50 protein-coding genes, 2 pseudogenes and 1 riboswitch are annotated in these 57452 nt (G+C 70.2%); of the genes and pseudogenes, 38 read left to right on the top strand and 14 right to left on the bottom strand.

Translation table 11 applies throughout. The annotated features are described in order from the left end of the window. Positions 1–61: 61 nt before the first annotated feature. The 6 genes from ABZS61_RS29970 to ABZS61_RS29945 all read left to right on the top strand — a co-directional run bounded on the left by ABZS61_RS29970 (position 62) and on the right by ABZS61_RS29945 (position 5405). Positions 62–370 (top strand): DUF2469 domain-containing protein, encoded by a 309-nt coding sequence (locus ABZS61_RS29970; protein WP_003965949.1) that lies wholly within the window; start codon positions 62–64, stop codon positions 368–370. Positions 371–511: 141 nt separating this feature from the next. Then, on the top strand, positions 512–871 hold the full coding sequence (locus ABZS61_RS29965) for a YraN family protein (protein ID WP_351177717.1): 360 nt from the start codon (positions 512–514) through the stop codon (positions 869–871). After that, entirely contained in the window at positions 871–2493 is a 1623-nt protein-coding gene (locus ABZS61_RS29960; RefSeq protein ID WP_356428026.1) for a YifB family Mg chelatase-like AAA ATPase, read from the top strand. Before ABZS61_RS29965 ends, ABZS61_RS29960 begins: the two co-directional genes overlap by 1 nt. Next, positions 2490–3662: a DNA-processing protein DprA gene (gene dprA / locus ABZS61_RS29955; RefSeq protein WP_356428022.1), complete on the top strand. Its 1173-nt coding sequence runs from the start codon at positions 2490–2492 to the stop codon at positions 3660–3662. The genes ABZS61_RS29960 and dprA overlap by 4 nt, the downstream gene beginning before the upstream one ends. Positions 3663–3913: 251 nt before the next feature. After that, positions 3914–4750 (top strand): RNA polymerase sigma factor WhiG, encoded by an 837-nt coding sequence (gene whiG, locus ABZS61_RS29950; protein ID WP_329206937.1) that lies wholly within the window; start codon positions 3914–3916, stop codon positions 4748–4750. A 97-nt stretch (positions 4751–4847) separates the two neighbouring features. After that, the gene (locus tag ABZS61_RS29945; RefSeq protein WP_356428165.1) at positions 4848–5405 is read left to right on the top strand and encodes a helix-turn-helix domain-containing protein; all 558 of its coding nucleotides are present in this window, start codon (positions 4848–4850) and stop codon (positions 5403–5405) included. A 217-nt stretch (positions 5406–5622) separates the two neighbouring features. Here ABZS61_RS29945 and ABZS61_RS29940 read toward each other — a convergent pair. Then, a pseudogene (locus ABZS61_RS29940) lies at positions 5623–6198 on the bottom strand (M23 family metallopeptidase); the annotation flags it as partial. A 276-nt stretch (positions 6199–6474) separates the two neighbouring features. Here ABZS61_RS29940 and rpsB point away from each other — a divergent pair. The 10 genes from rpsB (at position 6475) to ABZS61_RS29890 (ending at position 17268) form a co-directional block, all read left to right on the top strand. Further along, the gene (gene rpsB / locus ABZS61_RS29935; RefSeq protein ID WP_356428019.1) at positions 6475–7413 is read left to right on the top strand and encodes a 30S ribosomal protein S2; all 939 of its coding nucleotides are present in this window, start codon (positions 6475–6477) and stop codon (positions 7411–7413) included. Positions 7414–7515: 102 nt separating this feature from the next. Next, on the top strand, positions 7516–8352 hold the full coding sequence (gene tsf / locus ABZS61_RS29930; RefSeq protein ID WP_356428017.1) for a translation elongation factor Ts: 837 nt from the start codon (positions 7516–7518) through the stop codon (positions 8350–8352). A gap of 159 nt (positions 8353–8511) precedes the next feature. Next, positions 8512–9288, top strand: a complete 777-nt coding sequence (pyrH, locus tag ABZS61_RS29925) for a UMP kinase (protein WP_351182181.1) — start codon at positions 8512–8514, stop codon at positions 9286–9288. A 115-nt stretch (positions 9289–9403) separates the two neighbouring features. After that, entirely contained in the window at positions 9404–9961 is a 558-nt protein-coding gene (gene frr / locus ABZS61_RS29920; RefSeq protein WP_031100531.1) for a ribosome recycling factor, read from the top strand. Beyond that, a complete protein-coding gene (locus tag ABZS61_RS29915) occupies positions 9961–11049 on the top strand; it encodes a phosphatidate cytidylyltransferase (RefSeq protein ID WP_356428011.1) in 1089 nt (362 codons plus the stop codon). Before frr ends, ABZS61_RS29915 begins: the two co-directional genes overlap by 1 nt. A gap of 542 nt (positions 11050–11591) precedes the next feature. Further along, positions 11592–12698 carry a 23S rRNA (adenine(2503)-C(2))-methyltransferase RlmN gene (gene rlmN, locus ABZS61_RS29910; RefSeq protein ID WP_356428008.1) on the top strand — a complete coding sequence of 369 codons (1107 nt, stop codon included), beginning with the start codon at positions 11592–11594 and terminating at the stop codon, positions 12696–12698. 77 nt (positions 12699–12775) lie between these two features. Beyond that, positions 12776–12882: riboswitch (TPP riboswitch) on the top strand. A gap of 70 nt (positions 12883–12952) precedes the next feature. Further along, a complete protein-coding gene (locus ABZS61_RS29905; protein ID WP_356428005.1) occupies positions 12953–14050 on the top strand; it encodes a thiamine ABC transporter substrate-binding protein in 1098 nt (365 codons plus the stop codon). A gap of 44 nt (positions 14051–14094) precedes the next feature. Continuing rightward, positions 14095–15708 (top strand): iron ABC transporter permease, encoded by a 1614-nt coding sequence (locus ABZS61_RS29900; protein ID WP_356428002.1) that lies wholly within the window; start codon positions 14095–14097, stop codon positions 15706–15708. A 2-nt stretch (positions 15709–15710) separates the two neighbouring features. Further along, a complete protein-coding gene (locus ABZS61_RS29895; RefSeq protein ID WP_356427999.1) occupies positions 15711–16742 on the top strand; it encodes an ABC transporter ATP-binding protein in 1032 nt (343 codons plus the stop codon). Positions 16743–16815: 73 nt separating this feature from the next. Continuing rightward, positions 16816–17268: an SRPBCC domain-containing protein gene (locus tag ABZS61_RS29890; RefSeq protein WP_356427996.1), complete on the top strand. Its 453-nt coding sequence runs from the start codon at positions 16816–16818 to the stop codon at positions 17266–17268. Between the two features lie 62 nt (positions 17269–17330). Here the strand turns inward: ABZS61_RS29890 and ABZS61_RS29885 are convergent, their stop codons facing one another. From ABZS61_RS29885 to ABZS61_RS29865, 5 genes are all read right to left on the bottom strand, one after another. Then, positions 17331–18449, bottom strand: coding sequence for a Rossmann fold nucleotide-binding protein (locus tag ABZS61_RS29885; RefSeq protein ID WP_356427993.1), 1119 nt, complete (start codon positions 18447–18449; stop codon positions 17331–17333). Between the two features lie 34 nt (positions 18450–18483). Then, positions 18484–19647 carry a hypothetical protein gene (locus ABZS61_RS29880; RefSeq protein WP_356427990.1) on the bottom strand — a complete coding sequence of 388 codons (1164 nt, stop codon included), beginning with the start codon at positions 19645–19647 and terminating at the stop codon, positions 18484–18486. Beyond that, positions 19629–20366, bottom strand: a complete 738-nt coding sequence (locus tag ABZS61_RS29875; protein ID WP_356427987.1) for an ATP-binding cassette domain-containing protein — start codon at positions 20364–20366, stop codon at positions 19629–19631. The genes ABZS61_RS29880 and ABZS61_RS29875 overlap by 19 nt, the downstream gene beginning before the upstream one ends. A 216-nt stretch (positions 20367–20582) precedes the next feature. After that, on the bottom strand, positions 20583–21962 hold the full coding sequence (locus tag ABZS61_RS29870) for an aspartate aminotransferase family protein (protein WP_356427985.1): 1380 nt from the start codon (positions 21960–21962) through the stop codon (positions 20583–20585). Continuing rightward, complete coding sequence (locus ABZS61_RS29865; protein ID WP_356428162.1) at positions 21947–22453, bottom strand: Lrp/AsnC family transcriptional regulator; 507 nt, start codon at positions 22451–22453, stop codon at positions 21947–21949. The genes ABZS61_RS29870 and ABZS61_RS29865 overlap by 16 nt, the downstream gene beginning before the upstream one ends. 162 nt (positions 22454–22615) lie before the next feature. On the opposite strand from ABZS61_RS29865, the gene ABZS61_RS29860 reads away from it, so the two are divergent. From ABZS61_RS29860 to ABZS61_RS29850, 3 genes are all read left to right on the top strand, one after another. Beyond that, the gene (locus tag ABZS61_RS29860) at positions 22616–24055 is read left to right on the top strand and encodes a gamma-aminobutyraldehyde dehydrogenase (protein WP_356427982.1); all 1440 of its coding nucleotides are present in this window, start codon (positions 22616–22618) and stop codon (positions 24053–24055) included. A gap of 236 nt (positions 24056–24291) precedes the next feature. Beyond that, positions 24292–25455, top strand: a complete 1164-nt coding sequence (locus tag ABZS61_RS29855) for a spermidine/putrescine ABC transporter substrate-binding protein (RefSeq protein WP_356427979.1) — start codon at positions 24292–24294, stop codon at positions 25453–25455. Between the two features lie 128 nt (positions 25456–25583). Then, entirely contained in the window at positions 25584–26111 is a 528-nt protein-coding gene (locus ABZS61_RS29850; protein WP_356427976.1) for a hypothetical protein, read from the top strand. A gap of 10 nt (positions 26112–26121) precedes the next feature. On the opposite strand, the pseudogene ABZS61_RS29845 reads toward ABZS61_RS29850, so the two are convergent. The 4 genes and pseudogenes from ABZS61_RS29845 to ABZS61_RS29830 form a co-directional block, all read right to left on the bottom strand. Then, a pseudogene (locus ABZS61_RS29845) lies at positions 26122–26262 on the bottom strand (histidine kinase); the annotation flags it as partial. Positions 26263–26326: 64 nt separating this feature from the next. After that, a complete protein-coding gene (locus ABZS61_RS29840) occupies positions 26327–27157 on the bottom strand; it encodes an SAM-dependent methyltransferase (RefSeq protein ID WP_356428159.1) in 831 nt (276 codons plus the stop codon). Between the two features lie 34 nt (positions 27158–27191). Beyond that, the gene (locus tag ABZS61_RS29835) at positions 27192–27896 is read right to left on the bottom strand and encodes a glycerophosphodiester phosphodiesterase (protein ID WP_356427972.1); all 705 of its coding nucleotides are present in this window, start codon (positions 27894–27896) and stop codon (positions 27192–27194) included. 22 nt (positions 27897–27918) lie between these two features. Next, positions 27919–28953: an adenosine deaminase gene (locus ABZS61_RS29830; protein WP_356427969.1), complete on the bottom strand. Its 1035-nt coding sequence runs from the start codon at positions 28951–28953 to the stop codon at positions 27919–27921. A 118-nt stretch (positions 28954–29071) separates the two neighbouring features. On the opposite strand from ABZS61_RS29830, the gene ABZS61_RS29825 reads away from it, so the two are divergent. Then, the gene (locus ABZS61_RS29825) at positions 29072–29758 is read left to right on the top strand and encodes a DUF4190 domain-containing protein (RefSeq protein ID WP_356427966.1); all 687 of its coding nucleotides are present in this window, start codon (positions 29072–29074) and stop codon (positions 29756–29758) included. Between the two features lie 60 nt (positions 29759–29818). Here ABZS61_RS29825 and ABZS61_RS29820 read toward each other — a convergent pair whose 3' ends face one another. Next, entirely contained in the window at positions 29819–30373 is a 555-nt protein-coding gene (locus ABZS61_RS29820) for an NADAR family protein (RefSeq protein ID WP_356427964.1), read from the bottom strand. Positions 30374–30577: 204 nt separating this feature from the next. On the opposite strand from ABZS61_RS29820, the gene ABZS61_RS29815 reads away from it, so the two are divergent. The 7 genes from ABZS61_RS29815 (at position 30578) to ABZS61_RS29785 (ending at position 38369) form a co-directional block, all read left to right on the top strand. After that, positions 30578–32092 (top strand): gamma-aminobutyraldehyde dehydrogenase, encoded by a 1515-nt coding sequence (locus tag ABZS61_RS29815; RefSeq protein ID WP_356427962.1) that lies wholly within the window; start codon positions 30578–30580, stop codon positions 32090–32092. A 46-nt stretch (positions 32093–32138) separates the two neighbouring features. Further along, positions 32139–33389, top strand: coding sequence for a spermidine/putrescine ABC transporter substrate-binding protein (locus ABZS61_RS29810; protein ID WP_356427959.1), 1251 nt, complete (start codon positions 32139–32141; stop codon positions 33387–33389). Positions 33390–33439: 50 nt separating this feature from the next. Further along, the gene (locus tag ABZS61_RS29805) at positions 33440–34591 is read left to right on the top strand and encodes an ABC transporter ATP-binding protein (RefSeq protein ID WP_356427956.1); all 1152 of its coding nucleotides are present in this window, start codon (positions 33440–33442) and stop codon (positions 34589–34591) included. Continuing rightward, positions 34588–35511, top strand: a complete 924-nt coding sequence (locus tag ABZS61_RS29800) for an ABC transporter permease (protein ID WP_356427953.1) — start codon at positions 34588–34590, stop codon at positions 35509–35511. Before ABZS61_RS29805 ends, ABZS61_RS29800 begins: the two co-directional genes overlap by 4 nt. After that, entirely contained in the window at positions 35511–36314 is an 804-nt protein-coding gene (locus ABZS61_RS29795; protein ID WP_356427950.1) for an ABC transporter permease, read from the top strand. The genes ABZS61_RS29800 and ABZS61_RS29795 overlap by 1 nt, the downstream gene beginning before the upstream one ends. A gap of 21 nt (positions 36315–36335) precedes the next feature. Continuing rightward, positions 36336–37751, top strand: a complete 1416-nt coding sequence (locus ABZS61_RS29790) for an FAD-dependent oxidoreductase (protein WP_356427947.1) — start codon at positions 36336–36338, stop codon at positions 37749–37751. 147 nt (positions 37752–37898) lie between these two features. After that, positions 37899–38369: a hypothetical protein gene (locus ABZS61_RS29785; RefSeq protein WP_356427944.1), complete on the top strand. Its 471-nt coding sequence runs from the start codon at positions 37899–37901 to the stop codon at positions 38367–38369. A gap of 36 nt (positions 38370–38405) precedes the next feature. Here ABZS61_RS29785 and ABZS61_RS29780 read toward each other — a convergent pair whose 3' ends face one another. Beyond that, positions 38406–38732 carry a GYD domain-containing protein gene (locus tag ABZS61_RS29780; protein ID WP_356427941.1) on the bottom strand — a complete coding sequence of 109 codons (327 nt, stop codon included), beginning with the start codon at positions 38730–38732 and terminating at the stop codon, positions 38406–38408. 228 nt (positions 38733–38960) lie between these two features. On the opposite strand from ABZS61_RS29780, the gene ABZS61_RS29775 reads away from it, so the two are divergent. After that, entirely contained in the window at positions 38961–40787 is a 1827-nt protein-coding gene (locus ABZS61_RS29775; RefSeq protein ID WP_356427938.1) for a glycoside hydrolase family 18 protein, read from the top strand. On the opposite strand, the gene ABZS61_RS29770 is transcribed toward ABZS61_RS29775, so the two are convergent. Continuing rightward, positions 40738–41556 carry a phosphatase PAP2 family protein gene (locus ABZS61_RS29770; RefSeq protein WP_356427935.1) on the bottom strand — a complete coding sequence of 273 codons (819 nt, stop codon included), beginning with the start codon at positions 41554–41556 and terminating at the stop codon, positions 40738–40740. The genes ABZS61_RS29775 and ABZS61_RS29770 overlap by 50 nt on opposite strands. 150 nt (positions 41557–41706) lie before the next feature. Next, complete coding sequence (gene gabT / locus ABZS61_RS29765) at positions 41707–43047, bottom strand: 4-aminobutyrate--2-oxoglutarate transaminase (protein WP_356427932.1); 1341 nt, start codon at positions 43045–43047, stop codon at positions 41707–41709. A 245-nt stretch (positions 43048–43292) separates the two neighbouring features. Here gabT and ABZS61_RS29760 point away from each other — a divergent pair, with 245 nt between their 5' ends. The 10 genes from ABZS61_RS29760 to ABZS61_RS29715 form a co-directional block, all read left to right on the top strand. Next, complete coding sequence (locus tag ABZS61_RS29760; protein ID WP_356427929.1) at positions 43293–45650, top strand: ATP/GTP-binding protein; 2358 nt, start codon at positions 43293–43295, stop codon at positions 45648–45650. Between the two features lie 107 nt (positions 45651–45757). Then, positions 45758–47347: a PucR family transcriptional regulator gene (locus tag ABZS61_RS29755; protein ID WP_356427927.1), complete on the top strand. Its 1590-nt coding sequence runs from the start codon at positions 45758–45760 to the stop codon at positions 47345–47347. Positions 47348–47516: 169 nt separating this feature from the next. Next, positions 47517–48962, top strand: a complete 1446-nt coding sequence (locus ABZS61_RS29750; protein WP_356427924.1) for an aldehyde dehydrogenase family protein — start codon at positions 47517–47519, stop codon at positions 48960–48962. A 186-nt stretch (positions 48963–49148) separates the two neighbouring features. Then, positions 49149–51095, top strand: coding sequence for an acyl-CoA dehydrogenase family protein (locus ABZS61_RS29745; RefSeq protein ID WP_356427921.1), 1947 nt, complete (start codon positions 49149–49151; stop codon positions 51093–51095). A gap of 81 nt (positions 51096–51176) precedes the next feature. Continuing rightward, positions 51177–52415 carry a 3-phosphoshikimate 1-carboxyvinyltransferase gene (gene aroA / locus ABZS61_RS29740; protein ID WP_356427918.1) on the top strand — a complete coding sequence of 413 codons (1239 nt, stop codon included), beginning with the start codon at positions 51177–51179 and terminating at the stop codon, positions 52413–52415. Between the two features lie 246 nt (positions 52416–52661). Further along, positions 52662–53528 (top strand): GNAT family N-acetyltransferase, encoded by an 867-nt coding sequence (locus tag ABZS61_RS29735; protein ID WP_356427914.1) that lies wholly within the window; start codon positions 52662–52664, stop codon positions 53526–53528. 260 nt (positions 53529–53788) lie between these two features. Then, positions 53789–54484 carry a hypothetical protein gene (locus ABZS61_RS29730; protein WP_356427911.1) on the top strand — a complete coding sequence of 232 codons (696 nt, stop codon included), beginning with the start codon at positions 53789–53791 and terminating at the stop codon, positions 54482–54484. A 52-nt stretch (positions 54485–54536) separates the two neighbouring features. Further along, positions 54537–55799 (top strand): 1-deoxy-D-xylulose-5-phosphate reductoisomerase, encoded by a 1263-nt coding sequence (dxr, locus tag ABZS61_RS29725; protein WP_356428156.1) that lies wholly within the window; start codon positions 54537–54539, stop codon positions 55797–55799. Next, entirely contained in the window at positions 55796–57106 is a 1311-nt protein-coding gene (locus tag ABZS61_RS29720) for a site-2 protease family protein (protein ID WP_351179346.1), read from the top strand. The genes dxr and ABZS61_RS29720 overlap by 4 nt, the downstream gene beginning before the upstream one ends. Positions 57107–57288: 182 nt before the next feature. After that, positions 57289–57452: flavodoxin-dependent (E)-4-hydroxy-3-methylbut-2-enyl-diphosphate synthase (locus ABZS61_RS29715; RefSeq protein ID WP_351179376.1), on the top strand; the 164-nt coding region annotated here is incomplete at its 3' end.

Genomic DNA, 57452 nt, shown 5'->3' with positions numbered 1-57452 from the left:
GTCCAGGGGTGCGTGAGGCTGACGCACAATAGGGGGACGCACGGCTGAAGGGGAACATGCCATGAGCGCCGAGGACCTCGAGAAGTACGAGACCGAGATGGAGCTGAAGCTCTACCGGGAGTACCGCGATGTCGTCGGTCTGTTCAAATATGTGATTGAGACCGAACGGCGCTTCTACCTCACCAACGACTACGAGATGCAGGTGCACTCGGTCCAGGGCGAGGTTTTTTTCGAGGTTTCCATGGCGGACGCGTGGGTCTGGGACATGTACCGGCCCGCCAGGTTCGTCAAGCAGGTTCGCGTGCTGACTTTCAAGGACGTGAACATCGAGGAGCTCAACAAGAGCGATCTCGAACTTCCGGGCGGATGACCGGCAACCGCTCCGGGTGTCCGTTCCGGGTGCTGCCTCACTCGTCCGGGTGGCCGGGATATTCACATTGAGTGAGTTGTCCACCAAGATCCAATAGATCGGACGGGGCGCGTCAGAGTCGGTGCCGGAGGTGGTGCCGACATGAACGCACGGGGGGCACTCGGGCGGTATGGCGAGGACCTGGCGGCGCGGCTGCTGGCCGACGCCGGTATGGCCGTACTTGAGCGCAACTGGCGCTGTCGCGCGGGAGAGATCGACATCGTCGCCAGGGACGGCGACGCGGTGGTCTTCTGCGAAGTGAAGACCCGCAGGGCAGGGTGCTTTGAGCATCCGATGGAGGCCGTCACCCCGGCCAAGGCGGACCGGCTGCGCCGGCTCGCCGAGGTCTGGCTCGAACGGCACGGAGGACCGCCCCGGGGCGGGGCCCGGATCGATCTGGTCGGTGTGATCCTGCCCCGGCGCGGAGCCCCGGTCGCCGAGCACGTGCGGGGCGTGGCCTGATGGGGTTCGCGCGGGCGTGTTCGGTGGCGCTGGTGGGTGTCGAGGGCGTGGTGGTGGAGGTCCAGGCAGATCTGGAACCGGGCGTGGCGGCCTTCACCCTGGTGGGACTGCCGGACAAGAGCCTGGTGGAGAGTCGGGACCGGGTCCGGGCCGCGGTCGTCAACTCCGGGGCCGAGTGGCCGCAGAAGAAACTCACGGTCGGTCTGTCCCCGGCGTCCGTGCCCAAGGGAGGGTCCGGCTTCGACCTCGCCGTCGCGTGCGCGGTGCTCGGCGCCGCGGAGCGGATCGACCCCGCGTCCATCGCCGATGTGGTGATGATCGGGGAGCTCGGCCTCGACGGCCGGGTGCGACCGGTGCGCGGGGTGCTCCCCGCCGTCCTCGCGGCGGCCGAGGCGGGTTACCGGCAGGTCGTGGTTCCGGAGCAGACAGCGGGGGAGGCCGCACTGGTGCCGGGGGTCTCGGTCCTCGGAGTGCGGAGCCTGCGGCAGCTGATCGCCGTGCTCGGCGACGAGCCCGTGCCCGATGAGCCGGCGGCCGACCGGGGCCGCCCCGACGCGATGCTGGCCGGACTGATGATGCCGGGTACCGGGATCGGCACGGGCCTCGCGCCGCTCGGCACACAGGGCGCGGGGCACCGCCCCGACCTGGCGGACGTCGCCGGGCAGTCCAGAGCGCGCAAGGCCCTGGAGGTCGCCGCGGCAGGAGGGCACCACCTTCTGCTCTCCGGACCGCCGGGTGCCGGAAAGACCATGCTGGCCGAACGCCTCACGGCGATCCTGCCGCCGCTGACCCGGCAGGAATCCCTCGAAGTGACGGCTGTGCACTCGGTGGCGGGCATCCTCCCACCGGGTGAACCGCTGGTCACCAGAGCGCCGTACTGCGCACCGCACCACTCGGCGACGATGCAGTCGCTCGTCGGCGGGGGCAACGGGCTGCCGAGGCCCGGAGCGGTCTCCCTGGCGCACAGAGGTGTTCTCTTCCTGGACGAGGCCCCGGAGTTCTCCGGACGGGCGCTGGACGCGCTGCGTCAGCCCCTGGAATCCGGACACGTGGTCGTCGCACGTGCGGCGGGGGTGGTGCGGCTGCCCGCCAGGTTCCTGATGGTCCTGGCCGCGAACCCCTGCCCGTGCGGCCGGCACTCCCTCGCGGGCGCCGGCTGCGAATGCCCGCCCTCTCTGGTCCGCCGCTACCGGGCGCGGCTCTCCGGGCCGCTGCTGGACCGGGTGGACCTGCGGGTGGAGGTCGAGCCGGTGGGCCGGGCGGATCTGATGGGGCGGGGAGGCCGGGGCGAGACCTCGGCCGAGGTCGCCGCCCGGGTGATGGAGGCGAGGGTGCGGGCCGCGGACCGGCTGGCGGGCACGCCCTGGACCACCAACAGCGAAGTTCCCGGTCATGAGCTGAGGACCAGGCTTCTCGCGGCCCCCGGTGCGCTGATGGCCGCGGAGCGCGACATGGAACGCGGCGTCCTCACCGCCCGGGGCCTGGACCGCGTGCTCCGGGTCGCGTGGACGCTGGCGGACCTGCGGGCCGCCGACCGCCCGGACGCCTCCGACATCGCGACGGCCCTGGAACTGCGGACGGGCATCCACCGGGGCGTACCCGTGCGGGCCGGTGCTTCGTGAACGGCCCGTCGGCCGGCACCGGCCGGGAGCGGCAGGCGCGTGCCGCGCTGACCCGCATCTTCGAGCCGGGGGACGAGCGCGCGGGCCGCTGGCTCCGCGAGGTGGGTCCCGTGGAGCTGATGAGACGCCTCACCGTCGCGGACGGCTCGGCGGAGACGTTGAAGGGGATGACCGCGACACGGCTGAGCGGCTACCGCTTACGGGCTTCGACCGCCGATCCCGAGCGGGACCTGTCGGACGTGGCCGCGGTCGGCGGCCGGTTCGTCTGTCCCGGCGATCCGGAGTGGCCGAGCCAGCTCGACGACCTGTCGGACGCGCGGCCCATCGGCGTCTGGGTCCGCGGGCTGCCCGATCTGCGCCTGTGGGCGCTGCGCTCGGTCGCCGTGGTCGGAGCCAGGGCCTGCACACCGTACGGGGCGCACATGGCGGCGAGTATCGGTGCCGGGCTGGCCGAACGGGGCTGGGTGGTGGTCTCGGGTGCGGCCTTCGGGGTGGACGGTGCGGCTCATCGCGGCGCCCTGGCCGCGGGCGGGGCGACCATGGCGGTGCTGGCCTGCGGGGTGGATGTCGCCTATCCGCGCGGCCACGCGGAGTTGATCGGCCGCATGGTCGAACAGGGGCTGGTCATCGCGGAGTTGGCGCCCTCCGAGCACCCCACGCGCAGCAGGTTCATCCTCCGGAACCGGGTGATCGCCGCCCTGACGAGGGGAACCGTCGTGGTGGAGGCCGAATACCGCAGCGGTTCGCTGGTCACCGCCAGGAGCGCGCAGCGGCTCGGCCGTTACACGATGGGGGTACCGGGTCCCGCCACCAGCAGCCTGTCGGCAGGGGTCCACGAACTCCTGCGCGGTGAGGGCGTCCTGGTCACCGACGCTGCCGAAATCGCCGAACTGGTGGGGGAGATCGGCGATCTGGCCCCTGCCAGACGAGGCCCGGTCCTGCCGCGGGACCTCCTGGACGCCGTCTCCGGCCGGGTCCTGGACGCGCTGCCCCTCAGGGGGTCGGTGGAAGGGCGCGACGTCGCCCGCACCGCCGGAACCAGCATTGATGAGGCACTCGGGCGGTTGTACGAACTGCACTCACTGGGGTTCGTCGAACGCGAGGGCGACGGATGGCGGTTGACGGTGGTACCGACTCGCAATGGGGACGCGCGGCGAGGCGGTTCTTGACCGGCAGCATTCGGGTGAAAAGGTGATGCAGATGACCTCGGCGGTGCCCGTCAGGGCCGCCGGGACCGGTGCGCGCGGTGACGTGCCCGGCCTTCGGTCATGTTCGGCGGCGCGGGATTCGGAACGGAATTGCACAGCACGGATCCGTTGTCCTGCGCGCACCGCAACACGTCAGTCACGCTACGCTCACAAGGAATCCGCCCCAGAGACACGTCCCCAGCACTTCACAGCAGAACGGCTCAAGGCACCACATGCCCCAGCACACCTCCGGGTCTGACCGCGCGGCAGTACCACCGGCTGCGCGTGGCACTGTGCGCCCTCCCGCCCCTTCCTCGCTCGAGGAGTTGTGGCGTTCATACAAGACCACTGGTGACGGGCGCCTCCGGGAGCAGCTGATCCTGCACTACTCACCCTTGGTGAAGTACGTCGCCGGCCGAGTGAGCGTGGGACTGCCGTCCAACGTGGAACAGGCGGACTTCGTCTCCTCCGGGGTCTTCGGGCTGATCGACGCCATCGAGAAGTTCGACATCGAACGGGCCATCAAGTTCGAGACGTACGCGATCACCCGGATCCGCGGCGCGATGATCGACGAGCTCCGGGCACTGGACTGGATCCCGAGGTCGGTGCGGCAGAAGGCGCGCAACGTGGAGCGCGCCTACGCCACGTTGGAGGCGCAGCTGCGGCGTACCCCCTCGGAGGCAGAGGTCGCCGCGGAGATGGGTATCGCACTGGAGGAACTTCACGCCGTTTTCAGCCAGTTGTCGCTCGCCAACGTGGTGGCCCTGGAGGAACTCCTGCACGTCGGCGGTGAGGGGGGTGACCGGCTGAGCCTGATGGACACCCTGGAGGACACCGCAGCCGACAACCCGGTCGAGGTCGCCGAGGACCGTGAGCTCAGACGGCTGCTCGCCCGCGCGATCAACACCCTCCCCGAACGCGAGAAAACCGTGGTCACCCTCTACTACTACGAGGGCCTCACCCTCGCCGAGATCGGGAACGTCCTCGGAGTCACCGAGAGCCGGGTCAGCCAGATCCACACCAAGTCCGTGCTGCAGCTCCGGGCCAAACTGGCGGACGCCGGCCGCTGAGCCGGGGCGGCTTCGGCCACCTGATCCCATCCGAGCACCCCCTCTCGAACAGATGCCGCCGTAGAGTGGAGGCGTGCCCAGGATTCGAGCGGCCTCCGTGGCCGAGCACCGGACCATGCAGCGCGGCGCCCTCCTGGACGCCGCACGCTCCTTGCTGTCCGAGGGCGGTACGGAAGCGCTGACCTTCCCCGCCCTCGCCGAGCGCACCGGCCTTGCCAGGTCCTCCGTATACGAGTACTTCCGCTCCCGTGCGGCCGTGGTCGAGGAGCTGTGCGCCGTCGACTTTCCCGTCTGGGCCGCCGAGGTCGAGAACGCGATGGACAGGGCCGGGACGCCCGAGGAGAAGGTCGAGGCCTATGTCCGCAGGCAGCTCGATCTGGTGGGCGACCGGCGGCACCGCGCGGTCGTGGCGATCTCCGCGAGTGAGCTGGACGCGGGTGCGCGCGAGAAGATCAGGGCCGCGCACGGCGGACTGATCGCCATGATCGTCGAGGCGCTCGGCGACCTGGGCCATGCCCAGCCGCGGCTGGCCGCGATGCTTCTGCAGGGCTCTGTGGACGCCGCGGTGCGCCGGATCGAGCTGGGCGCGGCGGAGGAGCCCGGCGTGGTCGCGGACACGGCCGTGGCGATGGTCCTGCGCGGCGTACGCGGCTGAGCCGGCGGCGCCGTCCCCCGCGGCCGCGGTGAACGGTGACGGCCCCCGTCATGAGCAGCAGCACCGTGACCTGTGCGTACCCGCCGGGTCCGTTCCCGCCCGTGCCGTAACCGGACGGCTGTGCCCTGACCGCGGCGGCGCGTCCGGACCGCGGCACCGCTCCGGTGACCGAGGCGGCATGTCCGGGCCGCGGAACAGGTTCCGTCCCCGACAGGGGTACGCCGAACACCGGCAGCAGGCGGGAGGGCCCGCGCCGCAGCAGTGACGGGGGGAGCAGCGACAGCGGGTCCAGGTAGGTGTCCCCCCGCCGCAGCCCCCAGTGCAGGCAGCCGGACGCGCAGTGGGACGGCCCCTGCCCGGTCACCCCCACCACGTGGCCCGCCATGAGCTCGTCGCCCTTCGCGACCTGCGCCCGAACAGGCTCGTAGGTGACGCGCAGCGGCGGCTCACCGCTTCCGGCCACCTCGACCGAGACCACCCCGCGCCCCGCCACGGGCCCTGCGACCGAGACCCTGCCCGGTGCGGCGGCCATCACCGGGGTGCCCGGCCGCGCGGCGAGGTCGACGCCCCGGTGGCCCCGCGCGTACGGCCCTGCGGGCGGCTCCCATCCGCGTACCACCAGCGGCCTGCCCGCGAGCGGCCAGGCGCGGTCACCGGCCGGCGTGGGCCCAGGCGCCGCCCAGGCGCCGGACCCGCCCAGCAGCAAGGTGAGCAGCGCGCTCAGCGTGGCCACGAGGACCACGGGCAGGGCGGCGCGGAACCGCCGTACGCTTGTTCCGGAAGTGCGGTACATGACGGAACGATCTCCCTGCGGGCGGTTCCGCGGGGATCATGGACCGGATCTGTGGACAGCCGACCGGTTGTGGACATCGCCGTCACCCGGCACTCGACGGGTCCCGTACACTTCTTCTGGCGATCCGGGTCACCGGGTCGACTTCGCACGCCCCGCCACCTCCCTCTCTTCGGAGGTGTCCGCGCTCCTCGGTCCCTCGTGGCACGGCGCGTCGGGGCGTCAGGCGCGACAGCAAACCTGCGGTCGCGATAACCGAGCACCTCAAGGAGTACGGCCATGGCCGTCGTCACGATGCGGGAGCTGCTGGAAAGCGGCGTCCACTTCGGTCACCAGACCCGTCGCTGGAACCCGAAGATGAAGCGCTTCATCTTCACCGAGCGCAACGGCATCTACATCATCGACCTGCTCCAGTCGCTGTCGTACATCGACCGCGCCTACGAGTTCGTCAAGGAGACCGTCGCCCACGGCGGCTCCGTCATGTTCGTGGGTACGAAGAAGCAGGCGCAGGAGGCCATCGCCGAGCAGGCGACGCGCGTCGGCATGCCGTACGTCAACCAGCGTTGGCTCGGTGGCATGCTCACCAACTTCTCCACCGTCTACAAGCGCCTTCAGCGTCTGAAGGAGCTCGAGCTCATCGACTTCGAGGACGTGGCCGCCTCCGGCCTCACCAAGAAGGAGCTCCTGGTCCTCTCCCGCGAGAAGGCCAAGCTGGAGAAGACCCTCGGTGGTATCCGCGAGATGCAGAAGGTGCCGAGCGCCGTCTGGATCGTCGACACCAAGAAGGAGCACATCGCCGTCGGTGAGGCGCGCAAGCTCCACATCCCGGTCGTCGCGATCCTCGACACCAACTGCGACCCCGACGAGGTCGACTACAAGATTCCGGGCAACGACGACGCGATCCGCTCCGTCACCCTGCTCACCCGCGTGATCGCCGACGCCGTCGCCGAGGGCCTCATCGCCCGCTCCGGTGCCGCGACCGGTGACTCGAAGCCGGGCGAGAAGGCCGCCGGCGAGCCGCTCGCCGAGTGGGAGCGAGACCTGCTCGAGGGCGAGAAGAAGGACGACGCCGAGGTTCAGTCCTCCGCCGAGACCGAGAAGGCCGCCGACGCCGAGCCGGCCGTCGCCGCTGCCGAGGAGGCCGAGACCCCGGCTGCCGAGGCTCCGGCCGCGGACGCCCCCGCCGCCGAGGCCCCGGCCACGGACGAGCAGGCCTGACACCCGTCAGTCACGGCTGAATGACGGCGGGGGCCGGTGCCACTGGCACCGCCCCCGCCGTTCACCCGTAGATCTTTCAGACTTCGAGAGAGAAACAGACTCATGGCGAACTACACCGCCGCTGACGTCAAGAAGCTCCGCGAGCTCACCGGCGCCGGCATGATGGACTGCAAGAAGGCGCTCGACGAGGCCGACGGCAACGTCGACGGCGCCGTCGAGGCGCTCCGCATCAAGGGCCAGAAGGGCGTCGCCAAGCGCGAGGGCCGTTCCGCCGAGAACGGTGCCGTCGTCTCCCTCATCTCCGAGGACAAGACGTCCGGCGTCCTGCTCGAGCTGAAGTGCGAGACGGACTTCGTCGCCAAGGGCGAGAAGTTCCAGACCGTCGCCAACACGCTCGCCGCGCACGTCGCAGCGACCTCCCCGGCCGACATCCAGGCGCTCCTCGCCTCGGAGATCGAGCCCGGCAAGACGGTCCAGGCGTACGTGGACGAGGCCAACGCCAACCTCGGCGAGAAGATCGTCCTGGACCGCTTCGCGCAGTTCACCGGCGGTTACGTGGCTGCGTACATGCACCGCACGATGCCCGACCTCCCGCCGCAGGTCGGCGTGCTCGTCGAGCTGGACAAGCCCAACGCCGAGGTGGCCAAGGACGTCGCGCAGCACATCACTGCCTTCGCCCCGAAGTACCTCAACCGCGACGAGGTCCCCGCCGAGACGGTCGAGAACGAGCGCCGTGTCGCCGAGGCCACCTCGCGTGAGGAGGGCAAGCCCGAGGCCGCCCTCCCGAAGATCGTCGAGGGTCGCGTCAACGGCTTCTTCAAGGACGTCGTCGTCCTGGAGCAGGCGTTCGCCAAGGACGCCAAGAAGTCCGTCCAGAAGGTCCTGGACGAGGCCGGTGTCAGCCTGAAGCGCTTCGCGCGCATCAAGGTCGGCATCTGAGTCCGTCCGCGAACAACGGCGGACCCCGATAGGGTCTGGTGCAGTCGCTGGCCGCACTCATGCCGGACGACCGCAGAACTGACGAGGAGGCCATTGCCGCTGAGGGACACCAGACCCACCGGCAATGGCCTTCTTCGTATGTGCACGAGGAGAATCTCCATGAACAAGGGCGCAGACGCCTCCCAGGGTGACCATAAGGGCGACGACGGCAAGATTTCCGGTCGCTTCATGCTGAAGCTGTCCGGCGAGGCGTTCGCCGGTGGCGGGGGTCTCGGCGTCGACCCCGATGTCGTGCACACCATCGCCCGCGAGATCGCCGCGGTCGTACGGGACGGCGCGGAGATCGCGGTCGTCATCGGCGGTGGCAACTTCTTCCGCGGCGCCGAACTCCAGCAGCGCGGCATGGACCGGGCACGGTCCGACTACATGGGCATGCTCGGGACGGTCATGAACTGCCTGGCGCTGCAGGACTTCCTGGAGAAGGAAGGCATCGACTCACGCGTCCAGACCGCCATCACCATGGGTCAGGTCGCGGAGCCGTACATCCCGCTCCGTGCCGTACGGCACCTGGAGAAGGGACGCGTCGTCATCTTCGGCGCGGGCATGGGCATGCCGTACTTCTCCACCGACACCACCGCGGCCCAGCGCGCCCTCGAGATCGAGGCGGAAGCGCTCCTGATGGGCAAGAACGGGGTGGACGGGGTCTACGACTCCGACCCGAAGAACAACCCCGGTGCGGTGAAGTTCGACGCGCTGGAGTACAGCGAGGTGCTCGCCCGTGACCTCAAGGTCGCCGACGCCACCGCCATCACGCTCTGCCGTGACAATCAGCTCCCGATCCTCGTCTTCGAGCTGACCGCGGAGGGCAATATCGCCCGCGCGGTCAAGGGTGAGAAGATCGGCACGCTCGTGAGTGACGAGAGCACCCGGGCCTGACGGCCCAAAGGATGGACAACGGCCTGCCGGTCGGACACCGTGCAGGTGAGGACGCGACGCAGGATCCGCAGGGCCCGACGATGCCGGGCCCACTCAAGACACGCAGGAGCACGTGGTGATCGAAGAAATCCTCCTCGAGGCCGAGGAGAAGATGGAGAAGGCCGTCGTGGTCGCCAAAGAGGACTTTGCCGCGATCCGTACCGGCCGTGCGCACCCGGCGATGTTCAACAAGATCGTCGCCGACTACTACGGCGCGCTGACCCCGATCAACCAGCTGGCCTCGTTCTCGGTCCCCGAGCCGCGCATGGCAGTGGTGACTCCGTTCGACAAGACCGCGCTGCGCAACATCGAGCAGGCGATCCGTGACTCCGACCTCGGCGTCAACCCGAGCAACGACGGCAACATCATCCGTGTGACGTTCCCCGAGCTCACGCAGGACCGCCGCAAGGAGTACATCAAGGTCGCCAAGACCAAGGCCGAGGACTCCAAGATCTCGATCCGCTCCATCCGCCGCAAGGCCAAGGAGTCGCTCGACAAGCTCGTCAAGGACAAGGAGTCCGGCGAGGACGAGGTCCGCCGTGCGGAGAAGGAGCTCGACGACACCACCGCGAAGTACGTCGCACAGGTGGACGAGCTGCTCAAGCACAAGGAAGCCGAGCTGCTCGAAGTCTGATGAACGACTCTTCCTGGGGCGCCCCGCAGGGAGCCGGCTACTGGGGTGCGCCCGAGATGGGGGCCGCTCCGGCGGGTCCTGCCCACGATGTGCACGGCGCCCAGCAGACTCGGCCCATGCCCATCGTGCCGGACGTTCCCGACGCAGGTAGAGACGCAGACGACCGCGACGACCGGGACGGGGAAGCCGCGCACGTCAGCGGTCCCCTGTTCCGTGACGAGAAGCAGCAGGAGCCCATGTCCACCGCGTTGCCGTCGTCCCCACCGCAGAAGAAGCGGGCAGGTCGTGATCTGCGCGCCGCGATAGGGGTCGGCCTCGGGCTCGGCGTGCTCGTCGCCGGTTCGCTCTTCATCGTGAAGGCAGTCTTCGTCGGTGTGGTCGTGCTGGCGGTGGTGGTCGGGCTCTGGGAGCTCACCTCGCGCCTCAAGGAGCGCAAGGGGATCAACGCCCCCCTCGTGCCGCTCGCCGTCGGCGGCGCCGCCATGGTCGTCGCCGGGTACGTGCGGGACGCGGAGGGCGCCTGGGTGGCCATGGCGCTCACCGCGCTCGCGGTGCTCGTCTGGCGGATGACCGAGCCGCCGGAGGGCTACCTCAAGGACGTCACGGCCGGCGTCTTCGCCGTCTTCTACGTGCCGTTCCTGGCGACGTTCGTCGCGATGATGCTCACCGCGGACGACGGTCCGTGGCGCGTGCTGACCTTCCTGCTGCTCACCGTGGTCGCCGACACCGGTGCGTACGCCGTCGGCTGGCGCTTCGGCACCCACAAGCTGGCACCGCGCATCAGTCCCGGGAAGACCCGCGAGGGCCTGTTCGGGGCGATCGGGTTCGCGATGGTCGCGGGTGCGCTGTGCATGGAGTTCCTGATCGACGACGGCAGGTGGTGGCAGGGGCTTCTGCTCGGTCTCGCGGTCGCCGCCAGCGCCACCCTGGGCGACCTGGGCGAGTCCATGATCAAGCGGGATCTCGGGATCAAGGACATGGGCACGCTGCTGCCGGGCCACGGCGGCATCATGGACCGGCTCGACTCCCTGCTGCCGACCGCGCCGGTGGTGTGGCTGCTGCTGGTGCTGTTCGTCGGATCCGGCTGAGCCGATGCGTTCACGTACCGTGTGACCTGCAGTTCTACGAGTGAGGGTCCGTTGCCCACAGGGCGGCGGGCCCTCACTCGTACCGGCCCCGGACCTTCGCCTCGGCAACGCTGCGGTCGGTGTCCCGCATCGGCAAGGCAGAAGGACCGGCCGTTGTAGGTGCGGGGTTGCCGGGTCAGAGCCGTTCCCGTCGAGGTGGCCCGCGTGGTAACAGCCCATGCCGCCTGCTCGCCGCTGTGGGGAGTGAGATCCACTTTCGTCTCCGTGGTCGCCCATAATGCGTGTATCTTGCATTCAAGGTGGCGAAGTCGAGCGCTGGACGTGAAATTCACATGTGCGTTCGATTTACGGTGGAGCTGGTCGCCCGTCGCGCGTACGTCCTTCCGTGCGATCGGTCACGGTCGGGCACCCGGCCGGAGCCGCCCGCGGCCGTCACAGGGCCGCCGACATCGGCCGACAGCGACCGGACGACGTCGTGCCCCACGCTGCCCGCCGGACGACGACCTCTGGGACCACGGCGTGTCTGCGACACTGGAGGAACCATGCCTAAGCCCGGAGAACTCCAGTTTGTCGCGCCCCGCGGAGCCAAGCAGCCGCCGCGGCACCTCGCCGACCTCACCCCCGACGAGCGCAAGGAAGCAGTCGCCGCGACCGGCGAGAAGCCCTTCCGCGCCAAGCAGCTGTCGCAGCACTACTTCGCGCGGTACGCGCACGACCCGGCCGAGTGGAGCAACATCCCGGCCGGTTCGCGGGAGAAGCTCGCCGAGGCGCTGTTCCCCGACCTGATGTCCGTGATGCGCCACATCAGCTGCGACGACGACACCACCCGCAAGACGCTCTGGAAGCTGCACGACGGGACGCTCGTCGAGTCCGTCCTCATGCGGTACCCGGACCGGGTGACGATGTGCATCTCCTCGCAGGCCGGATGCGGGATGAACTGCCCGTTCTGCGCGACCGGGCAGGCAGGCCTCGACCGGAATCTCTCGACGGCCGAGATCGTGCACCAGATCGTGGACGGAATGCGGGCGCTGCGCGACGGTGAGGTTCCGGGCGGGCCCGCGCGGCTCTCCAACATCGTCTTCATGGGCATGGGCGAGCCCCTGGCCAACTACAAGCGTGTCGTCGGGGCGATCCGGAGGCTGACCGACCCCGAGCCGGACGGGCTCGGCCTCTCGCAGCGTGGGATCACCGTGTCCACGGTGGGCCTGGTGCCGGCCATGCTGCGCTTCGCCGACGAGGGCTTCAAGTGCCGTCTCGCCGTCTCGCTCCACGCCCCGGACGACGAGCTGCGCGACACCCTCGTTCCCGTGAACACGCGCTGGAAGGTCCGGGAGGTACTGGACGCGGCCTGGGAGTACGCCGAGAAGTCCGGCCGCCGCATCTCCATCGAGTACGCCCTGATCCGCGACATCAACGACCAGGCATGGCGGGGCGACCGGCTCGGCCGGCTGCTCAAGGGCAAGCGCGTGCACGTCAACCTCATCCCGCTGAACCCGACGCCCGGCTCGAAGTGGACCGCCTCGCGGCCCGAGGACGAGAAGGCGTTCGTCGACGCGATCGCCGCTCACGGTGTGCCCGTCACGGTCCGTGACACCCGCGGTCAGGAGATCGACGGGGCCTGCGGCCAGCTGGCGGCCTCCGAGCGCTGATGCGGTTCCGGTGACGGGTGCCATCCGGCCGGAACGGCGTGATCCGGCCGGTGTAGCCTGGCCCGGAAATCAACTTCATATTCCGACAGGGGAGCGCCACAGCGCTGAGAGTGCGGCACCGAGCCGCAGACCCTCTGAACCTCGCCCGGGTCATTCCGGGTAGGAAGTTCGGACCTTACTCAAGCTGTTGCGCCCTGCCCGCTCGCCGGCGGGCGGGGCCGCGTCTCTTCCTGGTCACTTCCAGGAGGAATCACATGAACACCACCACGAAGTATGCCGCGACGGCGCTCGCCGCCGCGCTCGGCGTCACCGTGCTCGCGGGCTGCGGCGGATCCGACGACGACGCCTCGGGTTCCGGGAACTCCAAGGCTTCCAAGACCGTGACCCTCGTCAGCCACGACTCCTTCAACGCCTCCGACGCGGTCCTCAAGGCGTTCACCGAGGAGACCGGCTACACGGTCAAGGTGCTGAAGAGCGGTGACGCCGGTGCCGCGCTCAACCAGGAGATCCTGACCAAGGGATCCCCCCGCGGCGATGTGTTCTTCGGCGTCGACAACACGCTGCTCTCGCGCGCCCTGGACAACAAACTGTTCACGCCGTACGAGGCGAAGGGGCTCGACCGCGTCGCGGCCGACACGCAGCTCGACGCGGACAAGCACCGGGTCACGCCCGTCGACACCGGCGACATCTGCATCAACTACGACAAGAAGTACTTCGCCGACAAGAAGCTCGCGCCGCCGCAGTCGTTCGACGACCTGCTGAAGCCCGCGTACAAGAACCTCCTCGTCACCGAGAACGCCGCGACCTCCTCGCCCGGCCTCGGCTTCCTCCTCGGCACCGTCGCCACCTACGGCGAGGACGGCTACCAGGACTACTGGAAGAAGCTGAAGAGCAACGGCGTCAAGGTCGTCGACGGCTGGGAGCAGGCGTACAACGAGGAGTTCTCCGGCTCGGCGGGCGGCAAGAAGACCAAGGCCGACCGGCCGCTCGTCGTCTCGTACGCCTCCAGCCCGCCCGTCGAGGTGCTGTACGCGGAGCCGCAGCCCACCGAGGCACCGACCGGGGTCGCCACCGGAACCTGCTTCCGCCAGATCGAGTTCGCCGGCCTGCTGGACGGTGCGAAGAACGAGGCGGGCGGCAAGGCACTGCTGGACTTCCTGATCAGCAAGCAGTTCCAGGAGGACATGCCGCTCAACATGTTCGTGAACCCGGTCGCGAAGGACGCCGAGCTGCCGGAGCTCTTCACGAAGTTCGGTGCGACCGTCGACAAGCCGGCGACCGTGACCCCGGAGAAGATCGCCAAGAACCGTGAGCAGTGGGTCCAGTCGTGGTCCTCGCTCGTCGTGAAGTAGCCGCGCGTCCCCCACGCGGGGGGAACGCGGCGCGGCTCGGCCTGATGGTCGTGCCCGTCGCGTTCTTCGCGCTGTTCTTCGCCTACCCCGTCGTCGCGATCGTCGGCCGGGGGCTGAAGGCGGACGGCGTCTGGCAGTTCGGACGGATCGGCGAGGTGCTGAGCCGGCCGGACATCGCCGACGTCCTCTGGTTCACCACCTGGCAGGCACTCGCCTCGACCGTGCTCACACTGCTGATCGCGCTGCCGGGCGCCTATGTCTTCGCCCGGTTCGACTTTCCCTGCAAGCAACTGCTGCGTGCGGTCGTGACCGTGCCGTTCGTCCTGCCGACGGTCGTCGTGGGTACGGCGTTCCTGGCACTGCTGGGGCGGGGCGGATTCCTCGACGAGCTGTGGGGCGTCCGGCTCGACACCACGGTCTGGGCGATCCTCCTCGCCCACGTCTTCTTCAACTACGCGGTCGTCGTGCGGACCGTCGGCGGCCTGTGGTCGCAGCTCGATCCCCGTCAGGAGGAGGCCGCCCGGGTGCTCGGCGCGGGACGCCTCGCGGCGTGGCGGCGGGTGACCCTGCCCGCGCTGGCACCGGCCGTGGGGGCCGCCGCCCTGATGGTCTTCCTCTTCACGTTCACCTCCTTCGGAGTCGTCCAGATCCTCGGCGGCCCGGCCTACTCCACGCTGGAGGTGGAGATCTACCGGCAGACCGCCCAGCTGCTCGATCTGCCGACGGCCGCCGTGCTGACCCTGGTGCAGTTCGCCGCGGTCGGCGGGATCCTCGCCGTGCACGCGTGGACCGTACGGCGCAGGGAGACCGCGCTGAAGCTCGTCGACCCGGCGCAGACCTCCCGCCGGCCGCGCGGGGCCGGGCAGCGGGCCCTGCTCGGCGGCGTCCTGCTGACCATCGCGCTGCTCATCGTCGTGCCCCTCGGTGTGCTGGTGGAACGCTCCCTGGACACGTCCGGCGGCTACGGGTTCGGCTTCTACCGAGCACTGCAGTCCGCCGACGCGAACGGTTCCACGTTCCTGGTGCCGCCGCTGGAAGCCATCGGGAACTCGCTGCAGTACGCGCTGGTCGCGACCCTCATCGCCCTGGTGATCGGCGGCCTCGCCGCGGCCGCCCTGACGAGGCGGGCGGGACCGCTGGTGCGCGGCTTCGACGCGCTGCTGATGCTGCCTCTCGGGGTGTCGGCCGTCACCGTGGGCTTCGGCTTCCTGATCACGCTCGACGAGCCGCCCCTGGACCTGCGTACGTCCTGGATCCTCGTACCGCTCGCCCAGGCGCTGGTGGGCGTCCCCTTCGTCGTACGGACCATGCTGCCCGTCCTGCGCGCGGTCGACGACCGGCTGCGGGAGGCGGCGGCGGTGCTCGGCGCCTCGCCGCTGCGGGCCTGGCGCGAGGTCGATCTGCCGCTGGTGCGCCGGGCCCTGCTGGTGGCCGCGGGCTTCGCGTTCGCCGTGTCACTCGGCGAGTTCGGCGCGACCGTCTTCATCGCACGCCCCGACAACCCCACCCTGCCGGTGGCGGTGGCCCGGCTCCTGGGGCGGTCCGGGGAGCTCAACTACGGGCAGGCGATGGCACTCAGCACGATCCTGATGCTCGTCTGCGCGGTGTCGCTGCTTCTGCTCGAACGTATCCGCACCGACCGATCCGGGGAGTTCTAGAGATGCTGGCACTGGATTCGGCCACGGTCCGCTTCGGGAAGCGGACCGCGCTGGACGCCGTGGACCTGGAGGTCGCCGACCACGAGATCGTCTGTGTCCTGGGACCCAGCGGCAGCGGCAAGTCGACGCTCCTGCGGGTCGTCGCGGGGCTGCAGCGGCTGGACGGCGGACGGGTACTCCTGGACGGCGCCGACCAGGCCGCCGTGCCCGTGCACCGGCGCGGGCTCGGGCTGATGTTCCAGGACCACCAGCTCTTCCCGCACCGCGACGTCGGCGCGAACGTCGCGTTCGGGCTGCGGATGCACGGCGTCTCCCGGGCCGAGCGCGACCGCAGGGCCGGCGAGCTCCTCGACCTCGTCGGCCTGCCCGGCGCCGGACGGCGGGCCGTCGCCGCACTGTCGGGCGGCGAGCAGCAGCGCGTCGCCCTCGCCCGCGCGCTGGCACCCCGCCCGAAACTGCTGATGCTGGACGAGCCGCTCGGGCAGCTGGACCGGAGCCTGCGCGAACGGCTCGTCGTGGAGCTGCGCACCCTCTTCGGCAGGCTCGGCACGACGGTGCTCGCCGTCACCCACGACCAGGGCGAAGCCTTCGCCCTGGCGGACCGGGTGGTGGTCATGCGGGACGGCAGGATCGCCCAGGCGGGAACCCCTCTGGAGGTCTGGCAGCGCCCGGCCTCCGCGTTCGTCGCCCGGTTCCTCGGCTTCGACAACGTGGTGGACGCGACGGTGACCGGCGCGGCCGCCCACACACCCTGGGGCAAGGTGCCGGTGCCCGGCGATTCGCCCCAGGGCGCGCGCGAGCTGCTGGTCCGGCCGGCCGGGGTACGGATCGGCGACGCGCAGGACGGGCTGACCTGCACGGTGGGAGCGCGTACCTTCCGTGGCCACCACGTCGCCGTGACCCTGTACCCCGCTGACGGGCCCGTTCTGGAGGCCGAGTGCGGGCTGCGGGACACCCCGGAGGAGGGGGCCACGGTGGGCGTGACGTTCGACGCGGCGGAGACGGTGGTCCTGTCCGCGGCCCAAGAGGTCTGACCCGTCCGGCTGGCGGAGCCCTCCGGAGCCTGGTCCCCTGGACACGGAACCGTCGGGAAGAAGGACAGGGATCATGACTGGATCAGTGCGCGAGGGCATCGACATCACCCGCGTCGTCGAGGCACCGCGGGACCGGGTCTTCGAAGCCTGGACGGTCCCCGAGGACTTCGCCGCCTGGTACGGGGGTGACGCGGACGTGCCGCTGGACCGGGTGTCGATGGACGTCACGCCGGGCGGTGAGTGGAGCCTGGTCATCATCGTGCCCGGCGCGGAGATGCCGTTCCACGGCGTCTACCGGGAGGTGTCCGCCCCCGAACGGCTCGTCTTCACGCTGAAGGACAGGAGTGCGCCCGCGGACGTCGAGGGTGAGACCGTCACGGTCACCTTCACGGAGCTGAGCAGGAAGTCCACCGAGATGACCTTCCAGCAGCGCGGCGGCAACCTGACGCCCGAGCAGTACGCGGCGGCCGAGGACGGCTGGCATGCCTTCTTCGACGCTCTCGACGCCCGCCTCGCCGCCCGCTGAGCCGGCCCCCCGATCCCGCGGAACCTGGGGCAGCCCGTCAGTCCGTTCGGTCAGTCAGCCGTTCAGCCCGTCAGCCGGGCGAGGGCCCCGGCGGCCTCCTCCACCGTGTCGACGAGCGCGATACGGGACTCCATCGCCCGGCCCGCCGCCAGCGCGCTCAGCAGCGGCCAGGCGGGCAGCTTCTCCGTCCAGTGCGCGCGGTTCACCAGCACCATCGGCGTGGGCGCGGAACGCGACTCGTAGTAGTTCGGCGTCGCATTGTCGAAGATCTCCTGCACGGTCCCGGCGGCGCCGGGCAGAAAGATCACTCCGGCGTTCGAGCGGGCCAGCAGTCCGTCCTCGCGCACGGCGTTCGCGAAGTACTTGGCGATGTGGTCGGCGAAGGCGTTCGGCGGCTCGTGGCCGTAGAACCAGGTCGGGATCGCGACCGAGGACCCGCCGTCGGGCCAGCGGCTGCGCACGGCGAAGGCCGCCGTGGCCCAGTCCGTGACCGAAGGGCTGAACGACGGTGTGGAGGCGAGGAGTTCGCAGGCCTTGAGCAGCATCGCGTCGGAGTGCGGGGCGGCGTACGCGCCGAGGTTGGCCGCCTCCATCGCGCCCGGGCCGCCGCCCGTCGCCACGGTCAGACCGCTGCGGGCCAGCTCCCTGCCGAGTACGGCGGCGCCGCGGTACGCCGCGGAACCGCGGGCCATCGCGTGGCCGCCCATCACGCCGACCACCCGGGCTTCGGCCAGGTGTTCGTCCAGTGCGTCGGAGACCGCGTCGTCGTGGAGTGCCCGCAGCATCGAGGCGAAGACATCGCCGTTCGACTTGGTCAGCTGGAACCAGTCGTACGCCCGCGCGTCGGGCGTCGACGCGTAACCGCCCTCCGCCAAGCCCTCGTAGAGGGCGTCGGGCGTGTAGAGCAGTCCGCGGTACGGGTCGAAGGGCAGCCCGGGCACCGGCGGGAAGACGAACGCCCCGTCCGCCCGTATCTTCGCCTCCGCACGGGGATCCATGCGGCAGCCGAGGAAGACCGCGCCCCGGGTCTCGGTCACCAGGAGTGCCTCGCCCCGGCCGGTCAGGTCGACGGACTGGACACGATGGCCGGCCAGTGTTCCGGCGGCGACCGCCACGTCGAATGCGGTGAGCGTCTCGATCTCGACGCCGGGTGCGTACGTGCTCTCGTCCGGATTCTCCACGCAGCCATGCTACGGACCGCCCCGACGCCGGGTGTCACCCCGTCAGAGGAAGGGCCGCCAGCTCCGCGATCACCCAGGTCAGCGGGGCGAAGACAGCCAGCAGCACCAACGCCCGCAGGGCGGCTGCGGCGCGGAGCGAGGACGCCGGGGCACCGAGCCGCAGCAGGGTCTCGGCCGTACGGGTCCGGGACTGCTTGGCCTCCAGCGCGGAGGTCAGCAGGGTCGCCGTCGTGCAGCCCAGCACGAGTACGGCGCCGAGCGCGGTGAGCGGGCCGAAGGGCCGCGGCCCTCCGTCGTACAGCACCGATCCCGCCATCACGCCGGACAGCACCGCGCAGACGATCCCGAGCGGACGGCCGATCCGGCGCGCCTCGTCCATCAGGACCCTTCCCGCCAGCAGACGTACGGCTCCGGGGCGCACCGCCTGGAGCAGCCGTCCGCAGAGATGGGTGAGGCCGGGACCGGCCATGGCCAGGCCGATCGCCGTGAGGGTCCAGCCCACCAGCACGCTCGCCGGGGTGGAGTCCAGCTTCCCGGGCAGCGGAAAGGGACTGCCCGCCGAGACGCGGTTCGCGTACGCCTCGACAGCGAGGCCGGCCGCCGTCAGCGCGACTCCCCACGGGAGCCCCGCCGGCGCCGCTACGGGGGCGAGATGTTCCTCCGCCTCCTGGGCCTCGGACGGTGCGACGGGCCGTGAGCGCAGCGCGAGGCCGCTCGCCGCCGCCGAGGCGAGCGGCACGAGGGTCAGCAGCATCAGCGCGGCCGCGAGTGGCAACGGGGCCTCCGCGCCGAGGAGTTCGGCCGCACCACCGTCGAACGGCAGCCCGGTGAGATCGCCCCGCAGGTGGAGGAAGAAGAGCAGGGCGACCATCGATCCCAGTGTGGTGGACACCGCGGTGGACACGGCGGCGAGCACGCTCAGCCGGACCGGCCCGAGCCCCACGGCGAAGAGTCCGGGGCGCGGGCGGGTACTGGGATCGGTACGGGCGACCGCGACCGCGAACTGCACCGTCGCGGCCAGCGGAACAGCACACCACAGCAGCCTCAGGACGGAGGTCGAGGGGTGCGCCGGGTGCGCGGAGGCGTACCCGAGGGTGCACAGGAGCAGGAAGCCGACACCGGCCGACGCGGCCGCGACGAGCAGCCGCCGCGTCAGGACCAGGGGATGTGAACCGCGGGTCAGACGGAGAGCGAGCACGCCGAGCGGCCTTCCGTATCCGATACGGCGGGCAGGGCGACGGTGGTGACACGGCGGCCGTCCAGCAGGGAGACCGCACGGTCGGCGAGGGTGGCGACCTCGGCGTCATGGGTGGCGAGCACGACCGTGATGCCGTGGGACCGCGCCGCCGTGGTGAGGGTGCGCAGCAGTTGTGCGCGCTCCGGGCGGTGGAGGGTCGCGGTCGGCTCGTCCGCGAAGATCACGGACGGTGACGCGGTCAGGGCGCGGGCCACGGAGATCCGCTGGCGCTGTGCCTGGAGCAGTGAGTGCGGGCGCTTCTTCGCGAGCATCCCGATGTCGAGGCGCTCGAGCCACTCCGTCGCGGCCTTCTTCGCCGCCCGGTGCGAGACGCCCCGCAGCAGCAGCGGAAGAGCGGCGTTCTCCCAGGTGGTCAGCTCCGGCACGAGCTGGGGCTCGGCGGCGATCCAGCCGAAGCGGTCGCGGCGGAGCTGCTCGCGCAGCCGCGGGCCCATGGTGTGGATGGGGACGCTGTTGAACCAGACTTCGCCCTGCTGGGGCACCAACTGGCCGGAGAGGCAGTGCAGCAGCGTCGTCTTGCCGCTGCCCCGGGGGCCCGTGACGGCGATAATCTCACCGTCACGGACGCCGAGGGAGACACCGCCGAGCCCCGGTGATCCGTTGTGGGAGTGGTGCAGGGAACGTGCCCAGATCACGTCGTTGTCCGGCGGGGCCACCATGGCGTACACCTCGGTTCAGATCAGATTTCCCGTCCCCCGTACGGGGGAACGAAGACAGGGCCGATCGGTCACTCGGCACGCTAGGTAGTCGGAGCGGGGTGTCGGGACAGCACACGGCCCGGATGCACCCCTTCTCACTCGAACGGGTGTATCCGGGCCGCGTGGACCGTATGAAATGACTGCCGGAAGCGGTGCGACCGGTGGCCGGAGCGTCGGTCAGAGCTTCGTCCAGGCCTCCGTCAGGACGCTCCGCAGGATGCCCTCGATCTCGTCGAAGGTCGACTGGTCGGAGATCAGCGGCGGAGCGAGCTGGACGACCGGGTCTCCGCGGTCGTCGGCCCGGCAGTACAGGCCGTTCTCGTACAGCGCCTTGGAGAGGAAGCCGTACAGGACGCGCTCGGTCTCCTCGTCGGTGAACGTCTCCTTGGTGGCCTTGTCCTTCACCAGCTCGATGCCGTAGAAGAATCCGTTGCCGCGGACGTCGCCGACGATCGGCAGGTCGTGCAGCTTCTGCAGCGTGGTGAGGAAGGCGTTCTCGTTGTCCAGGACGTGCTGGTTGAGACCCTCGCGCTCGAAGATGTCGAGGTTGGCGAGACCGACCGCGGCGGAGACCGGGTGGCCGCCGAAGGTGTAGCCGTGCAGGAAGGTGTTTCCGCCCTGGTAGAACGGCTCGGCCAGCCGGTCGGAGATGATGCAGGCGCCGATGGGGGAGTAGCCCGAGGTCATGCCCTTGGCGCAGGTGATCATGTCCGGTACGTAGTCGAACTTGTCGCAGGCGAACATCGTGCCGAGCCGGCCGAAGGCGCAGATGACCTCGTCGGAGACGAGCAGCACGTCGTGCCGGTCGCAGATCTCGCGGACCCGCTGGAAGTAGCCGGGCGGTGGCGGGAAGCAGCCGCCGGCGTTCTGCACGGGCTCCAGGAAGACGGCCGCGACGGTGTCCGCACCCTCGAAGAGGATCTCCTGCTCGATCTGGTCGGCGGCCCAGCGGCCGAAGGCCTCCGGGTCGTCGCCGAAGAGCGGGGCGCGGTAGATGTTGGTGTTCGGGACCTTGTGCGCGCCGGGGACCAGCGGCTCGAAGGGGGCCTTGAGGGCCGGCAGACCGGTGATGGACAGGGCGCCCTGCGGGGTGCCGTGATAGGCGACCGCCCGCGAGATGACCTTGTACTTGGTCGGCTTGCCCGTGAGCTTGAAGTACTGCTTGGCCAGCTTCCAGGCGGTCTCGACGGCCTCGCCGCCACCCGTGGTGAAGAAGACCTTGTTGAGGTCGCCCGGGGCGTGGGTGGCGAGGCGCTCGGCCAGCTCGACGGCCTTCGGGTGGGCGTAGGACCACACCGGGAAGAAGGCCAGCTCCTGCGCCTGCTTGTACGCGGCTTCGGCGAGCTCGTGGCGGCCGTGTCCGGCGTTCACCACGAAGAGGCCGGACAGGCCGTCGAGGTAGCGCTTGCCCTTGTCGTCGTAGATGTGGGTGCCCTCGCCACGCACGATGGTGGGAACGGGCGCGTTCTCGTAGTCCGACATGCGGGTGAAGTGCATCCACAGGTGGTCGTACGCGGTTCGGCTGAGGTCCTTGCTCACGGCTATCGGGTTCCCCACATGTAGGTCTGCTTCTTCAGCTTGAGGTAGACGAAGCTCTCGGTGGAGCGCACTCCGGGAACGGCCCGGATGCGTCTGTTGATCGTCTCCAGCAGGTGGTCGTCGTCCTCGCAGACGATCTCCACCATCAGGTCGAACGAGCCCGCGGTCATCACCACGTACTCGCATTCGGTCATCGCCGACAGTGCCTCGGCCACGGGGTCGACGTCGCCCTCGACGTTGACGCCGACCATGGCCTGGCGCCGGAACCCCACGGTCAGCGGGTCCGTGACGGCGACGATCTGCATCACGCCCTGGTCGAGCAGCTTCTGGACGCGCTGGCGCACGGCCGCTTCGGAGAGGCCGACGGCCTTGCCTATCGCGGCGTACGGCCGGCGTCCGTCCTCCTGGAGCTGTTCGATGATTGCGAGGGATACGGCATCGACCGCGGGTGACGGTCCGTTCCCGGTCCTGGAGTCTGCGCTACGGCTGGCCACGCATCCACTCTGCACCCCGACTCGTCTGTCTGGCAAGCCCGAATCGATGAAATTCGTTGTCTGGGCACCTGAATATCACCGAATCCGAAGTTCCCGGTGGGTGGGTATGTCGAAAGCGTCACCGAAGCGTTTAGGGTGGAAGTCTCACCCATCGGACAGCCGACAGGAGTGGTGGTTGTGACCACCGAGGTGCGCCGTCTGCGCAACTACATCAACGGAGAGTTCCGGGACGCCGCGGACGGGCGGACCATCGACGTGGTCAACCCGGTGACGGAGGAGGTCTACGCGACCTCCCCTCTCTCCGGACAGGCCGACGTCGATGCCGCCATGGACGCCGCTGCCGCCGCGTTCCCCGCATGGCGCGACGTGACACCCGCCGAGCGCCAGAAGGCCCTGCTGAAGATCGCGGACGCCTTCGAGGAGAGGGCCGAGGACCTCATCGCGGCGGAGTCGGAGAACACGGGCAAGCCACTGGAGCTCACCCGTACCGAAGAGATTCCGCCCATGGTGGACCAGATCCGCTTCTTCGCGGGCGCGGCGCGACTGCTCGAGGGCCGCTCGGCCGGCGAGTACATGGAGGGCCTCACCTCGATCGTGCGCCGCGAGCCCGTGGGCGTCTGCGCGCAGGTCGCCCCGTGGAACTACCCGATGATGATGGCCGTCTGGAAGTTCGCCCCGGCGCTCGCCGCGGGCAACACCGTCGTCATCAAGCCGTCCGACACCACCCCGGCGTCGACCGTGCTGATCGCGGAGATCATCGGGCAGATCCTCCCCAAGGGCGTCTTCAACGTCATCTGCGGCGACCGGGAGACCGGCCGCGCGATGGTCGAGCACCGGACCCCCGCGATGGCGTCCATCACCGGCTCGGTACGTGCCGGTATGCAGGTGGCCGAGTCCGCGGCCAAGGACGTCAAGCGCGTCCACCTGGAGCTCGGCGGCAAGGCCCCGGTCGTGGTCTTCGAGGACACCGACATCGCCAAGGCCGTCGAGGGCATCTCCGTCGCGGGCTACTTCAACGCCGGCCAGGACTGTACGGCCGCGACCCGCGTCATGGTCCATGAGTCCATCCACGACGAGTTCGTCACCGCGCTGGCAAAGGCGGCGGCCGACACGAAGACCGGCCTGCCGGACGACGAGGACGTGCTGTACGGCCCGCTCAACAACGCCAACCAGCTGGCGCAGGTCAGCGGCTTCATCGAGCGCCTCCCCGCCCACGCCAAGGTCGAGGCGGGCGGCCACCGGGTCGGCGACAAGGGCTACTTCTACGCCCCGACCGTCGTCTCCGGCCTCAAGCAGGACGACGAGATCATCCAGCACGAGGTGTTCGGCCCCGTCATCACCGTCCAGTCGTTCACGGACGAGGCCCAGGCGCTCGAGTACGCCAACGGCGTCGAGTACGCGCTGGCCTCCTCGGTGTGGACGAAGGACCACGCCCGCGCGATGCGGATGTCGAAGAGCCTCGACTTCGGCTGTGTGTGGATCAACACCCACATCCCGCTCGTCGCCGAGATGCCGCACGGCGGATTCAAGAAGTCCGGATACGGCAAGGATCTTTCGGCGTACGGCTTCGAGGACTACACCCGGATCAAGCACGTCATGACGTCGCTCGGCGACTGACCTGCACCGGCTGACGGCTGACGGCCGACGCGCGCGAACGGCCCCGGGCTACGGTCCGGGGCCGTTCGGCGTCCCGGGTGCCTCCCGCGGCTCCTGCGGCTCCCGCGGCGAGGGCCGCGCCGCACGGCATCGACAGGGTGTGCGGAACGGGCTGCTTCCGCTGGACGGTTGGTCCATTGCCCGCCGTCGCGGGGGACGGGCATCCTGCGCGGGTGCGCTCGATTCCGGAACACCTCATGTCCCGTCGCTCCCTGCTGCGCGTCCTCGGCGCGGGAGCGGCCGGTACCGCCCTGGCCGGCTGCGGAGTGCCCGCCGCCTATGTGGAGCCCGGTGACCGCTCCGGACGCGACAGGTCGGACAGCGACCACTCGCTCCACTTCGCCAACTGGCCGCTCTACATCGACACCGACGACGAGGACGAGTCGAAGCGGCCCACGCTCGACGCGTTCTCCCGGCGGACCGGGATCTCCGTCTCGTACACCGAGGAGATCAACGACAACGACGAGTTCTTCGGGAAGATCAGCCCGGCGCTGATGAACCACCAGTCGACGGGCCGGGACCTCGTCGTCGTCAGCGACTGGATGGCCGCCCGGTTCGTACGACTGGGCTGGGTGCAGGAGATGGACCGGTCGAAGCAGCCCAATGTGGCCAAGTACCTGGACCCGCAGCTGCGTTCACCCGCGTTCGACGAGGGCCGGTTGCACAGCGTGCCCTGGCAGTCCGGGATCACCGGCATCGCGTACAACCGCGCGAAGCTCGGGCGGGAGATCCGGCACACGAGCGAGCTCTGGGCGGACGACCTGCGCGGCAGGGTGACGCTGCTCTCCGGGCTCGACGAGGCGTTCGCCCTGCTCATGCAGGGAGACGGGGCCGACATCACCCGGTGGACCGCCGACGATTTCCACCGGATGTGCGAACAGGTGGAGAAGCGTGTGAGAAGCCGGCACATCCGCCGTTTCACCGGCAACGACTACATCAAGGACCTGGCCAACGGTGACGTGCTCGCCTGCCAGGCGTACTCCGGGGACGTCATCCAGCTCCAGGCCGACAACCCCGGGATCGAGTTCGTGGTGCCCGAGGAGGGTGCCGAGCTCTGGGCGGAGTCGCTCATGATCCCCAACCTGGCCGCCCACAAGCGCAATGCGGAGAGGCTCGTCGACCACTACTACGAGCCGGGCGTCGCCGCCGAACTGGCCACCTGGGTCAACTACGTCTGCCCGGTACCCGCCGCCCGCGAGATCCTGGCCTCCTCGAAGGACGCGGAGACCGCCGCGCTCGCCGAGGATCCACTGATCTTCCCCGACGACGCGATGCGCGAACGGCTCGCCATCGCCCGCGACATCACCTCCGAGGAGCGCACCGGCTTCGCGAAGAAGTGGAACTCCATCGTCGGCCTCTGAGCCGGCAGCGAGCCGCAGCGAGGTGAAGGGGAGGTTCGCCGCCGAGTTCGCCGGTGATGCGCATCAATGACTGCCCCCACTCGACACCCCGCTTTTGAACGTGTTCATGATGGGCGTACGCTGCGGGCATGAGCGAGCGAGCCCTCTTGCGGCGCATACGCGTGTGGTTGGTCCTCTTCATCGTCTGCCTGGCGCTGAGCGGTCTGACCGCCTTCCCGCTGGTGCACGAACTGCACTGGGCGGAGGACCTGCTGAGGTCCTCCGCCTCTCCTGTCCCCGAGCACTTCCCGGCCCTGATGGAATGGATCACCAGGGTCCGGACCGGCCTCGACGAGGCCGACGCGAAGTACCCCTTCGTGCTCTACGGCACCGACTGGCTGGCCTTCGCCCACCTGGTCATCGCGGTCGCCTTCTACGGCCCCTACCGCGATCCGGTCCGCAACATCTGGGTCATCGAGTTCGGCATGATCGCCTGTGCCGGGATCATCCCGCTGGCCCTGATCTGCGGACCGATCCGGGACATCCCCTTCTGGTGGACCGTCATCGACATGTCCTTCGGGGTCTTCGGCATCATCCCGCTGCTCGTCGTCCGCCGCATGATCAAGAGACTGGAAGCGGTGCAGGAGGCACCCGTGCCGGTCCCGGTGCCGGCCTGACCCACCCGGTCGAGGCCGCCCGCTCCGGCGCCGTACGCGCCGCGACCGGGCCGGCCTCCGCCTGCACGATCATCAGGCTCACGGCGTGGGAGAGGATGTCCTGCATCTAACGGGCGATCCGGGCCCGTTCCCGCGCCGCGGCCTGCACAGAAGTGCGACGGCGGCGTCGACGGCCCACGCCCGGCGCGGAAGCCACCGTCTCCCCGGTATCCGCATCAGGGCTTCCGGCCCACAGCCCCGAACTGGGCGACTTCGGGTCCCCCGGTGCGGGCGTCGGCGCGCCAGCGGGAGCACGACACGATGCCCGGGTCGAGGATGTCCAGGCCGTCCAGGAACGAGGCGAACTCGAAGCGGCTGCGGGCCGTGATCGGCGGAGTGGCGTTCTTGTTCCAGAATCTCATCGCGGCTTCGTTGCCTTCGCCGCCCAGCTCCAGCGTGGGGTGGGTGAGCACCAGGTGGCTGCCGGAGGGCAGTGCGTCCATCAGTCCGGTCACGGCGGACCGCGCCTCGTCCGTGTCCAGGACGAAGTTGAGGATGCCGAGCATCATCACCGCGACGGGGCGCCGCAGATCGAGGGTCCGCTCCGCGGCGCGCAGGATGCGCTCCGTGTCACGGGCGTCCGCGTCGAGGTACTCGGTGGCCCCTTCGGGGGAGCTGGTGAGCAGGGACCGTGCGTGCGCGAGCACCGTCGGGTCGTTGTCGACATAGACGATGCGGGCGTCGGGCGCCGTGTGCTGGGCCACCTCATGGGTGTTGTTCACCGTCGGCAGGCCGGTGCCTATGTCCAGGAACTGGCCGATGCCGACGTCCCCGGCCAGATGGTGGACCACCCGGCCGAGGAACGCGCGGTCGGCGCGGGCCACTTCGCCGATGCTCGGATACATGGCGGTCACCCGGTCGCCGACCACACGGTCCACGGGGTAGTTGTCCTGGCCGCCCAGCCAGTAGTTCCATACCCGGGAGTTGTGGGCTATGTCGGAACGGACACGGGCGGATGCCGTGCGGGGGTCGGTCACTTCTGCTCCTCGGGCGCCGGTGGGGGACATCACGAATGATGCGGCACCCATGATGCCGGACCGATCAAGCGGGGTCCTCAGGCGTGGAGTTGGCCAGCAGGGCGCGCAGGACGTCGATCCGGTTGGTGGTCACCGAGTCGACCCCGTACGTGACCAGCCGTCGCATGGTGCGCCGGGTGTCGGCCGTCCAGGCGGAGACCAGCAGCCCGTCCCGGTGGATACGGTCCGTCAGTCCGGGGCTCAGCAGCCCGAACCGGTAGTTCAGCCAGTGCGGCTTCACGGTGTCGAGCAGTACGGGGCGGGGCGGGGCGAGCGACGTCCAGGTCAGCGCGATCTCCGCGGCCGGATCCGCGGCACGTACCCGCAGCATGGCCGCCGGGCCCGCGCAGTAGTACACGCGCTCGCCCGCGCCGCACTCGCGGACCACGCCGACGACGGCGCGTACGGAGGCGTCCGTGGAACCGGGCAGATCCACCATGACTCGGTGGGCACCGACGGCGGACAGTGCCTCACGCAAGGTGGGGACCCCGCCGCCGGTCACCTCCACGAGCTCTCGGTGTTCGATCCGGTCCAGGTGGATGTCATGACCCCACAGACGCTCCAGCGTGGCGTCGTGCAGGAGCACGGGCACCCCGTCACGGGTGACGCGGACATCGATCTCCACCGCGTCGGCCCCCCGTTCGAGGGCGGAGCGGATCGACGGGAGCGTGTTCTCGCGGGCACGGAACGGATCGCCGCGATGTCCCACGGCGGTGACGGTGGTGGCCATGCGTCCATTGTGACCTCGGAGGTCACCGACCGGGCGCCTCCAGCCAGTTCGCCGTGTACGTGTCGATCTCGGCGGCCAGGGTCCGCTTGCCCGCGGTGTCGAGGTAGGAGGCCTCCACCGCGTTCTTGGCCAGGTCGGCCACACCGTGCTCGTCCAGACCCAGGAGCCGGGCGGCCACCGCGTACTCGTTGTTGAGGTCGGTACCGAACATCGGCGGGTCGTCGCTGTTGATCGTGACGAGAACCCCTGCCTGGACCATCTCCTTCACCGGGTGCTGTTCGATGTCGGCGACGGCGCGGGTCGCGATGTTCGACGTCGGGCAGACCTCCAGGGCGATGCGGTGCTCGGCGAGGTGGGCCAGCAGCTTCGGGTCCTGGACGGAGCTCGTGCCGTGGCCGATGCGCTCGGCACGCAGTGCGGTGAGCGCGTCCCAGACGGTCTGCGGACCCGTGGTCTCCCCGGCGTGCGGAACGGAGTGGAGGCCCTCGGCGATCGCCCGGTCGAAATAGGGCTTGAACTGGGGGCGGTCCACCCCGACCTCGGGCCCGCCGAGACCGAAGGAGACGAGCCCCTCGGTCCGCAGGTCCACGGCGAGCCGGGTGGTCTCCTCGGCGGCCTCGAGGCCGGCCTCGCCCGGAATGTCGAAGCACCAGCGGAGGACGACCCCGAGCTCGGCCTCGGCGGACTTCCGCGCGTCCTCGATCGCCTCCATGAAGCCCTGCTCCGGGATGCCCCGGCGGGTCGAGCTGAACGGGGTGACGGTCAGTTCCGCGTACCGGATGTTCTGCCGCGCCATGTCCCGGGCGACCTCGAAGGTCAGCAGCCGGACGTCCTCGGGCGTGCGGATCAGGTCCACCACGGAGAGGTAGACGTCGATGAAGTGGCCGAAGTCGGTGAAGGTGTAGAAGTCCGACAGCGCCTCCGGGTCCGTGGGGACCTTGGAGTCGGGGTGGCGGGCAGCCAGCTCGGCCACGATGCGGGGCGAGGCGGAACCGACGTGGTGCACGTGGAGCTCGGCCTTGGGCAGCCCCGCGATGAAGGGGTGAAGATCGTTCATCGGATTCTCCCGGATCTCGTATATCGGCCGGGCGCACCGGCTGCGTCGATCATCGTAGGCGGGGCCCGGCTGCCGTGGGGCGGGCCGTAGCATGGCGGGACCACGATGGGGGAGGCCCATGTCAGACAACACACAGCAGCCCGGGGGCGGGCCGCGCGATCCGTGGGCACCGCCGGAGAGCAGGGTGGAGCTGGGCAAGCAGGCGGCCGACGTCCGTCCGCCGGGGGTGCACGACCAGCAGACCGTCACGTCCATGCCGGGCGTCGATCCGGGGACCGGGCAGATACCCGGGGCAGGTGGAGGCTTCGGGCCGCCGACGGCCGACGTACCGCCGCCGCCGATGGCACCGAACGGACCGGGACAGCCCGCGCCGCCGCCCGCCGGCCAGTACGGCTACCCGGCCGCGCCCACTGCCCCCGCCGCTCCGTACGGCGGCTACCCGGGGTATCCCGGATACGGCGGCCAGCCGGCCTGGGGCCCGGCACCCGCGAACGGACTCGGCATCGCGGCGATGGTGCTCGGCATCATCGCGGTGGTCGGCTTCTGTATGTGGGGACTCGGCATCATCCTCGGCATCCTCGCGCTGATCTTCGGCATCATCGGCCGGGGCCGCGCCAAGCGGGGCGAGGCGACCAACGGCGGAATGGCGCTCGCCGGGATCATCCTGGGCTCGATCTCCATTCTGATCAGCGCGGTGTTCCTCGGATTCCTGATCTGGGCCATCGCCAATGAGGAGTCCGGCGGCAGCGACTACGACTACGACGATCCGTACGCGACCTCACTGGTCGTCGGCGGCACGCGCTGACCGCATGAACCGCCCGTGGCGGGGCCGGGGAGGAGATCCCCGGCCCCGCCACGGGCTGCTTCATATCGCGTGCAGCTGCGCACGCGCCTCCATGAGCGCGAAGCCCAGCAGATTCAGCCCCCGCCACGCAGCCGGGTCCGCGGTCCGCGCATCGTCCTTGGCCAGCCCGATGCCCCAGATCCGGTCCATCGGGCTCGCCTCGACCAGCACGCGCTCCCCGGTACCCAGCAGAAACGCGCGCAGTGCCGGGTCCTGGCCGAACTTGTGGACGCTGCCCGCCACCACCAGTGCGAAGCGCTCCCGCACCCATACGCCGTCGTCGAAGCCCCGGACCAGCCGTCCCACCTTCTTCGCCGCCGCCGGGCTGCTCGCCGCCACGGCCCTGTGCTCCGCCTCCTCGTCACCGAAGAGCCGTGCCTTGCCGGCCATCATCCAGTGCTCCGCCGACGCGTAGGTCACCGAGTCCACCGTGAACGGCGCGGGCCACCACTGGCTGAGGCAGCTCTCGCCGAGACGGCCGTCCGCGCGGGGGCGGTGTCCCCAGAACGGCAGGTACTTCACGTGCTCCCCGCGTGCCGCGCGCGCCAGGAGGCCGTCCATGTGTTCCTGTCCCATGGCAGCCGAGTCTGGCATCCGCCACTGACAGTCCGTATGGGGTTTTCCGTACCCGCACGACACATGGTCGACAGATTCCGTCGCGTAACCAAAAGGAAACAACGGAATCCCTTGTTGGTAGAGGTCTGCTCTGTCAGGATCGGCACTCAATTCGGGAAGAAGCTACGCCGCCCCCGGATCACGGGGACAGCGGAGGAGAGCGTCATGGGTAACGGCTTCCAGGTGCAGGACCGTTTCGCGGAGGGTGCGCAGTACATCGGCGGGAAACTGCTGCCCGGCACATCGGGACACCACCAGGAGGTGGTGGACCCCGCGACGGGCAGGACGGTCTACCGCTACGAGCTCGCCGGTACGGACGACGTCGACGCGGCCGTCGCCGCCGCCCGCGAGGCGTTCCCGGCGTGGTCCGGCGCCACCCCGGCGGAGCGATCCGGACTGCTGCACCGCTTCGCCGCCGTACTCGACGCGCAGGCCGCCGACTTCGCGTACGCCGAGTCCCTGCAGTGCGGCAAGCCCGTCAAGCTCTCCACCGAGTTCGACGTGCCCGGGACCGTCGACAACACCTCGTTCTTCGCGGGCGCCGCCCGCACCCTGGAAGGGAAGTCGGCCGACGAGTACAGCGGAGACCACACCTCCTACGTACGCCGCGAGGCCATCGGGGTCGTCGGCTCCGTCGCCCCCTGGAACTACCCGCTCCAGATGGCGGCCTGGAAGATCCTCCCGGCCGTCGCCGCGGGCAACACCATCGTGCTGAAGCCCGCCGAGATCACCCCGCTGACCTCGCTGATGTTCGCCCAGGCGGCTACCGAGGCCGGTATCCCGGACGGCGTGATCAACATCGTCTGCGGCGCCGGAAAGGTCGCGGGTGAACACCTCGTCGGCCACCCCGACGTCGTCATGACCTCGTTCACCGGCTCCACGGCCGTCGGCAAGCGGGTCGCCGAGATCGCGGCCGGTACCGTCACGCGCCTCCACCTGGAGCTCGGCGGCAAAGCGCCGTTCCTGGTGTTCGACGACGCCGACCTCGACGCCGCGGTCAACGGAGCGGTCGCCGGATCTCTCATCAACACCGGCCAGGACTGCACCGCCGCCACCCGCGCCTACGTCCAGCGCCCCCTGTACGACGCCTTCGTGGCCGGAGTCGCCGAACTGATGGAGAGCGTAAGGCTCGGCGACCCCTTCGACCCGTCGACCGACCTCGGCCCGCTGATCAGCCACGCACAGCGCGACCGCGTCGCCGCCTTCGTGGAGCGCGCCCGGGCGTACGCCACCGTCGTCACCGGCGGCGAGGTCCCCGGGGGAGACCTCGCGGCCGGTGCCTACTACCGGCCGACGCTGATCAAGGACGCCGCCCAGGACAGCGAGATCGTGAACTCGGAGATCTTCGGTCCGGTCCTGGTCGTGCTGCCCTTCGACACCGACGACGAGGGAATCCGCCTCGCCAACGACACCCCGTACGGACTCGCCGCCTCCGCGTGGACCCGCGACCTGTACCGGGCGAACCGCGCCACCCGTGAGATCGGGGCGGGCTGCGTGTGGATCAACGACCACATCCCGATCATCAGCGAGATGCCGCACGGCGGATACAAGGCCAGCGGCTTCGGCAAGGACATGTCGTCGTACTCCTTCGACGAGTACACGCAGGTCAAACACGTCATGTACGACAACTCCGCGGTGGCCAGGAAGGACTGGCACCGCACCGTCTTCGGGGACCGATAGCAGCGGCCGCCGCCCGGCGGCCCACCCACCCGGAAGGGCAACGCGTATGGAGCAGTACGAGCCCGAGCACCTCTCCGCGGCCCAGTCGGCCGCAATGAGGCGCAGCCTGACGACAGGCAGGGGCGCCCTCACCCGCCGTTCACTGCTGCGCGCCTCCGGCGCCGGCGCCCTCGCGCTCGGCGGCATAGGAACGCTCGGCGCGTGCGGAATACCGCCCGCGAAGCGGGAAGGGGACGCGGCGGCGGCCTCGGACGACCACTCGGCCGGTGAGAAGCAGATCAACTTCTCCAACTGGACCGAGTACATGGACGTCAGCGAGGACGAGAAGAGCCGCCCGACGCTGCAGGCGTTCACGAAGCGCACCGGGATCAAGGTCAAGTACACCGAGGACATCAACGACAACGTCGAGTTCTTCGGAAAGATCAAGCCGCAGCTGGCTGCGGGCCAGGACACCGGGCGCGACCTCGTCGTCGTCACCGACTGGCTGGCCGCCCGCATCATCCGGCTCGGCTGGGCGCAGAAGCTCGACCCGGCGAACCTGCCGCACGCGTTCGCCAACCTCTCGGCCCAGTTCCGGAGCCCCGACTGGGACCCGGGACGCGCCTACTCCTATCCCTGGACCGGCATCCCCACCGTCATCGCGTACAACGTGAAGGCGACCGGAGGCCGCAAGGTCGACTCCGTCACCCAGCTGCTCGACGACCCGAAGCTCAAGGGCAAGGTCGCCTTCCTCTCCGAGATGCGCGACTCCGTCGGTATGACCCTGCTCGACATGGGCAAGGACCCCGGGGCGTTCACCGACGCCGACTTCGACGCCGCGATAGGCAGGCTCCAGAAGGGCGTCGACAAGAAGCAGATACGCCGCTTCACCGGCAACGACTACACGGCGGACCTCAGCAAGGGCGACCTGGCGGCCTGTGTCGCCTGGGCCGGCGACATCATCCAGCTGCAGGCGGACAACCCCGACATCAAGTTCGCGATACCCGCCGCCGGATACATCACCTCCAGCGACAACCTGCTGGTCCCGGCCAGGGCCCGGCACAAGACCAACGCCGAGAAGCTCATCGACTACTACTACGAGCCCCCGGTCGCCGCCCAGCTCGCCGCGTACATCAACTACGTCTGCCCGGTCGACGGGGTCGCCACGGAGCTCGCGAAGATCGACCCGGCGATGGCCTCGAACACGCTGATCCTCCCGGACAGGGAGATGGCCGCGAAGTCGCGTTCCTTCCGTTCGCTCAGCTCCGCGGAAGAGACGGCGTACGAGGAGAAGTTCGCCAAGCTCATCGGCGCCTGACCCGCCCCATCCCCTCCCGACCTTCCTCGACACCACTGGGACTGCGACCCATGACACAGCAGCAGACAGCGGGCGGCGACGTCCGTCTCACCGGGATCAGCAAGACGTTCGGCTCCTTCACCGCCGTACAGCCACTCGATCTGACCGTCCCCCAGGGCTCCTTCTTCGCCCTGCTCGGCGCATCCGGCTGCGGCAAGACCACCACCCTGCGGATGATCGCGGGCCTGGAGGAGGCCACCACCGGCACGGTCTCGCTCGGCGGCAAGGACATCACCGGCCTGCCCCCGTACAAACGGCCCGTCAACACCGTCTTCCAGAGCTACGCGTTGTTCCCGCATCTCGACGTCTCCGAGAACGTCGCCTTCGGGCTGCGCCGCCGCGGCATCAGGTCCGTGAAGAAGCAGGTGGGGGAGATGCTGGACCTCGTCCAGCTCGGAGACTTCGCCCGGCGCAAACCGCACCAGCTCTCCGGCGGCCAGCAGCAGCGCGTCGCCGTGGCCCGCGCACTCATCAACCACCCCCAGGTGCTGCTGCTCGACGAGCCGCTGGGCGCGCTCGACCTCAAACTGCGCCGCCAGATGCAGCTCGAACTCAAACGCATCCAGACCGAGGTCGGCATCACGTTCATCCACGTCACCCACGATCAGGAGGAGGCCATGACCATGGCCGACACCGTCGCGGTGATGAACGGCGGCCGGGTCGAACAGCTCGGCTCCCCCGCCGAGCTGTACGAGAACCCGCAGACCACCTTCGTGGCGAACTTCCTCGGGACCTCCAACCTCATCGAGGCCGAGATCGTCTCCGCGGGCACCGACATCGTCGTCTCGGCCGGCGGCGGGAAGCTCCGGCTGCCCGCCGGCCGGTGTTCCGCCCCCACGGTGAGCGGCGGCAGGCTGCTCGTCGGCATCCGCCCCGAAAAGATCTCTCTCGCGCGCCCCGACGAGGCGGACGCGATAGCCGACGGCCGCAACCGGGTCACCGGACGGATCGCCGACTCGAGCTTCATCGGTGTCTCCACGCAGTACGTCGTCGAGAGCCCGGCCGGCAAGGCACTGCACGTGTACGAGCAGAACGTCGACCACCGCGCGGGCCTCGTCCCGGGCGCCGAGGTCGTCCTGCACTGGAACCCCGCACACACCTTCGGCCTGGACGCCGCACAGGACATGGACGCGGGCGTGGAGAGCGTGGAGGACGCGGCGTGAGCGTCACCGACGCGCCGCCGGCGCCACCCACCGAACCGGAGATCCGCAAGCCCTCCACCCGCAAGAGGCTCATCCCGTACTGGCTGCTGCTCCCCGGCATCCTGTGGCTGATCGTCTTCTTCGCGCTGCCGATGGTCTACCAGGCGTCGACCTCCGTACAGACCGGATCCCTGGAGAAGGGCTTCCAGGTCACCTGGCACTTCCGGACGTACTGGGACGCCTTCGCCGACTACTACCCGCAGTTCATCCGGTCCCTGCTGTACGCCGGTACCGCCACGTTCCTGTGCCTGCTGCTGGGCTACCCGCTCGCCTACCTGATCGCCTTCAAGGCGGGACGCTGGCGCAACCTGGTGCTCGTGCTGGTCATCGCACCGTTCTTCACCAGTTTCCTGATCCGGACGCTCGCCTGGAAGACGATCCTCGCGGACGGCGGCGCGGTCGTCGACGTCATGGACAGCCTGCACGTCCTCGACGTCACCAGCTGGCTCGGCTGGACGGAGAACAACCGCGTCCTGGCCACCCCGATGGCCGTCGTCTGCGGTCTGACGTACAACTTCCTGCCGTTCATGATCCTGCCGCTCTACACCTCGCTGGAGCGGATCGACGGCAGGCTGCACGAGGCGGCCGGCGACCTGTACGCCACTCCCGCCACCACGTTCCGCAAGGTGACGTTCCCGCTGTCCATGCCCGGGGTGGTCTCCGGAACCCTGCTGACCTTCATCCCGGCCAGCGGCGACTACGTCAACGCGGAACTGCTCGGCTCCACGGACACCAAGATGGTCGGCAGCGTCATCCAGACCCAGTTCCTGAGAGTCCTGGACTACCCGACGGCGGCCGCCCTCTCCTTCATCCTCATGGCGGTGGTCCTGCTCATGGTCACCTTCTACATCCGCCGCTCCGGGACGGAGGACCTGGTCTGATGCCCGTACTCCGCTGGATTCGCCGGAACCTGATCGTGATCGCGGGTCTGCTGACCCTCGCGTACATGATCCTGCCGAACATCGTCGTGATGGTGTTCTCCTTCAACAAGCCGAACGGCCGCTTCAACTACGCCTGGCAGCGGTTCTCGCTGGACGCCTGGAAGGACCCCTGCGGCGTCGCCGACCTGTGCGGATCCCTCGGGCTCTCGCTCAGGATCGCCGTCTGGGCGACCATCGGCGCGACCGTGCTCGGCACGATGATCGCCTTCGCGCTGGTCCGGTACCGCTTCCGGGCGCGCGGCGCGATCAACTCGCTCATCTTCCTGCCGATGGCGATGCCCGAAGTCGTCATGGCCGCCTCGCTGCTCACGCTCTTCCTCAACATGGGGGCCGAGCTCGGCTTCTGGACCGTGCTGATCGCGCACATCATGTTCTGCCTCAGCTTCGTGGTGACGGCGGTCAAGGCGCGTGTGATGTCGATGGACCCGAGGCTCGAGGAAGCCGCACGCGATCTCTACGCGGGCCCCGTTCAGACGTTCGTCCGGGTGACCCTCCCGATCGCCGCTCCCGGGATAGCGGCGGGAGCGCTGCTCGCCTTCGCGCTCTCCTTCGACGATTTCATCATCACCAATTTCAACGCGGGATCCACGGTGACCTTCCCCATGTTCGTCTGGGGATCGGCGCAGCGCGGTACACCTGTGCAGATCAACGTCATCGGTACGGCCATGTTCGTGATCGCCGTGGCGGTGGTACTCGTCGGACAGCTCATTGCGAACCGGCGGAAGAGCAACGCGCGAAAGTAACACCCGAAGGAGTTGGAAACCATGGCCCCGGATGCCATGCGTACTGCTGCACATTCGCTCTCCGATGCGACCCCCCTCTCCTATTGGCTCGACGACCCGGGAAAGCCCGACGCGCTCCCCGCACTCACCGCGGACGAGCACTGCGATCTCCTCGTCGTCGGCGGCGGCTACAGCGGACTGTGGACGGCTCTGCTCGCCAAGGAGAGGGATCCCGGGCGCGATGTCGTCCTCATCGAGGGATACGAGTCGGGCTGGGCGGCCTCGGGCCGCAACGGCGGATTCTGCGCGGCCTCGCTGACCCACGGCCTGGCCAACGGACTGGAGCGCTGGCCCGACGAGATCGGGAAGCTGGAGGAGCTGGGCGGGCGGAACCTCGACGCCATCGAGGCCGCCGTCGCCCGCTACTCCATCGACTGCGACTTCGAGCGCACCGGCGAGATCGATGTCGCCACCCAGCCCCACCAGCTCGAAGAGCTGCGGCAATGGCACAGCCGGACCGAGGATCTCGGGTTCACCGGAGTGGAGTTCCTGGACCGGGAGCAGGTGAGGACCCAAGTCGATTCACCGACATTCCTGGGTGGTCTGTGGGATCGGCGCGGGGTCGCCATGCTTCACCCGGCGAAGCTCGTCTGGGGGCTGAGGCAGGCCTGCCTCGGCCTGGGTGTACGGATCTACGAGCACACCAGGGCCCTCGACCTGGCCGCGCAGGGTGCCGGTATGGCGGTGCGCACGCCGTACGGCAGGGTCTTCGCCCGTCGGGTCGCGCTCGGCACGAACATCTTCCCGTCGCTGGTCAAGCGCATGCGCCCGTTCACCGTGCCGGTGTACGACTACGCGCTGATGACCGAGCGGCTCACCGCCGACCAGCTCGCCTCGATCGGCTGGCAGAACCGGCAGGGACTGGGGGACAGTGCGAATCAGTTCCACTACTTCCGGCTCTCGGCCGACAACCGGATCCTGTGGGGCGGGTACGACGCGATCTATCCCTACGGGGGCAGGCTGAATTCCGTTCTCGACCAGCGCCCGGAGACTTTCCTCAAACTCGCGGGCCAGTTCTTCGAGTGTTTTCCGCAGCTCTCCGGTGTGCGTTTCAGTCACGCCTGGGGCGGTGCGATCGACACCTGTTCGCGATTCTCCGCCTTCTTCGGAACGGCCCATCGCGGCCGGGTCGCCTATGCGGCCGGATACACCGGACTGGGCGTCGGGGCCACGCGTTTCGGGGCCGATGTGATGCTGGATCTGCTGTCCGGCGAGGAAACGGAACGCACCGCCCTCGGCATGGTCCGCTCCAAGCCGCTGCCGTTCCCGCCCGAGCCGTTCGCCTGGGCCGGGATCGAGCTCACCAAGAGGTCGCTCGCCCGCGCGGACAGCCACGGCGGACACCGCAACCTGTGGCTGCGGGCCATGGACCGGATGGGGCTCGGCTTCGACAGCTGAGGCTCCGGCAGCCGACGAGACCGTGTGAGTGACCCAGCTCACCGCAGAAAGGCGACCGAACCCGCGTCATGATCCGGGCGGACGGCTCTCCCCCACGTGAACGCACCGGCGGAAACCCGCCGGTGCCCACGTCCAAGGAGGCAGTCCATGACCGGCACGGGGGCACACGCCGCGGTCGAATGGCTCGCATCGGTGGCACCGGATCCGGCAGCCTGCAGGTGGGAGTGGGAGCGCAATCCGCAGGGGATCGCGCTCCTTCCCGCCGGAAGGCGCTGGGACGTACTGATCCTTCCGGGGGAGCTGGGCTATCCGACCCTCGATGTGCTCACCCGGCTCATCGACCGGCCGGGGCCGGTCCTCGCCGATTTCGGCGACGCCCGCATGGGGTTCTTCGTGCCGCCGGGAACGGCGGCGCGCTGGCTCGGAACCGGTGTCCGCGGGGCGGGACAGGGCACCTGGATCGTCGTTCCCTACCCGGGCCGCACGGTCGGCGGGGTGCGGTGGCTCATCCAGCCGGACGGGTCCGGAACCCTCACCGACGCGACCGTCCTGGAGCTCGCGATGCATGAGGCCGCAGCCGCCCGGAGCGCCTACGGAGGAGGGGGTGACCGCGACTGAGCGGGGCGGCTGTTTCTCCTGCCGGAGCCCGGACGGCTACGCGCCGGGAGCCCGGTACCGGACCTGCCCGGCCTTCTGCAGGGCATCCAGCGTTTCCTCGATGCTCAGGAGGACCGTCGTCTCGAACGACTCGAGCGCGCCACCTCCGCCGATCGCCAGGGCGACCGCGGCCATGGACACGTTGTCCGGGGCTTCCCAGAGGTTGTAGCCGTCGTGCGTGCCGAAGGCGTACCAGAAGCCGTGGAGCTTCCCGCCGACGGACTCGATGTACGACCGGGCGGCCTCCGAGCGGTCCTCGGGGTGGCCGATCAGCCGTGCCCACGTTTCGGGCGTGTAGCTGAACCTCGACAGGTAGAGCGGCATCGTGTCCCTCTTTCGTTTCGTCAGGGGATACCCGCTCCGCCCGGGACACGGGCGAGGGCGGCCCGCGGATCCCCCGAACAGCGGCATCCGATCGGCCGGACGGGCCGGCCGCGGGCTCAGCAGAGGCGACGACGAGGAACGGGGAACCGCCAGAGGTCTTGACAACTTGATTGGTCTGGACCATGTTGTGCGCGGCCCCACTCAATTCCCCCCTGCACGGAGGCTGTTGTGGAACGCACCGGACCACCCGCCCGATTCTCCGGACTTCTGGCCGCCTTCTCGGCCGCCCTGCTCGCCGCCGGCGGTCTGGCCGTCTCGGCTCCGGCCGCCGGTGCTGCCGACGCCGATCTGGCGCGCAACGGCAGCTTCGAGGCGGGCCTGGACGGCTGGAGCTGTACGGGCGGCAGCGGAGCCGTCGTCAGCACGCCCGTACACGGCGGCACTTCCGCGCTGAAGGCGACACCGGCCGGCAGCGACAACGCCAAGTGCTCCCAGACCGTCACGGTGAAGCCCGACTCCACGTACACGCTGAGCGCGTGGGTGCAGGGCAGCTACGTGTACCTCGGCGCGTCCGGCACCGGGACCGTCGACGTCTCCACCTGGACCCAGTCCGCCGGCGCGTACACCAAGCTCACCACCACGTTCAGGACCGGCGCAGCGACCACCTCGGTCAGCGTCTACACCCACGGCTGGTACGGCACCCCGGCCTACTACGCCGACGACCTCACCCTCGTCGGCCCCGGCGGCGAACCCGTCGTCGTGCCCGCCGCGCCCGCCGGGCTGAAGGCCGGCACGGCCACCGCGTCCGCCGTTCCGCTGTCCTGGACCGCGTCCGCCGGAGCCACGGGCTACAACGTCTACCGGGGCGGGGCGAAGGTACTCAGCGCCTCCGGTACGTCGGCGACCGTGACGGGGCTGGCCGCGTCGACCGCGTACAGCTTCCAGGTCACCGCGGTCAACGCCGCGGGCGAGTCCGCGAAGTCCGCCGCCGTGAGCGCCACCACGACCACCGGCGGCGGGGGTGGCGGGAACGGGGACCTCCCCGCCCACGCCCTCGTCGGCTATCTGCACTCCAGCTTCGCCAACGGCTCCGGCTACACCCGGATGGCCGACGTGCCCGACTCGTGGGACGTCATCAACCTCGCCTTCGGCGAGCCGACGTCCGTCACCTCCGGCGACATCCGCTTCTCGCTCTGCCCGGCCGCCGAGTGCCCCGGGGTGGAGTCCGAGGCGGAGTTCAAGGCCGCCATCAAGGCCAAGCAGGCCGCCGGCAAGAAGGTGCTGATCTCCATCGGCGGCCAGAACGGCCAGGTGCAGCTCGCCTCCACCGCCGCGCGTGACACCTTCGTCTCCTCGGTGTCCAAGATCATCGACACCTACGGGCTCGACGGCCTGGACATCGACTTCGAGGGCCACTCCCTCTCGCTGAACACCGGAGACACCGACTTCCGCAGCCCGACGAGCCCGGTCATCGTCAACCTGATCTCCGCGGTGAAGTCCCTCAAGGCCAAGTACGGCGCGGACTTCGTCCTCACCATGGCCCCCGAGACCTTCTTCGTACAGCTCGGCTACCAGTACTACGGATCCGGCCCCTGGGGCGGTCAGGACCCGCGCGCCGGCGCCTACCTCCCGGTCATCCACGCCCTGCGCGACGACCTCACCCTGCTGCACGTCCAGGACTACAACTCGGGCTCCATCATGGGTCTGGACAACCAGTACCACTCGATGGGCGGCGCCGACTTCCACATCGCCATGACCGACATGCTGCTCACCGGCTTCCCGGTCGCGGGCGACCAGACCAAGGTCTTCCCGGCCCTGCGCCCCGAGCAGGTGGCCTTCGGCCTCCCCGCCTCCACCCAGGCGGGCAACGGCCACACCTCGCCCGCCGAGGTCACCAAGGCGCTGAACTGCCTGACGAAGAAGACGGACTGCGGCTCGTACCAGACCCACGGCACCTGGTCCGGGCTGCGCGGGCTGATGACGTGGTCCATCAACTGGGACCGCTTCAACAACTGGGAGTTCCAGAAGAACTTCGACGCCTACTTCGGCAGCTGACCTCCCGCAGCACCAGCAGCAGCACCGCGCTCAGGCACCAGCTGGCGAACACGTCCAGCGGCCAGTGGTAGCCGCGCAGCACCAGACCGATGCTCGTCGCCGCCGTCATCAGGACGGCGGCGACGAGCATCATCCATGAACGGCGCACGTACGGCGCCAGCAGCAGGGCCGCGGCCCCGTACGCCACCGCCGCCGTGGCCGTGTGGCCCGAGGGGTAGTAACCGGTCGCCTCCGTCAGCGGCCCCTGGCGGTCGGTCCACACCTTGAGGGGAACGACCAGCACGGGTACCGCCGCCATGACCGCCACGGCGCACAGCGCGGCACGACGGGCACGGCGGAACCAGGCGAAGACGACCGCGCACGCCAGTACCGGCACGGCCACCTGCATGTTGCCGAGATCGGCGAAGAAGTCGGAGAGCCGGGCGGGGCCCCGTCCGGCCAGGGCCAGACCGGCCCGTTCGTCGGGTCCGAGCAGGGGGCCGTCGGCCACGACCTGCCAGGTGACCAGCGCGAACAGCACCAGAAGCGCCGACACCCGGTAAACGAGAAGAACCGGCCACCGGGGAACAGGGGGGATTGTTCCGAGGTGGCCGGTCGGATCGGTTTGCCGCGCGCCCCGGGGGGTGTGGGGCGAGCGGCCATCCGATCGGTGAGGAGTTCCGGAGCCAGAAGCTCCAGTGGTGTGCGCCAGGGCACGACCGGGTCGGCACTGGGGGAGCCCCGGCCCGGCATCGCCCGCAGTCCCCTGCGGGCGGGGTGTTTCTCTCATCTGCGGAAACCGTACGTCAGAGGAAGGGGGGACCGATAGCGGCAACGTTATCCCGCCATCGCCCCCGCACACCTTCTTCACAGGCCCACACGCGGGCCCAGGTCATCCCCGCCGAAATCGCCTCGCGGCGGCCGGCGGTCCCGCACGGGATCAGAGCGTGGCGAATGCCTGCTCGATGATGTCCAGGCCCTCGTTCAGCAGGTCCTCACCGATGACGAGCGGCGGCAGGAAGCGCAGGACGTTGCCGTACGTGCCGCAGGTCAGCACCAGCAGGCCCTCGGCGTGGCAGGCCTTGGCCAGCGCCGCCGCGGCGGCCGCGTCGGGGTCCTTCGTGCCGGACTTCACGAGCTCGATCGCGATCATCGCGCCACGGCCGCGGATGTCACCGATGATGTCGCCGTTCGGGAGCTTGGACCGCAGCTCGGCCAGACGGCCCTTCATGACCTCCTCGATGCGCTTGGCCTTCCCGTTCAGGTCCAGCTCGCGCATCGTCTCGATGGCGCCGAGCGCACCCGCACAGGCCACCGGGTTTCCGCCGTACGTGCCACCGAGGCCGCCGGCGTGCGCGGCGTCCATGATCTCGGCGCGACCGGTCACCGCCGAGAGCGGGAGGCCGCCCGCGATGCCCTTGGCCGTGGTGATCAGGTCGGGGACGATGCCCTCGTCCTCACAGGCGAACCACTGGCCGGTGCGGCAGAAGCCGGACTGGATCTCGTCCGCGACGAAGACGATGCCGTTGTCCTTCGCGAACTGTGCGATCGCCGGGAGGAAGCCCTTGGCCGGCTCGATGAAACCGCCCTCGCCGAGGACCGGCTCGATGATGATCGCCGCGACGTTGTCCGCGCCGATCTGCTTGGTGATCTCGTCGATGGCCTGCGCGGACGCTTCGGCGCCCGCGTTCTCGGCACCCGTGGGCCAGCGGTAGCCGTACGCCACCGGGACGCGGTAGACCTCGGGCGCGAACGGACCGAAGCCCTGCTTGTACGGCATGTTCTTGGCGGTCAGCGCCATCGTGAGGTTCGTCCGGCCGTGGTAGCCGTGGTCGAACACGACGACCGCGGTGCGCTTGGTGTAGGCGCGGGCGATCTTCACGGCGTTCTCGACGGCCTCGGCGCCCGAGTTGAACAGCGCCGACTTCTTCGCGTGGTCGCCCGGCGTCAGCTCGGCGAGCTGCTCGCAGACCTCGACGTACCCCTCGTACGGCGTGACCATGAAACAGGTGTGGGTGAAGTCGGCGAGCTGCGCGGTGGCGCGGCGCACGACAGCCTCGGCCGATGCGCCCACCGACGTCACGGCGATACCGGAACCGAAGTCGATCAGCCGGTTGCCGTCCACGTCCTCGATGATCCCGCCGCCCGCCCTGGCGGTGAACACCGGCAGCGTGGAGCCCACGCCCGCGGCGACGGCCGCGACGCGGCGAGCCTGCAGCTGAGCCGACTTCGGGCCGGGAATGGCAGTGACAACGCGGCGCTCCTGCGGGATGTCGGACATGCGGGGCTCCTGGGGGTGTTTCGGACGCTTCTCTTTCTGCAGGCTAGGGGCGGGGACGGGCGGCAGGCATGCTCCGATCGGGAGCAGTGAGGGCGTGTCCTTGTCCGCGGCGGACAGATGGCCTACCCGGCATGCTGTGCCGTCCCGGCCCGCACCATCCGGCCGGGTTGCTGAACTCCCCGTGTCCTGGCACTAGATTGACCGGTGCAGAAGGCGGGACGCGGCTGGTCAGGGGGCAGCGGTTCATGGACACCGAAGGCACGTACGGCAAACGGGGCACGAGCGCGGACCGGGTGCCCCGCCCGGCGGGACCACCGCCGTCCGCTCCACCGCCCCCCGCGCACGCCCCCGCAGCCGGCCCCCCGCTGGGGGAATGGCTGCGCACCCCCCGCCCCGTGAGGGAACCGGGCGTCTGGCGCTACGGGCACACCCCGCGCCCGCCCGAGAAGCCGGAGGGCGTCTCCGACCGCTCGCTGGTGGCCGGGGTGCTGATCTCGGCGCTGTGCGGACTCCTCCTGTGGTCCCTGTGGCGCAACGGTTACATCCCCTACCGGCTCGTCCCCCTGAAGCTCTTCACCCCGGGCGACTGGTGGTACGCGGGAACGTTCGGCGGACCCAGGACGGTCGAGGGCGCCGACGCCCTCACCGTCTACGAGGCCGTCCTCTTCGGGCTCCTCGTCTACGGGTGCGGGCGCCTGGGGAACTGGTCCGAGATCTTCCGGCGACACGTCGCCGGGCGCGGGCAGCCCTTCCTCGCACTGGTCACGGCCGCCGCCGCAGCGGTCGCGCAGCTCCTGGTGTGGAAGGACGCCGTACCCGTCGTCAGGCCCGTGCTCGTCCTCGTCGCCTCGGTCGCGGGCGGCGAGGTCTTCCAGAGCCAGGCCGTGGTGAACGTGATCTACACGCTGATCACCCTCGGGGTCCTCTGGCCGTTCGCCCGCCTCGGGAAGTGGCGCGAGACGGCCGCCGAGCGCCTCAGGGGCCGCTCCGGCGCCCCGGCCGCTGTTCCGGCTCCCGCCGCGCCCCCGGACGCCACCACCCCCGACCAATGGCCGGAACTGCGCGCGGCAGGGCAGACCGACGCGGCCGAGACACTCGCCGCCGAGGTGCGCACCGGCCGGATGAACGACGTCGACGTCGCGCGTCTGCGCCACGCCTGGGCCCTGGGCCGGGGGCACGCCGACCGGGCCGCCGCACTCACCGAAGCCGTCCTGCGTACCGGCGGAGCCGCGGCGCTCCACCCGTCCGGAGCCCGCGACCTGCCGCAGCGCACAGCCCGCCACGACCTGCTCACCGGCCAGGTCCGCATCGGCAGCTACGCCGACGACCCGCACAACCCCTACGCGCGCCGCGGCTCGGGCGTCGCCCTGGAACCCGCGCTGCTCGGCACCTCACTCCTCGCGGTCGGACCGCCCGGGGCCGGCAAGTCCGCCCGGCTGGTGCGCCCGGTCGTGGAGTCGCTCGCCCTCCAGGCACTCGCCGGACGGGCGGCCGTACTCGCGGTCGGCTCGGCCGGGGGACAGCTCGGCCCCGACGACGCGTACGACGTCGTCGTGCGGATCGGCGACCCCGCCTCCGTCCACGACTTCGATCTGTACGGCGGCACGACCGACCCCGACGAGGCCGCGGGAGTCCTCGCGGAAGGGCTCGTCGGCGATGTCACCAACCTGGACAGCAGGCGCGCCGCCACGGTGCTGGCCCAGCTGCTCGGCCCCTACCGGGCCGTCCACGGGCACTTCCCCGGGGTGCCCGCACTCAGGGAACTCCTCGACGGCGACCTGTCCGCGATCGGCACGCTGCGGGAGGCCCTGTCGGCCGGCGGCCACCACGCGATGCTGCGCGAACTCGAGACCCGCGCACGCCAGAAGGGCGGATCGGGAGACCCGGCGCCGGTGCTCGCCGACCGGATCGCGTTGCTCGACCGGCCCGCGTTCGCCACGTTCTTCGCCACCGGCGCCGGTGCCCGCCCCTTCTCGCTGCGCTCCCTGGAACACCTTCCGCTGCGGGTCAGGATCGATCTGCCGGAGCGTGCGCACGCCGAGGCCTCGCGGCTCCTCGCCCGGCTCGTCCTCGCCCAGTTCAACGCGATCGCCGCTGCCCGCACGGACCACTCGCTCTTCGTCTGCCTGGTCCTGGACGACGCCACGCACACCGTCACCACCGAAACGGTCAGGGGCGTCCGGCGGCTACGGTCGGTCAACGCGGGCGCCGTCCTCACCCTGCGTACCGTCGACGACGTACCCGAAGGGCTGCACACCGCGCTGCTCGGCGCGGTCGGCTGCTGCATGGCCTTCTCCGGGGTCACCACCTGGGACGGCAAACGCTTCGCGGAGGTCTGGGGCAAGGAGTGGGTGGAGACCCGCGAGGTCGCCCAGCACGCGGTCTTCGCCGACCAGCCGTTCACCCGCGCGCTGCACGGCTTGCGCAAACTGGTCACCGGCAAGGCCGTGACCAGGGACGCCGTGACCGTGAGGCGCGTCGAACGGGAGCGCTGGTCGGCATCCGAGCTGGCCTACTCGCTGCCCGCCGGACACGCCGTCCTGTCCCTGACGACAGTCGACGGCGAACACGCGCCGCCGCTGCTGGTCGAGCTCGGACGCTGAGAGCGCAGCCGGAGCAAGCGGTTACGGGAAACCTGCCGCCCTGGCAGAATCGATTGCGGCCGTCTGTACGGGACGGCGCAATCGACTCCCAGAGATCCGGCGATCCCATGCCCCCCACTCTCGCCTCGCTCGTCCAGCACTCCGCGCTCAAGCTCACGGTCCGGGCAGGGGCGGACCGGCTCGACACGCCGGTGCGCTGGGCACACGCCAGCGAGCTCGCCGACCCCGTGCCGTACATGGACGGCGGCGAGCTCCTCCTCGTCACCGCCACGAACCTCGACGCCGAGGACCCCGAGACGATGCGCAGGTACGTCCAGCGCCTGGCCGGCGCCGGAGTCGCCGGGATCGGCTTCGCCGTCGGCGTCACCTACGAGAACATCCCCGACGCCCTCGTCGCCGCCGCCGACGAATCCGGGCTGCCGCTCCTCGAAGTACCCCGCCGCACCCCGTTCCTCGCCATCAGCAAGGCCGTTTCGGCGGCGATCGCCGCCGACCAGTACAGGGCCGTCACCGCGGGCTTCGAGGCCCAGCGGGAGCTGACCCGCGCCGCACTCGCCGGGGACGGTCCCGGAGAACTCCTGACCCGTCTCGCCGCGTACGTCGACGGCTGGGCCGCGCTGTACGACACCTCCGGTGCGGTCGTGGCCGCGGCGCCCGACTGGGCGGCCCGCCGCGCCGCCCGGCTCACGCCCGACGTGGAGCGCCTCCGGGACCGCCCCGCCCCGGCCAGCGCCGTCGTCGGAGACACCGACGACCGGGTCGAGCTCCAGTCCCTGGGCACCGGCCGCCGCACCCGCGGGGCGCTGGCCGTCGGCACGGGGGCGGCGCTCGGCACGGCCGAGCGCTACGCGGTGCACTCCGCGGTCGCCCTGCTGACACTCACCACGGCGCGCTCCCGCTCGCTCCAGGGCGCGGAGCAACGCCTCGGCGCGGCGGTCCTGCGCATGCTGCTGGCCGGGCAGCCCGACCACGCCCGGGCGGTCGCCGGCGACCTGTACGGGGGCCTGCTCGACGCCCCCTTCAGGCTGCTCATCGCGGAGGCCTTCACCCCGTCGGCCCCCTCGGCACCCGTCGCCACCGAGCTGCTCGCGGAGACGATGGAGGCCGCGGCTGCCCGGTCCGGCGAGACACTGCTGATGGTCCCCGAGGGCGAACGCGTCGTGGTGCTGGCCGCGGACGGCGGCGCCGCGGTCGCCGCGTGCGCCGCCCATGCCGGGACACAGGACGAGCGCCCGGCACACGAGCCGGGGAAGGAGGAGGGCGACGTCGTCGTCGGACTGTCCGCCCCCTGCGGCCCCATCGCCGTCGCCGCCGCGTACAAGCAGGCCGAGCAGGCCCTCTCGGTCGCCCGCCGCAGAGGCAGGGCCCTGGTCGAGCACGAGGAGCTCGCCGCCGGCTCCGTCCTGCCGCTCCTGGCCGACGACGCGGTACGGGCCTTCGCCGACGGGATGCTGCGCCCCCTGTACGAACACGACGCGAAGGGCCGGGGCGACCTGGTCGCCTCGCTGCAGGCCTGGCTCTCCCGGCACGGCCAGTGGGACGCCGCCGCCGCGGACCTGGGCGTCCACCGCCACACGCTGCGGTACCGGATGCGCCGGGTGGAGGAGATCCTGGGCCGCTCCCTTGACGATCCGGATGTCCGGATGGAGCTGTGGCTGGCCCTGAAGACGACAGCCGCCTCGTCGGGGACCCCGTAGCGGACGGGAACACGGTCGCTCGGCTCCGACAAACCGGCGCATCACCCTTCCGGTCCGCTCCACGCCGGACAAACGTCATCCGCGCCCCGCCGACCTACGGTGGGGCCAGGAGGGTGCCTCCGCGGTGCCCGCGACCTCCCGTTCACACCCCCGAAGGGCCGGAACCGCCATGACTTCCACCCACGCCTTCTGGCTGGCCGGCCGCCAGGCCACCGGCGAGGACAGCTTCGACGTCACCAACCCCTGGGACGGCCGTCTCGTCGGCACGGTCAGCGTGCCGACCGACGCCCAGGTCGAGGAGGCCGTCGCCGCCGCGCACGCCGTGCGTGACGAGTTCGCCGCCACCCCGGCACACGTGCGGGCCGCGGCGCTCGACCATGTCGTGCGGCGTCTGACGGAGCGCACCGAGGAGATCGCCCAGCTGATCTCCGGAGAGAACGGCAAGCCCATCAAGTGGGCCCGCGGTGAGGTCGGCCGCGCCGTCTCCGTGTTCCGGTTCGCCGCCGAGGAGGCCCGCCGCTTCAACGGCGGCGACGCCCAGCGGCTGGACACGGACGCCGGCGGGACCGGCCGCCTCGCACTGACCCGGCGCTTCCCGCGCGGTCCCGTCCTCGGCATCGCGCCCTTCAACTTCCCGCTCAACCTGAGCGCCCACAAGGTCGCCCCGGCCATCGCCGTCGGCGCACCGATCATCCTCAAGCCCGCCCCGGCCACCCCCATCTCGTCCCTGATCCTGGGCGAGCTGCTGGCCGAGACCGACCTCCCGGCCGGTTCCTGGTCCGTCCTGACCGTGCCGAACGACAGGATGCCCGCCCTGGTCAAGGACGAGCGCCTGCCCGTGATCTCCTTCACCGGCTCCGGCCCCGTCGGTTACTCGATCATGGAGTCGGTGCCCCGCAAGCACTGCACCCTGGAACTCGGCGGCAACGGCGCGGCCGTCGTCCTCGGCGACTGGGCCTCCGAGGAGGACCTGGACTGGGCCGCGACCCGTATCGCGACCTTCTCCAACTACCAGGGCGGCCAGTCCTGCATCTCGGTGCAGCGCGTCATCGCCGACTCCTCGGTGTACGACCGCCTCGTCCCGAAGATCGTCGCGGCCGTCGAGGCCCTCGTGACCGGCGACCCCTCGGACGCGGCCACGGACGTCGGCCCGCTGGTCGACGAGAACGCCGCCCGCCGCGTCGAGTCCTGGGTCGACGAGGCCGTCGAGGCGGGCGCCCGGCTGCTCACCGGCGGCAAGCGCGACGGGGCCACCTACGCCCCGACGGTCCTCACCGACCTGCCCGGCACCTCGAAGATCGCCTGCGAAGAGGTCTTCGGCCCGGTCCTGTCCGTACAGCGGACCGACGGCGAGGCAGAGGCCTTCGCCGCGGTCAACTCCTCCAAGTACGGCCTGCAGGCAGGCGTCTTCACGCACGACCTGCAGACCGCGTTCCGCGCCCACCGCGCCCTGGAGGTGGGCGGCGTGGTCATCGGCGACGTCCCGTCCTACCGCGCCGACCAGATGCCGTACGGCGGCGCCAAGCAGTCCGGCGTGGGCCGCGAGGGCGTCCGCTACGCGATGGACGACTACACGTACGAGCGGGTGCTGGTCCTCACTGGCCTGGCCCTGTAGCCCGCGCGTGATCCACGAACCGGCCGGAGCCCGCTGTGCGGGGGCTCCGGCCGGTTCCGTACCCCTCCGGGAGTCGGTCGCAGGGGTGGTGGGGGTCGCGTGGATCGGGTACATACGGACGAGTAGTACCGATCGGTATGCGTACGTCCCGACCATCGACCCGACTCGCGGCGAGGTGAGCTCCTCATGTCCGCCCCATCCGACATTCCCCAGGCCCCCAAAGTCACCGAGCGTGAAGCACGGCAGGTGGCCGAGGCCGCCCGCGAACAGGACTGGCGCAAGCCGAGCTTCGCGAAGGAACTGTTCCTCGGACGCTTCCGGCTGGACCTGATCCATCCACACCCCATGCCCGCCGCAGACGACGTGCGGCGCGGCGAGGCCTTCCTCGCCCGGCTGCGCGAATTCTGCGAGACCGGGATCGACGGGGCGCTCATCGAGAGGGAGGCCAGGATCCCCGACGAGGTCGTCAACGGCCTCAAGGAACTCGGCGCCCTCGGTATGAAGATCGAGCCCAAGTACGGCGGCCTGGGACTGACCCAGGTCTACTACAACAAGGCACTCGCCCTCGTCGGTTCCGCCAGCCCCTCTCTCGGCGCGCTGCTCTCCGCCCACCAGTCCATCGGTGTACCGCAGCCGCTGAAGATGTTCGGCACCCAGGAGCAGAAGGACGCCTTCCTGCCCCGCCTGGCCAGTACGGCCATCTCGGCGTTCCTCCTCACCGAACCCGATGTGGGATCCGACCCGGCCAGGCTCGCGACCTCGGCCGTTCCCGACGGGGACGACTACGTCCTGGACGGCGTGAAACTCTGGACGACCAACGGCGTCGTCGCCGACCTGCTCGTCGTGATGGCCCGCGTCCCGAAGTCCGAGGGCCACCAGGGCGGCATCACGGCCTTCGTCGTCGAGGCCGACTCCGAGGGCATCACCGTCGAGCACCGCAACGCCTTCATGGGGCTGCGCGGCATCGAGAACGGGGTGACCCGCTTCCACCGGGTCCGCGTGCCCGCGGCGAACCGGATCGGCCCCGAGGGCGCAGGGCTCAAGATCGCCCTGACCACGCTCAACACCGGACGCCTCTCGCTCCCCGCCATGTGCGTGGGCGTCGGGAAGTGGTCGCTGAAGATCGCCCGCGAATGGACGGCCGTGCGCGAGCAGTGGGGCAGGCCGGTCGCCCGGCACGAAGCGGTCGGCGCGAAGATCTCCTTCATCGCCGCCACCACGTTCGCGCTGGAGGCCGTCGTCGACCTCTCCTCGCAGATGGCCGACGAGAACCGCAACGACATCCGGATCGAAGCCGCCCTGGCCAAGCTGTACGGCTCCGAGATGGGCTGGCTGATCTCCGACGAACTGGTCCAGATCCGCGGCGGGCGCGGCTTCGAGACCGCCCACTCGCTCGCGGCCCGCGGCGAACGCGCCGTACCCGCCGAGCAGATGCTCCGCGACATGAGGATCAACCGGATCTTCGAGGGCTCCACGGAGATCATGCACCTGCTGATCGCCCGCGAGGCCGTCGACGCCCACCTCAAGGTCGCCGGCGACATCATCGACCCCGACAAGCCCCTCTCGGCCAAGGCCAAGGCGGGCGCCAACGCGGCGGGGTTCTACGCACGGTGGCTGCCGAAGCTGGTCAGCGGGCCGGGGCAGCTCCCCAGCGCGTACAGCGAGTTCAGGGTTCCGGGGCACCCGGATCTCTCCGCCCACCTCCGGTACGTCGAACGTTCCGCCCGCAAGCTCGCCCGCTCCACCTTCTACGCGATGTCGCGCTGGCAGGGCCGCATGGAGACCAAGCAGGGCTTCCTCGGACGGATCGTCGACATCGGCGCCGAACTCTTCGCCATGAGCGCCGCCTGCGTCCGTGCCGAACACCTGCGCGTCAACGGCGACCACGGCCGCGAGGCGTACCAGCTCGCCGACGTCTTCTGCCGGCAGTCCCGCATCCGGGTGGAGGAACTCTTCACCCGGCTGTGGTCCAACACCGACGACATCGACCGGCGTGTGGTCGACGGAGTCCTGTCCGGTACGTACACCTGGCTGGAGGAGGGCGTCATCGACCCCAGCGGCGACGGTCCCTGGATCGCCGACGCCACCCCCGGCCCGGCCACCGGGGAGAACGTCCACCGCCCCATCCGCTGAACCGGCATCTTCCCCGCGGGGTGCGTCCACTGCCTGGAAACGCCCCGCGGGTGCGCCCGCCGAACGGCAGGATGGGTGCCCGTGACCATAACCAATATCCCCGGCTCCAAGTCCGTCACCGCCCGCGCCCTGTTCCTGGCCGCCGCCGCGGACGGCACCACCACCCTCCTGAGGCCCCTGCACTCGGACGACACCGAAGGTTTCACCGAAGGGCTGACCAGCCTCGGATACGGGGTGACGCGCAAGCCGGACCGCTGGTACATCGAGGGCCGCCCCTCCGGCCCCGCCGTCACCGAGGCCGAGATCCACTGCCGCGACGGGGCCACCACCGCGCGCTTCCTGCCGACGCTGACCGCCGCCGCGGCCACCGGCACCTACCGCTTCGACGCCTCCGCGCAGATGCGCCGGCGCCCCCTCGCCCCGCTCACCGAGGCCCTGCGCGCCCTCGGCGTCGACCTGCACCACGAGGGTGCGGAGGGCCACCACCCGCTCCGCATCGAGGCATCAGGGGTCAGAGGCGGTCAACTGACCCTGGATGCGGGGGAGTCGTCCCAGTACCTGACTGCCCTGCTCATGCTCGGACCGCTCACCGCCGAAGGGCTGCGGATCGACGTCACGGAGCTCGTGTCGGCGCCGTACATCGAGATCACCCTCTCGATGATGCGCAGCTTCGGCGTCGATGTCGTCCGGGAGGGGAACACGTTCACCGTTCCCCCGGGCGGCTACCGCGCCACCACGTACTCCATCGAGCCCGACGCGTCCACCGCGAGCTACTTCTTCGCGGCCGCGGCCCTCACCGGCCGTGAGGTCACCGTCCCCGGCCTCGGGACGGACGCGCTCCAGGGCGACCTGCGCTTCACCGACGTCCTGCGCCGCATGGGCGCCGAGGTGCGGACCACGGCCGACGCGACGACGGTCCGGTCCACCGGCGACCTGCGCGGTCTCACCGTCAACATGCGCGACATCTCCGACACGATGCCCACCCTGGCCGCGATCGCACCGTTCGCCTCGTCGCCCGTACGGATCGAGGACGTCGCCAACACGAGGGTGAAGGAGTGCGACCGGCTGGAGGCCTGCGCGACGAACCTGCGGCGGATGGGGATCACCGTGCACACCGGACACGACTGGATCGAGATCCACCCCGGCACCCCCCGCGCCACGGAGATCGCCACCGAGGGCGACCACCGGATCGTGATGTCGTTCGCGGTCGCGGGGCTGCGCGCACCCGGAATGACCTACGACGACCCCGGGTGCGTACGCAAGACGTTCCCCGAATTCCACGAGGCGTTCGCGGAGTTCGCGGCAGGCAGCGCCGGCTGACGGAAGAGGCCGCGCGCACTACGGCGGCGGCACCCGCCCTGCCCTCCCCCCATGATGTGCCGGGAGGTTGGGGCATCGACGCCCTGCTCGGTCCGTGACCGGCTGTACGTGGCGGGATCCGGTCTGCGCTCCGGGTTCCGCCCACGTACCCACCCGACGCACTCCCCAGCCCGCCTGCCGAACGGTGGGCCGCGCCCGATCACCGGATCTCGGCGCGGCCTTTTCACCTGCCTCTACACTGCCGGCGTGATCAACGATCTACCTGCTGGACTGACAGCCCGACACCCGACCGCCGAGGATCACCTGCGGGTGCTGGCCGTGCTGGACAGGTGGTGGGACGGGCTCAAGGGCGAGGCAGGGGCGATCGAACGCGCGCTGCTGCTTCCCCGCCTGTACTTCCAGCACTTCACCACCACCAGCTTTCTCGTCGAGCGCCCCGACGGGGAACTCTCCGCGTTTCTCGTCGGCTTCCTGTCACAGTCCGAGCCGGACGTCGCCTACGTGCATTTCGTCGGCGTGGATCCGGCGCTGCAAGGCCAAGGAGTCGGGAGCGCCCTCTACCGCGCCTTCTTCGCGCTCGTCCGGGCGCACGGCCGCCGGTACGCGCACTGCGTCACCAGCCCGGAGAACACCGCCTCCCAGGCCTTCCACACCCGGCTCGGGTTCATGGCCGCACCCGTCCGGCCGGACTACGACGGCCCCGGACTCGACCGCGTGGCCTTCACCGTCGACCTGGTCCCACACCCGACCCGCCCGACGCGTCGGCTCAGGGTGCTCGACGCGGTCCTGGCCCTCGAACACCACCCCGGGTCACGCGAGCCGCGCGGCAACGACTGGCTTGCCCTGGTACGGGCGCCGGAAGGCCTGACGGTGATTCGTGTCGCGGACAGTTCGGCTCCTCCGGCCGATCGCTGGATCGCACTGTACGACGCCGATCCGAACCACGGACTCGACGAGCCGGGCCTGCTGGCCGCCGTCCTCACGCCGTTGGCCCGCGCCGCGATTCCGGTGTTCACCGCCTCGACCTACCATGCCGACCTGGTACTTGTCCCCGAACAGCTCCATGACCAGGCGCTGGCTGCGCTGCGCTCGGCCGGATACGAGATCAGCTGAATCGGGCGTCTGTTCTCCCCCGCCGAGTTTCTGCTGACGCCCCAGGCCGGCCGAAGGACCACCGACACCGGACGACGCCGACCGCTCAGGGGCGTAAGAAGTTCGGCATCGACACGTGAATCCGACCCGCATACAGCACAATCGAGCCTCGGCGACGATCGGAGACATGATCGCCACCGTCAACGGGAGAGTGGGCAAGGATGTTCGGGGCGGGAAACCGGCGGGCCGGATGGCGGAGTGCCGCAGCCGTGGGATGCGCGGTGGTGACGCTCCTCGGCGTCACCGGATGCGGCGACAGCGGCGACGGCGGTGACGACAAGGCCGGAAAGAGCCCCGCCCCCTCCGCGGCCCCGGCCGCCGCGCTCACCGAGGCGGAGCTCAAGGCGGTCGCCTTCACCGACGGGGAGAAGGTGGGCGCCTACACCGCCCACGAGTACGTCCTGGACGGGCTTCTCAGCGACGGCTACACCGCCACCCCGGCCGTCTGCCAGCCGCTCGTCAGCCTCGCCGGTGACGTCAGCGACCACGACCCGGCCGCCCAGGTGCAGCGCAGGGTCGAGGTCCCCGACGAGATGCTCGGCGTGATGGTCGACGTGACCCTTCGCTCGTACGGGAACGGCGGGGCCGAGAAGGTCATGCAGTCGCTCCGCAAGGCCGGCCGGGCCTGTGCCGGAGGACTGACGGAGGAGCGGGCCATCGCGCGGGCCAGATACGTGAAGGTCGAACCCACCGGGCTGCCCGCCTTCGCGGACGAGGCCGACGAGGCGAGGGCGTACCGCTTCACCCTCCTCGACGTGAAGGACAGGACGAAGCTGTACGAGTACCTCACCGTCGTACGCGTCGGCTCCACCACGCTCGCCTTCCGCGGGGAGGCCCTCGACACCAAGGACATCGGCGGGGTGCCGCAGGACATCATGGCCGCTCAGTGGAAGAAATTCCGTGCCGGTCGGGCCTGAGGCGCGCGCCGACGGGGACGCCCTGTCCGCGCGCACAGCGGATGCGGCAACAATGGGGGGCATGAGCGACAGCCCCGTACCCCTCGCCGATCCGCATCTCGTATTCGACGCCGCGGACGGCCGCCGGGATCTTGTGATCCTCGGCTCCACCGGGTCCATCGGCACGCAGGCCATCGACCTGGTGCTGCGCAACCCCGACCGCTTCCGTGTCACGGCGCTGTCCGCCGCGGGCGGCCGGGTCGAGCTCCTCGCCGATCAGGCGCGGCAGTTGCGGGTGCGTACGGTCGCGGTCGCCGCCGAGGACAAGGTGCCCGCGCTGCGGGAGGCCCTGCGCGCGGCTTACGGGGCGGGTGAGCCGCTCCCCGAGATCCTGGCCGGGCCCGGGGCCGCCGCCGAGCTCGCCGCGGGCGACTGCCACACCGTGCTGAACGGGATCACCGGCTCCATCGGCCTGGCCCCCACGCTCGCCGCGCTGAAGGCCGGGCGCACGCTCGCCCTCGCCAACAAGGAGTCGCTGATCGTCGGCGGCCCCCTCGTGAAGGCCCTCGCGGCTCCCGGCCAGATCATCCCGGTCGACTCCGAGCACGCCGCGCTCTTCCAGGCCCTCGCCGCCGGAAAGCGCGCCGACGTGCGCAAGCTCGTCGTGACCGCCTCCGGCGGACCGTTCCGCGGACGCACGAGGAGCGAGCTCGCCGGGGTCACCCGCGAGCAGGCCCTCGCGCACCCGACCTGGGCCATGGGCCCGGTCATCACGGTCAACTCGGCGACGCTGGTCAACAAGGGCCTGGAAGTCATCGAGGCGCATCTCCTCTACGACATTCCGTTCGACCGGATCGAGGTCGTGGTCCACCCCCAGTCGTACGTTCACTCGATGGTGGAGTTCACCGACGGTTCCACCCTCGCGCAGGCGACCCCGCCCGACATGCGGGGCCCGATCGCCATCGGGCTCGGCTGGCCCGAGCGGATCCCGGACGCGGCCCCCGCCTTCGACTGGACGAGGGCCTCCAGCTGGGAGTTCTTCCCGCTGGACACCGAGGCGTTCCCGTCCGTCGGGCTCGCCCGCCACGTCGGCACACTGGGCGGCACCGCCCCGGCGGTGTTCAACGCCGCCAACGAGGAGTGCGTGGACGCATTCCTGACCGGACGGCTGCCCTTCAACGGCATCATGGATACGGTCACCGCAGTGGTCGCCGAACACGGCACCCCTGCCACGGGAACTTCACTCGACGTCGCGGACGTCCTCGATGCGGAGACCTGGGCCCGTTCCCGGGCCAGGGAACTCTCGGCGAAAGCGACAGCGGAGGCGCACGCATGAGTATGACGACGATCCTGATGACGGTCCTGGGGATCGCCATCTTCGCCGTGGGTCTGCTGTTCTCGATCGCCTGGCACGAGCTGGGCCACCTGTCGACCGCCAAGCTCTTCGGCATCCGGGTGCCGCAGTACATGGTCGGCTTCGGCCCGACGATCTGGTCGCGCAAGAAGGGCGACACCGAGTACGGCATCAAGGCCATTCCCGCCGGCGGCTACATCCGGATGATCGGCATGTTCCCGCCGGGACCCGACGGGCGGCTGGAGGCGCGCTCCACCTCGCCCTGGCGCGGCATGATCGAGGACGCCAGATCGGCCGCGTTCGAGGAGCTCGAGCCGGGCGACGAGACCCGGCTCTTCTACACGCGCAAGCCGTGGAAGCGCGTGATCGTGATGTTCGCCGGGCCGTTCATGAACCTGGTCCTGGCCGTCGCGATCTTCATGGGTGTGGCCATGACCTTCGGTTTCCAGACCCAGACCACGGAGGTCGCCGGCGTCCAGCAGTGCGTGATCGAGCAGAGCGAGGAACGCGACGCCTGCAAGGCCTCCGACCCGGTCTCGCCCGCCAAGGCCGCCGGGCTGCAGAAGGGCGACAGGATCGTCGCCTTCGACGGGGAGAAGATCGACGACTGGGCGACACTCTCGGACCGGATCCGGAAGACCATCGGGCCCGCCGCCATCACCGTGGAGCGCGACGGCCGGGAGCAGACCCTGCACGCCGTGCTGCAGAAGAACACCGTCGCGAAGAAGGACGCCGACGGCCAGGTCGTCCCGAAGGCATACGTCGAGGCCGGCTACCTCGGCTTCGCCGCCAACACGGAGATCCTGCCGCTCTCCTTCGGCGACTCGGTCGTCCGCATGGGCGACATGATCGAGAACGGCGTCGACTCGATCATCGCCCTGCCCTCCAAGGTCCCCGACCTGTGGAACGCGGCCTTCAGTGACGGCGAGCGCGCCGACGACTCTCCGGTCGGCGTGGTCGGTGCGGCCAGGATCGGCGGCGAGGTGATGAACCTCGACGTCCCGGCACAGAACCAGATCGCGATGATGCTGTTCCTGCTGGCCGGCTTCAACCTCTCGCTGTTCCTCTTCAACATGCTGCCCCTGCTGCCGCTCGACGGCGGGCACATCGCCGGTGCGCTCTGGGAATCCCTGCGCCGCAATGTGGCCCGCGTCTTCAAGCGGCCCGACCCCGGCCCCTTCGACGTGGCCAAGCTGATGCCGGTCGCCTATGTCGTCGCCGGCGTCTTCATCTGCTTCACCCTGCTGGTGCTGGTCGCCGACATCGTGAACCCCGTCAAGATCACCTGACGCCTCCGGCGTCCCAGAGGTAGTGGCCGGCCACACAGACGGTGTCCGGCCACTCACCGTTCGGCGGTATTGCCGGACGGGGTGCGCCCGTCCTTCCTCCGGTGCCGTAACCTCGAAGCCTGGAGCCCGCCGTTCTCGGGACCTCGATCCACACTGATCCACACCTTGGGGATGCTCAGCGCATGACTGCGATTTCTCTCGGAATGCCGGCCGTTCCGACCAAGCTCGCCGACCGACGGGTCAGCCGTCAGATCCAGGTCGGGTCGGTGGCGGTCGGTGGGGACGCACCGGTGTCGGTGCAGTCGATGACGACGACGCGTACGTCGGACATCGGTGCGACGTTGCA

This window comes from Streptomyces sp. NPDC005566 (genome assembly GCF_040605575.1).
Classification (GTDB): Bacteria; Actinomycetota; Actinomycetes; order Streptomycetales; family Streptomycetaceae; genus Streptomyces.
The sequence above is the reverse complement of the archived record's forward strand: the minus strand, read 5'-3'. Positions and strand labels throughout refer to the sequence as shown.

Coding starts and splice junctions, on each gene's coding strand:
- ABZS61_RS29890 (WP_356427996.1), top strand. CDS start 16,816: ATGACTGGATCAGTGCGCGAGGGCATCGACATCACCCGCGTCGTCGAG.
- ABZS61_RS29770 (WP_356427935.1), bottom strand. CDS start 41,556: ATGAGAGAAACACCCCGCCCGCAGGGGACTGCGGGCGATGCCGGGCCG.
- pyrH (WP_351182181.1), top strand. CDS start 8,512: ATGAACAAGGGCGCAGACGCCTCCCAGGGTGACCATAAGGGCGACGAC.
- ABZS61_RS29835 (WP_356427972.1), bottom strand. CDS start 27,896: ATGGCCACCACCGTCACCGCCGTGGGACATCGCGGCGATCCGTTCCGT.
- ABZS61_RS29830 (WP_356427969.1), bottom strand. CDS start 28,953: ATGAACGATCTTCACCCCTTCATCGCGGGGCTGCCCAAGGCCGAGCTC.
- ABZS61_RS29810 (WP_356427959.1), top strand. CDS start 32,139: ATGGAGCAGTACGAGCCCGAGCACCTCTCCGCGGCCCAGTCGGCCGCA.
- ABZS61_RS29825 (WP_356427966.1), top strand. CDS start 29,072: ATGTCAGACAACACACAGCAGCCCGGGGGCGGGCCGCGCGATCCGTGG.
- ABZS61_RS29820 (WP_356427964.1), bottom strand. CDS start 30,373: ATGGGACAGGAACACATGGACGGCCTCCTGGCGCGCGCGGCACGCGGG.
- tsf (WP_356428017.1), top strand. CDS start 7,516: ATGGCGAACTACACCGCCGCTGACGTCAAGAAGCTCCGCGAGCTCACC.
- ABZS61_RS29720 (WP_351179346.1), top strand. CDS start 55,796: ATGAGTATGACGACGATCCTGATGACGGTCCTGGGGATCGCCATCTTC.
- ABZS61_RS29855 (WP_356427979.1), top strand. CDS start 24,292: ATGTCCCGTCGCTCCCTGCTGCGCGTCCTCGGCGCGGGAGCGGCCGGT.
- ABZS61_RS29965 (WP_351177717.1), top strand. CDS start 512: ATGAACGCACGGGGGGCACTCGGGCGGTATGGCGAGGACCTGGCGGCG.
- ABZS61_RS29760 (WP_356427929.1), top strand. CDS start 43,293: ATGGACACCGAAGGCACGTACGGCAAACGGGGCACGAGCGCGGACCGG.
- rpsB (WP_356428019.1), top strand. CDS start 6,475: ATGGCCGTCGTCACGATGCGGGAGCTGCTGGAAAGCGGCGTCCACTTC.
- ABZS61_RS29815 (WP_356427962.1), top strand. CDS start 30,578: ATGGGTAACGGCTTCCAGGTGCAGGACCGTTTCGCGGAGGGTGCGCAG.
- ABZS61_RS29850 (WP_356427976.1), top strand. CDS start 25,584: ATGAGCGAGCGAGCCCTCTTGCGGCGCATACGCGTGTGGTTGGTCCTC.
- ABZS61_RS29750 (WP_356427924.1), top strand. CDS start 47,517: ATGACTTCCACCCACGCCTTCTGGCTGGCCGGCCGCCAGGCCACCGGC.
- ABZS61_RS29960 (WP_356428026.1), top strand. CDS start 871: ATGGGGTTCGCGCGGGCGTGTTCGGTGGCGCTGGTGGGTGTCGAGGGC.
- ABZS61_RS29795 (WP_356427950.1), top strand. CDS start 35,511: ATGCCCGTACTCCGCTGGATTCGCCGGAACCTGATCGTGATCGCGGGT.
- ABZS61_RS29805 (WP_356427956.1), top strand. CDS start 33,440: ATGACACAGCAGCAGACAGCGGGCGGCGACGTCCGTCTCACCGGGATC.
- ABZS61_RS29755 (WP_356427927.1), top strand. CDS start 45,758: ATGCCCCCCACTCTCGCCTCGCTCGTCCAGCACTCCGCGCTCAAGCTC.
- ABZS61_RS29970 (WP_003965949.1), top strand. CDS start 62: ATGAGCGCCGAGGACCTCGAGAAGTACGAGACCGAGATGGAGCTGAAG.
- whiG (WP_329206937.1), top strand. CDS start 3,914: ATGCCCCAGCACACCTCCGGGTCTGACCGCGCGGCAGTACCACCGGCT.
- ABZS61_RS29895 (WP_356427999.1), top strand. CDS start 15,711: ATGCTGGCACTGGATTCGGCCACGGTCCGCTTCGGGAAGCGGACCGCG.
- ABZS61_RS29900 (WP_356428002.1), top strand. CDS start 14,095: ATGGTCGTGCCCGTCGCGTTCTTCGCGCTGTTCTTCGCCTACCCCGTC.
- ABZS61_RS29780 (WP_356427941.1), bottom strand. CDS start 38,732: ATGCCGCTCTACCTGTCGAGGTTCAGCTACACGCCCGAAACGTGGGCA.
- rlmN (WP_356428008.1), top strand. CDS start 11,592: ATGCCTAAGCCCGGAGAACTCCAGTTTGTCGCGCCCCGCGGAGCCAAG.
- ABZS61_RS29840 (WP_356428159.1), bottom strand. CDS start 27,157: ATGTCCCCCACCGGCGCCCGAGGAGCAGAAGTGACCGACCCCCGCACG.
- dxr (WP_356428156.1), top strand. CDS start 54,537: ATGGGGGGCATGAGCGACAGCCCCGTACCCCTCGCCGATCCGCATCTC.
- ABZS61_RS29745 (WP_356427921.1), top strand. CDS start 49,149: ATGTCCGCCCCATCCGACATTCCCCAGGCCCCCAAAGTCACCGAGCGT.
- gabT (WP_356427932.1), bottom strand. CDS start 43,047: ATGTCCGACATCCCGCAGGAGCGCCGCGTTGTCACTGCCATTCCCGGC.
- ABZS61_RS29905 (WP_356428005.1), top strand. CDS start 12,953: ATGAACACCACCACGAAGTATGCCGCGACGGCGCTCGCCGCCGCGCTC.
- ABZS61_RS29915 (WP_356428011.1), top strand. CDS start 9,961: ATGAACGACTCTTCCTGGGGCGCCCCGCAGGGAGCCGGCTACTGGGGT.
- ABZS61_RS29875 (WP_356427987.1), bottom strand. CDS start 20,366: ATGGTGGCCCCGCCGGACAACGACGTGATCTGGGCACGTTCCCTGCAC.
- ABZS61_RS29790 (WP_356427947.1), top strand. CDS start 36,336: ATGGCCCCGGATGCCATGCGTACTGCTGCACATTCGCTCTCCGATGCG.
- ABZS61_RS29785 (WP_356427944.1), top strand. CDS start 37,899: ATGACCGGCACGGGGGCACACGCCGCGGTCGAATGGCTCGCATCGGTG.